This window comes from Candidatus Viridilinea mediisalina (assembly GCF_002532535.1).
Lineage (GTDB): Bacteria > Chloroflexota > Chloroflexia > Chloroflexales > Chloroflexaceae > Viridilinea > Viridilinea mediisalina.
Genome location: NZ_NQWI01000004.1, coordinates 1 through 57,671, shown reverse-complemented (window position 1 = coordinate 57,671; position 57,671 = coordinate 1). Strand labels below are relative to the sequence as shown.

At 57.6% G+C, this 57,671-nt stretch carries 51 protein-coding genes (1 of these 51 running past the window's edge); 24 read left to right on the top strand and 27 right to left on the bottom strand.

Annotated features, from left to right (window positions below; genetic code table 11):
* The 4 genes from CJ255_RS01745 to CJ255_RS01730 form a co-directional block, all read left to right on the top strand.
* Positions 1-324, top strand: the final stretch of a protein-coding gene (locus CJ255_RS01745) for a L,D-transpeptidase (RefSeq protein WP_245863116.1). Its footprint begins 900 nt before the window's first position; the window shows 324 of its 1,224 coding nt (coding positions 901-1,224); its start codon lies off the left edge, out of view; the stop codon is at positions 322-324.
* Between the two features lie 17 nt (positions 325-341).
* Complete coding sequence (locus CJ255_RS01740) at positions 342-1,337, top strand: hypothetical protein (protein ID WP_097642373.1); 996 nt, start codon at positions 342-344, stop codon at positions 1,335-1,337.
* Between the two features lie 23 nt (positions 1,338-1,360).
* The gene (locus CJ255_RS01735) at positions 1,361-2,287 is read left to right on the top strand and encodes a ferrochelatase (protein ID WP_097642372.1); all 927 of its coding nucleotides are present in this window, start codon (positions 1,361-1,363) and stop codon (positions 2,285-2,287) included.
* A 196-nt stretch (positions 2,288-2,483) separates the two neighbouring features.
* On the top strand, positions 2,484-3,350 hold the full coding sequence (locus tag CJ255_RS01730; protein WP_097642371.1) for an SDR family NAD(P)-dependent oxidoreductase: 867 nt from the start codon (positions 2,484-2,486) through the stop codon (positions 3,348-3,350).
* 66 nt (positions 3,351-3,416) lie between these two features.
* Here the strand turns inward: CJ255_RS01730 and lpdA are convergent, their stop codons facing one another.
* The 7 genes from lpdA to CJ255_RS01695 all read right to left on the bottom strand — a co-directional run bounded on the left by lpdA (position 3,417) and on the right by CJ255_RS01695 (position 10,121).
* On the bottom strand, positions 3,417-4,823 hold the full coding sequence (gene lpdA / locus CJ255_RS01725) for a dihydrolipoyl dehydrogenase (protein ID WP_097642370.1): 1,407 nt from the start codon (positions 4,821-4,823) through the stop codon (positions 3,417-3,419).
* Between the two features lie 162 nt (positions 4,824-4,985).
* Complete coding sequence (locus tag CJ255_RS01720; RefSeq protein ID WP_097642369.1) at positions 4,986-5,705, bottom strand: SDR family oxidoreductase; 720 nt, start codon at positions 5,703-5,705, stop codon at positions 4,986-4,988.
* 196 nt (positions 5,706-5,901) lie between these two features.
* Entirely contained in the window at positions 5,902-6,804 is a 903-nt protein-coding gene (locus CJ255_RS01715) for a NotI family restriction endonuclease (RefSeq protein WP_097642368.1), read from the bottom strand.
* Positions 6,801-7,859 carry a DNA-methyltransferase gene (locus CJ255_RS01710; RefSeq protein ID WP_097642367.1) on the bottom strand — a complete coding sequence of 353 codons (1,059 nt, stop codon included), beginning with the start codon at positions 7,857-7,859 and terminating at the stop codon, positions 6,801-6,803. Before CJ255_RS01710 ends, CJ255_RS01715 begins: the two co-directional genes overlap by 4 nt.
* Positions 7,860-7,911: 52 nt before the next feature.
* Positions 7,912-8,895 carry an ABC transporter ATP-binding protein gene (locus CJ255_RS01705; RefSeq protein WP_097642366.1) on the bottom strand — a complete coding sequence of 328 codons (984 nt, stop codon included), beginning with the start codon at positions 8,893-8,895 and terminating at the stop codon, positions 7,912-7,914.
* 22 nt (positions 8,896-8,917) lie between these two features.
* Positions 8,918-9,538 carry an ABC transporter ATP-binding protein gene (locus CJ255_RS01700; protein WP_097642365.1) on the bottom strand — a complete coding sequence of 207 codons (621 nt, stop codon included), beginning with the start codon at positions 9,536-9,538 and terminating at the stop codon, positions 8,918-8,920.
* A 151-nt stretch (positions 9,539-9,689) separates the two neighbouring features.
* A complete protein-coding gene (locus CJ255_RS01695; protein ID WP_097642364.1) occupies positions 9,690-10,121 on the bottom strand; it encodes a hypothetical protein in 432 nt (143 codons plus the stop codon).
* 338 nt (positions 10,122-10,459) lie between these two features.
* On the opposite strand from CJ255_RS01695, the gene CJ255_RS01690 reads away from it, so the two are divergent.
* Positions 10,460-11,209 (top strand): GIDE domain-containing protein, encoded by a 750-nt coding sequence (locus tag CJ255_RS01690; protein WP_097642363.1) that lies wholly within the window; start codon positions 10,460-10,462, stop codon positions 11,207-11,209.
* Positions 11,210-11,222: 13 nt separating this feature from the next.
* Here the strand turns inward: CJ255_RS01690 and menB are convergent, their stop codons facing one another.
* From menB to CJ255_RS01645, 9 genes are all read right to left on the bottom strand, one after another.
* On the bottom strand, positions 11,223-12,050 hold the full coding sequence (gene menB / locus CJ255_RS01685) for a 1,4-dihydroxy-2-naphthoyl-CoA synthase (RefSeq protein WP_097642362.1): 828 nt from the start codon (positions 12,048-12,050) through the stop codon (positions 11,223-11,225).
* A gap of 169 nt (positions 12,051-12,219) precedes the next feature.
* Positions 12,220-12,996, bottom strand: a complete 777-nt coding sequence (gene menH / locus CJ255_RS01680; protein WP_097642361.1) for a 2-succinyl-6-hydroxy-2,4-cyclohexadiene-1-carboxylate synthase — start codon at positions 12,994-12,996, stop codon at positions 12,220-12,222.
* A gap of 118 nt (positions 12,997-13,114) precedes the next feature.
* Positions 13,115-15,097 carry a BACON domain-containing protein gene (locus CJ255_RS01675; RefSeq protein WP_097642360.1) on the bottom strand — a complete coding sequence of 661 codons (1,983 nt, stop codon included), beginning with the start codon at positions 15,095-15,097 and terminating at the stop codon, positions 13,115-13,117.
* A 161-nt stretch (positions 15,098-15,258) separates the two neighbouring features.
* Entirely contained in the window at positions 15,259-15,795 is a 537-nt protein-coding gene (locus CJ255_RS01670; protein ID WP_097642414.1) for a GNAT family N-acetyltransferase, read from the bottom strand.
* A 6-nt stretch (positions 15,796-15,801) separates the two neighbouring features.
* On the bottom strand, positions 15,802-18,189 hold the full coding sequence (locus CJ255_RS01665) for an ABC transporter permease (RefSeq protein ID WP_097642359.1): 2,388 nt from the start codon (positions 18,187-18,189) through the stop codon (positions 15,802-15,804).
* Positions 18,190-18,198: 9 nt separating this feature from the next.
* Positions 18,199-20,070, bottom strand: coding sequence for a DNA mismatch repair endonuclease MutL (mutL, locus tag CJ255_RS01660; RefSeq protein ID WP_097642358.1), 1,872 nt, complete (start codon positions 20,068-20,070; stop codon positions 18,199-18,201).
* A 93-nt stretch (positions 20,071-20,163) separates the two neighbouring features.
* Positions 20,164-20,580 (bottom strand): helix-turn-helix domain-containing protein, encoded by a 417-nt coding sequence (locus CJ255_RS01655; RefSeq protein WP_097642357.1) that lies wholly within the window; start codon positions 20,578-20,580, stop codon positions 20,164-20,166.
* On the bottom strand, positions 20,577-20,864 hold the full coding sequence (locus CJ255_RS01650; RefSeq protein WP_097642356.1) for a type II toxin-antitoxin system HigB family toxin: 288 nt from the start codon (positions 20,862-20,864) through the stop codon (positions 20,577-20,579). The genes CJ255_RS01655 and CJ255_RS01650 overlap by 4 nt, the downstream gene beginning before the upstream one ends.
* Positions 20,865-20,987: 123 nt before the next feature.
* Positions 20,988-21,932 (bottom strand): Stp1/IreP family PP2C-type Ser/Thr phosphatase, encoded by a 945-nt coding sequence (locus CJ255_RS01645; protein ID WP_097642355.1) that lies wholly within the window; start codon positions 21,930-21,932, stop codon positions 20,988-20,990.
* 176 nt (positions 21,933-22,108) lie between these two features.
* Here CJ255_RS01645 and CJ255_RS01640 point away from each other — a divergent pair, with 176 nt between their 5' ends.
* From CJ255_RS01640 to CJ255_RS01630, 3 genes are all read left to right on the top strand, one after another.
* Complete coding sequence (locus CJ255_RS01640) at positions 22,109-22,393, top strand: hypothetical protein (RefSeq protein ID WP_097642354.1); 285 nt, start codon at positions 22,109-22,111, stop codon at positions 22,391-22,393.
* Positions 22,394-22,507: 114 nt separating this feature from the next.
* A complete protein-coding gene (locus CJ255_RS01635) occupies positions 22,508-23,425 on the top strand; it encodes a cytochrome c biogenesis CcdA family protein (protein ID WP_097642353.1) in 918 nt (305 codons plus the stop codon).
* The gene (locus tag CJ255_RS01630; protein ID WP_097642352.1) at positions 23,422-23,847 is read left to right on the top strand and encodes an NUDIX hydrolase; all 426 of its coding nucleotides are present in this window, start codon (positions 23,422-23,424) and stop codon (positions 23,845-23,847) included. The genes CJ255_RS01635 and CJ255_RS01630 overlap by 4 nt, the downstream gene beginning before the upstream one ends.
* Positions 23,848-24,101: 254 nt before the next feature.
* Here the strand turns inward: CJ255_RS01630 and CJ255_RS24600 are convergent, their stop codons facing one another.
* From CJ255_RS24600 to CJ255_RS01620, 3 genes are read right to left on the bottom strand one after another with little or no spacing between them, the layout of a single operon-like run.
* Complete coding sequence (locus tag CJ255_RS24600; protein WP_281257159.1) at positions 24,102-24,227, bottom strand: hypothetical protein; 126 nt, start codon at positions 24,225-24,227, stop codon at positions 24,102-24,104.
* A 1-nt stretch (position 24,228) separates the two neighbouring features.
* Complete coding sequence (locus CJ255_RS01625) at positions 24,229-25,371, bottom strand: AAA family ATPase (RefSeq protein WP_097642351.1); 1,143 nt, start codon at positions 25,369-25,371, stop codon at positions 24,229-24,231.
* Positions 25,368-26,516 carry a DUF262 domain-containing protein gene (locus CJ255_RS01620; RefSeq protein WP_097642350.1) on the bottom strand — a complete coding sequence of 383 codons (1,149 nt, stop codon included), beginning with the start codon at positions 26,514-26,516 and terminating at the stop codon, positions 25,368-25,370. The genes CJ255_RS01625 and CJ255_RS01620 overlap by 4 nt, the downstream gene beginning before the upstream one ends.
* A 253-nt stretch (positions 26,517-26,769) precedes the next feature.
* Here CJ255_RS01620 and leuB point away from each other — a divergent pair, with 253 nt between their 5' ends.
* Positions 26,770-27,837, top strand: coding sequence for a 3-isopropylmalate dehydrogenase (gene leuB / locus CJ255_RS01615; RefSeq protein ID WP_217352376.1), 1,068 nt, complete (start codon positions 26,770-26,772; stop codon positions 27,835-27,837).
* Positions 27,838-28,018: 181 nt separating this feature from the next.
* Here the strand turns inward: leuB and CJ255_RS01610 are convergent, their stop codons facing one another.
* Positions 28,019-28,933 (bottom strand): DMT family transporter, encoded by a 915-nt coding sequence (locus tag CJ255_RS01610; protein ID WP_245863115.1) that lies wholly within the window; start codon positions 28,931-28,933, stop codon positions 28,019-28,021.
* 312 nt (positions 28,934-29,245) lie between these two features.
* On the opposite strand from CJ255_RS01610, the gene CJ255_RS01605 reads away from it, so the two are divergent.
* From CJ255_RS01605 to CJ255_RS01575, 7 genes are all read left to right on the top strand, one after another.
* Complete coding sequence (locus tag CJ255_RS01605; RefSeq protein ID WP_097642348.1) at positions 29,246-30,022, top strand: glycosyltransferase family 2 protein; 777 nt, start codon at positions 29,246-29,248, stop codon at positions 30,020-30,022.
* Complete coding sequence (locus CJ255_RS01600) at positions 30,006-30,455, top strand: DMT family transporter (RefSeq protein WP_097642347.1); 450 nt, start codon at positions 30,006-30,008, stop codon at positions 30,453-30,455. The genes CJ255_RS01605 and CJ255_RS01600 overlap by 17 nt, the downstream gene beginning before the upstream one ends.
* A gap of 26 nt (positions 30,456-30,481) precedes the next feature.
* Positions 30,482-31,111, top strand: a complete 630-nt coding sequence (locus tag CJ255_RS01595) for an SIS domain-containing protein (RefSeq protein ID WP_097642346.1) — start codon at positions 30,482-30,484, stop codon at positions 31,109-31,111.
* Positions 31,108-32,190, top strand: coding sequence for a DegT/DnrJ/EryC1/StrS family aminotransferase (locus tag CJ255_RS01590; RefSeq protein ID WP_097642345.1), 1,083 nt, complete (start codon positions 31,108-31,110; stop codon positions 32,188-32,190). Before CJ255_RS01595 ends, CJ255_RS01590 begins: the two co-directional genes overlap by 4 nt.
* A gap of 257 nt (positions 32,191-32,447) precedes the next feature.
* Complete coding sequence (locus CJ255_RS01585; protein WP_097642344.1) at positions 32,448-33,800, top strand: NAD(P)/FAD-dependent oxidoreductase; 1,353 nt, start codon at positions 32,448-32,450, stop codon at positions 33,798-33,800.
* 14 nt (positions 33,801-33,814) lie between these two features.
* Positions 33,815-35,290, top strand: a complete 1,476-nt coding sequence (locus CJ255_RS01580) for a sugar transferase (RefSeq protein ID WP_245863113.1) — start codon at positions 33,815-33,817, stop codon at positions 35,288-35,290.
* Between the two features lies 1 nt (position 35,291).
* Positions 35,292-36,320 (top strand): Gfo/Idh/MocA family protein, encoded by a 1,029-nt coding sequence (locus tag CJ255_RS01575; protein ID WP_097642343.1) that lies wholly within the window; start codon positions 35,292-35,294, stop codon positions 36,318-36,320.
* Positions 36,321-36,664: 344 nt separating this feature from the next.
* Here the strand turns inward: CJ255_RS01575 and CJ255_RS01570 are convergent, their stop codons facing one another.
* The 4 genes from CJ255_RS01570 to CJ255_RS01555 form a co-directional block, all read right to left on the bottom strand.
* Positions 36,665-37,984, bottom strand: a complete 1,320-nt coding sequence (locus CJ255_RS01570; RefSeq protein WP_097642342.1) for a nuclease-related domain-containing protein — start codon at positions 37,982-37,984, stop codon at positions 36,665-36,667.
* 3 nt (positions 37,985-37,987) lie between these two features.
* Positions 37,988-39,982: an excinuclease ABC subunit UvrB gene (uvrB, locus tag CJ255_RS01565; RefSeq protein WP_097642341.1), complete on the bottom strand. Its 1,995-nt coding sequence runs from the start codon at positions 39,980-39,982 to the stop codon at positions 37,988-37,990.
* A gap of 249 nt (positions 39,983-40,231) precedes the next feature.
* A complete protein-coding gene (locus CJ255_RS01560; RefSeq protein WP_097642340.1) occupies positions 40,232-41,623 on the bottom strand; it encodes a cobyrinic acid a,c-diamide synthase CobB in 1,392 nt (463 codons plus the stop codon).
* Between the two features lie 144 nt (positions 41,624-41,767).
* Positions 41,768-43,606, bottom strand: coding sequence for a PD40 domain-containing protein (locus CJ255_RS01555; protein ID WP_097642339.1), 1,839 nt, complete (start codon positions 43,604-43,606; stop codon positions 41,768-41,770).
* Between the two features lie 25 nt (positions 43,607-43,631).
* On the opposite strand from CJ255_RS01555, the gene CJ255_RS23260 reads away from it, so the two are divergent.
* Positions 43,632-43,808 carry a hypothetical protein gene (locus CJ255_RS23260; protein WP_165774522.1) on the top strand — a complete coding sequence of 59 codons (177 nt, stop codon included), beginning with the start codon at positions 43,632-43,634 and terminating at the stop codon, positions 43,806-43,808.
* Positions 43,809-43,967: 159 nt separating this feature from the next.
* Here CJ255_RS23260 and CJ255_RS01550 read toward each other — a convergent pair whose 3' ends face one another.
* Together CJ255_RS01550 and CJ255_RS01545 are read right to left on the bottom strand one after the other, a co-directional pair.
* Positions 43,968-44,330 carry a hypothetical protein gene (locus CJ255_RS01550; RefSeq protein ID WP_097642338.1) on the bottom strand — a complete coding sequence of 121 codons (363 nt, stop codon included), beginning with the start codon at positions 44,328-44,330 and terminating at the stop codon, positions 43,968-43,970.
* Positions 44,331-44,425: 95 nt separating this feature from the next.
* Complete coding sequence (locus tag CJ255_RS01545; RefSeq protein ID WP_097642337.1) at positions 44,426-45,205, bottom strand: enoyl-ACP reductase FabI; 780 nt, start codon at positions 45,203-45,205, stop codon at positions 44,426-44,428.
* Positions 45,206-45,475: 270 nt separating this feature from the next.
* On the opposite strand from CJ255_RS01545, the gene CJ255_RS01540 reads away from it, so the two are divergent.
* The 5 genes from CJ255_RS01540 to CJ255_RS01520 all read left to right on the top strand — a co-directional run bounded on the left by CJ255_RS01540 (position 45,476) and on the right by CJ255_RS01520 (position 53,723).
* Complete coding sequence (locus CJ255_RS01540) at positions 45,476-46,105, top strand: histidine phosphatase family protein (RefSeq protein WP_097642336.1); 630 nt, start codon at positions 45,476-45,478, stop codon at positions 46,103-46,105.
* Between the two features lie 144 nt (positions 46,106-46,249).
* Positions 46,250-49,039: a phosphoenolpyruvate carboxylase gene (gene ppc / locus CJ255_RS01535; RefSeq protein ID WP_097642335.1), complete on the top strand. Its 2,790-nt coding sequence runs from the start codon at positions 46,250-46,252 to the stop codon at positions 49,037-49,039.
* A gap of 378 nt (positions 49,040-49,417) precedes the next feature.
* Positions 49,418-50,941 carry a sensor domain-containing diguanylate cyclase gene (locus CJ255_RS01530; RefSeq protein WP_097642334.1) on the top strand — a complete coding sequence of 508 codons (1,524 nt, stop codon included), beginning with the start codon at positions 49,418-49,420 and terminating at the stop codon, positions 50,939-50,941.
* 130 nt (positions 50,942-51,071) lie between these two features.
* On the top strand, positions 51,072-51,839 hold the full coding sequence (locus tag CJ255_RS01525; protein WP_165774521.1) for a sulfite exporter TauE/SafE family protein: 768 nt from the start codon (positions 51,072-51,074) through the stop codon (positions 51,837-51,839).
* A gap of 3 nt (positions 51,840-51,842) precedes the next feature.
* A complete protein-coding gene (locus CJ255_RS01520) occupies positions 51,843-53,723 on the top strand; it encodes an ABC-F family ATP-binding cassette domain-containing protein (RefSeq protein ID WP_097642332.1) in 1,881 nt (626 codons plus the stop codon).
* Between the two features lie 149 nt (positions 53,724-53,872).
* Here the strand turns inward: CJ255_RS01520 and CJ255_RS01515 are convergent, their stop codons facing one another.
* Positions 53,873-55,237 (bottom strand): phosphomannomutase/phosphoglucomutase, encoded by a 1,365-nt coding sequence (locus CJ255_RS01515; protein WP_097642331.1) that lies wholly within the window; start codon positions 55,235-55,237, stop codon positions 53,873-53,875.
* A gap of 488 nt (positions 55,238-55,725) precedes the next feature.
* Here CJ255_RS01515 and gatA point away from each other — a divergent pair, with 488 nt between their 5' ends.
* On the top strand, positions 55,726-57,180 hold the full coding sequence (gene gatA / locus CJ255_RS01510) for an Asp-tRNA(Asn)/Glu-tRNA(Gln) amidotransferase subunit GatA (RefSeq protein WP_097642330.1): 1,455 nt from the start codon (positions 55,726-55,728) through the stop codon (positions 57,178-57,180).
* A gap of 225 nt (positions 57,181-57,405) precedes the next feature.
* Positions 57,406-57,671, top strand: a 266-nt coding sequence (locus tag CJ255_RS24290; protein WP_245863112.1) for a nucleotidyltransferase domain-containing protein, incomplete at its 3' end; no start/stop codon positions are given.

The window sequence follows — 57,671 nt, the reverse complement described above, 5'->3', positions numbered from 1 at the left end:
TACGAAGGCGATCTGCTGGTCTTCCGCGCCCCGGTGGCAACCGGACGCGATGGCTTCAATACGCCCGTAGGTGATTATGCGGTCTACTATAAGACGCCTATGCAGACGATGAGCGGCTGTATGGCGGGCGAGTGTTGGAATGTGCCCCATGTGCCGTGGGCGCAATATATTGTCGGCGGGGTGGCCCTGCACGGCACCTATTGGCACAACAATCATGGTACCGGCATTCGTCCCTCCCACGGCTGCATCAATCTGCGGCTTGAGGATGCCCAATGGCTCTATGAGTGGACGAGCCTGGGTACTCCGGTGAAGGTGCGTTATTGAGTTGAGTAGACGAACCTATGCCACAACGTCCCCGTAGTACTCCGTTCCGCCGCCCCACCAGTGGCTTGAGTGTCAGCCTTGTGGTGGTGGGCTTGGTGTTGCTTGCGCTGGCCCTGGTGGTTGCGCGTTCAACCAGGCCCGCAACGCCAACAGGGGCCGACGGCGAGCGATCTGGCCTCCCCATCCCAACCGATGATTGCCGCAGCTTGCCTGGCTTTATGGCCAATCCTGAAATTGGCCTGAGTGGAGGGGGCTTGGCTTTAGCTACCAACCGCTCCGAGATGGGCTTGGTGCTGCTGAGTACGCGCCAACCAGATCAGACCTACCAGCATCCCACATGGCGTCGGGCGGGCTATTTGGGGCCGATTGCCTACGACCGTGAGGGGAATATCTATGTGGCACCGACGCCGCGCCTCTCGCTGGCCGATAATCCTTTGGCGGGGGCGACAACCATTTGGCGCGTGGCAGCCCAGAGTGGCGAGATGGCACCCTTTGTGCGTCTGCCGGGCGCAGCGCACGAACGCAATCCCTATGGTATCATCGGGTTGAGCTATGTCTGCGACCTGCATTGGCTCTATGCGGGCCATGTTATTGGTGGTACGCCCACAAGCGAACACGGTGGCGTGGTTGCGATTGATCTGAACGATGGCACCATGCGTCCGATTGTGGACAACACCGACGTTATGGGCATCCTCGTGGTAGAACGCGGAGAGGGCTACGAACTCTATCTGGCCCTTGCCCGCAGCCCCGAGGTGATGGCGTTGCCGTTAGATGCCAATGGTATGCCCGCAGGCGATATGCGCCCACTGCTCGACTTGGAGCAGGCGGGGGCAAGCGCGAGCGAGCGGGTACGCAAGCTCCGCTTGGTAGACGATGAACTGATTGCCGACCTTGTCCCCTTTAACTATAGCCTCCAGACCAGTGCAGCCAATGAGCCTAACCGTGTTGCCGCGTGGCGTTACAATGCGACAACGGGCCAATGGGAGGTAAGCCGTCGGGCGGCTTTGCCATAGGGGGATGGTCCAAAGGAGACCCCATGACCAACCCGATCGGTCTACTCGTGATGGAATATGGCGAGCCGCAGGAATTGGGTGAGGTGGCCGATTATTTGACGGCTCACTATGGGGGCTATACGCCGCCCCCAGAGGATATTGCGGCTCTGCAGGCGCGTTGCCAGCAGGTGTGGGGCACGGAGCGCGGCGGTTCGGCGGCGGGTCTGTTGGCGAATGCCTTGAGCCAAGTCTTGGCCGAGCGCTCTGGCGACCGTTTTCGTGTGGCGCTGGGGGCACGCCATTGGACGCCGACGGTTACGAGCGCATTGCAGGAGTTGTGTGCCAGTGGTGCCCAGACGGTCGTGGTGCTACCACTAAGTCCCCATGCGTCGCTGATGGGCCTGCGCGACTACGAGCGCACCTTGGAACGCGCACAAGCTGAGTTGCAACAGCCCTGCACCATCCATCTGATCAAAGATTGGCCCGATCTGCCGGGCTATTGGAGCGCGATCACGCGCCATACGCGCGCCGCTCTCGCCCAACTCGAGGCTCCGGCTGAGGCGGTGGCGCTGCTCTGCATGGCCCATAGTGTCGCCGAGAGTAGCCGTAAGCCCGAAACAAACTACCAGCAGCAACTCACCCAGCGCACCGCGCAACTCACCAGTGAGCTTGGTTGTGGAGCGGGGCGCTTGGCCTACTACGGGGCTGAAGGGCCGGGTCAATGGCTTGGGCCGGAGGTGGGCAGCGCGTTGGAGGAGTTGGCCCAAGCGGGTTATCGCCATGTGTTGGCGGTGGGCATCTCTTCAACCTACGATAACGTCGAGATCTGCTATGAACTCGATGGTCGCCTCGCGCAACTGGCCGCCACGCTGGGGGTAGGCTATGCACGGGCCGCCTTGCCCAACGCCGATCCCGAACTGGTGGCTGGCTTGGCTGATTTGGTGGATGGGACTGTGGTGGAGAGGAAATAGCAGCGAGGATGCGAGAGGCGAAGAGGCGAAGAGGCGAAGAGGCGAAGAGGCGAAGAGGCGAAGAGGCGAAGAGGCGAAGAGGCGAAGGGCTTCGCGTCCTTGCGTCCTTGCGTCCTTGCGTCCTCGCGTCCTCGCGTCCTCGCGTCCTCGCAAGCAGTAACGTGGCTACAAATATCCCTATTCCCAAGGCACCATCATGACTCTTCCCATGACCAAGCGGGTTGTGTTGCTCACGGGCGCGACGAGTGGCATTGGGCGTGAGGTGGCGCGGGGTTTGGCACTGCAGGGGGCAACGTTGGTTGTGGCTTGCCGCAATCAGGTGCGGGCGGCGGGCCTTGCGGCTGAACTACGGGCAGCGTGTGGCGCTGCCCAGATCGCCACAATGCCCCTGGAGTTGGCTGAACTGCGCTCGGTTCGCGCCTTCGCGGCGGACTTTTTGGCCCGCTATCAGCAACTGCATGTGCTGATCAACAATGCGGGCACCTTCTGCTTGCAGCGCCAAACGACAGAGGATGGCCTCGAACGCACACTGGGGGTCAACTATGTTGCGCCCTTTCTATTGACGCATACGCTCCTGCCGTTGCTCAGCGCCACCCCTGGGGCGCGGATTGTCAATATTGGCTCGGAAGCCTATCGCTACGGACGCCTCGATCTTGAGGATTTGCAGCTCACGCGGCGTTACGCAGGCTTTATGGCCTACGCAAGCTCCAAGCAGGCCCAACTGCTCTGGAGCCTAGAACTGGCCGACCGCTTGCGCTCCACTGGTGTAACGGTCAATGTAGTACACCCAGGCCATGTAGCCACCGGCATCTGGCAACTTTGGACTGCACCGACGTGGTATCAACGGCTCTTCGTCCGCATCATTACCAGCGTGATGCGTAGTCCAGCGGAAGCGGCGCGTGGTGCAATCTACCTCGCCAGTTCGCCCAATGTGGCCCATGTCACTGGCGGCTACTTCCTCAACGAACACCCGCAGCCGCAGTCAATCATGGCCCCGGCTAATGATCTAAAGCTGCGCCATGCGCTTTGGGCAGCGACGGAGCGGATGGTGGGAGGGAGTTAACTGCCTTAGTTTGCCTGCGCTTGGGCCGACATCGGCGTAGCGCAGGCGTTTCTCTTTGGGGCATGCTTAGACATGAATTGCGGCACCATGCACCAAGGCGTGAGCCGCCTCACCAATGGCCTCATAGAGCGTTGGATGGGCGTGGATGGTGTTCAGGAGGCTCTCACCCGTGGCCTCATGGGTGAGGGCAAGACCACCTTCACTGATCATCTCGGTGACGTGAGGGCCAATCATGTGGACACCGAGCAACTCATCGTACTGTTGGTCGGCCACGAGCTTGATGAAGCCGAAGCGGCTCTGACCAAGCACCCGTGCTTTGCCATTGGCGGCAAAGGGGAACTTGCCAACCTTTACGCTATAGCCCTGCTCTTTTGCGCGTGCTTCGGTCAAACCAACACTGGCAATCTCCGGGTTACAGTAGGTACAGGCCGCAATCTTGCCATACTCAATGGGCCTAACCTGGTGGCCTGCCATATGCTCCACAGCGAGCATGCCTTCAGCACTGGCCTTATGGGCCAACCAGGGCGTGGTAGCGGCACAATCGCCCACCGCATAGATTCCATCCGCCGCTTGCATAACGCCATCGGTTAGGATGAAGCCTTTATCAAGCTTCACCCCAGCAGCCTCAAGACCAAGCTCCTTGGTGTTGGGCATAATGCCAATAGCCACCAGCAGCTTGGCAACCTTGAGTTGTTGCGGCTTGCCATCAGCCCCAACAACCTGCACAACGAGGGCGTCGGCCTCCTGTTCAATCCCTTCCACCTTCGCCCCGGCCAGCGTCTTGATGCCTCGGCGCTGGAACGCCTTGTGCAGCTCCGCAGCGACCTCTTCGTCCTCATTGGGCACCAGGCGCGGCAGCGCCTCAACGACACTCACCTCAGCGCCAAAGGCGCGGTACATTGAGGCAAACTCGATCCCAATCGCCCCCGCCCCAATACAGAGCAGACTCTGCGGCACGCTGTCTAGCTTGAGCGCATCGGTGGAGGAGAGGATGCGTTGGTGATCAAAGGGGATACCGGGGAAGGGACGCGGTTGTGCGCCGGTAGCGATCATGATCTGCTTGGCACTCAACGTGCGCTCACCGCCTGCCGTGAGTTGCACATGCACCTGACCGCGCCCAGCCAAACGGCCCCAACCAGCGATCACGTCCACCTTGTTCTTCTTCATCAAAAAACTGACGCCATCGCTACTCGCCTTGACCACCGCATCCTTATGCTTCATTGCCCCGGCGAGATCAAAGCTCACGCCCTCAACCTTCACCCCGAAGCGTTTCGCCTCTTTCAGTTCATCGAGCAGATCGGCGCTATGCAGCAGCGCCTTGGTGGGAATACAGCCCACATTGAGGCAGACGCCCCCCAGCGGCCCGGCCTCCACGATGGCAGTACGCATGCCCAACTGACCCGCGCGCACAGCCGCCACATAGCCACCCGGCCCCGAACCAACGATCACCAGATCGTAGACCTGATCACTCACGAAAGCTTACCTCTCTAAGGGAAGGAGATGGAAGATAGGAAGTAGGCGCTAGGCCAGAAAGTAGGCACTCTCCTCCACATAAAAACCTCTGTGCCCTCTGTGCCTCTGTGGTGCAAAACCTCTGTGCCCTCTGTACCTCTTCTCTACCTCACTCCCTCCAAGCTACAAATCGACCTGACGCGGCATAATCGGCAACTCATCTACGCGCAAACTCGGCGGTAGGGTACAGACCCAAAGCATCGCCTGGGCCACATCGTCGGTAGTGAGCAGACGGCGGCGCGTCATCTCATCGGGGTTGAGCGGTGCCAAATCGGCATTGATCATCCCCGAAACAATATTGGTCACATAGATATTATGCGGACGCAATTCTTGTGCCAGGGCCTGGGTAAGGCCCGCCACGCCAAACTTGGCGGCACTGAAGGGCGAAATATTGGCCACCCCAACCCGCCCAACCCGCGAACCCAGGTTGACAATAATGCCGCTGCGCTGACGCTTCATATAAGGCACCACAGCACGAATCGTGTAGAAGACACCACCGAGATTGGTATCAATGATCGAACGCCAATCAGCATCATTGAACTGCTCAATCGGCGAAATCTTCATCATACCGCCGGCACAGTTGATCAGCATATCAATCCGACCAAGCAACGACATCGTACTCTCAACCAGACGCTGCACTTGGGCCGGATCAGTCACATCAGTAGGAATACTAAAGCCCTGGTGACCCTCGCCTGCGATCTCCGCGATCAGGTGTTCGAGGCGGTCGCGACGGCGGGCGGCAACGATCACAGTTGCCCCCTCACGCGCAAAGATGCGAGCGGTGGCATAACCTACCCCACTGGAGGCACCGGTGATAATAGCAACTCGTCCTTTGAGTTTCATGACGCCCTCGTAGCTCTCTGTGCGTATGGGGAGAGCCTGACCCTGTCTGGCTAGTCCTGTTTGAATTATAGCGCAGCTTTGGGCATGTTGTGTGATGGAGGCATGGTTTCAGAACACTTTACCGTTTGCGAGGACGCGAAGCCCTCGCCTTTTCGCTTCGTGCATCCTTGCAAGATAGTGATCAAGGTAATTGGTTTTAGCGCAGTAGGAACACTGTTTCTGCGGATAGCTTCGATTCTAGAACGCGCACAATTGTATCTAATTCAAGCCGAGCATCCGCCTGAAGACCTAAGCTTTCAGCGATTCCCTGAGCATCTGTACTATAGCGTGCTCCAAGGTCTAATCGCAATGAATGTCCCTGATTCATAGCAAGACTGTAAACATGAATCTGCATTGAGTCCCCGATTTTCGCGGTTTTTACATGGCTAAAACGAAATTCCCGAGACATATAATCATAAAAGTGATCTTGTATAACCATTACCAGATGTTTATTGATGTGTTCAAATGTTTGAACTTTATGGTGTAATTGCATTAAAATCGTTTTAGCCGTCATTTTCCAGTTCATACCAAACCCCTTTTTACTACTCTTGGGGCGTTCGTACAATTGTTTATGTTCAGTCTCAATCTCAGAGTATTCATTATCTGCCATGTCTGTAATAGGTAATCCCTGCTCCTGTAACAACTTTTGGCGGTGAGGCCATACTGTTCCGGTAGAATCCAATGTTTGCAATTCAACACCTACAAAATCACGAATTTTACCATAACGTGTTGCAACGAGAAAATAGTCTACATTTCCACCGGGAATGCCTACTTCATGTACAATGTGTAATTCATTGCCTGGTTCATTGTGTGTGAGTAGATGTAGGCAATCAATAAAAATCTGATTCCTTTCAAGTAATCTATGTGGACAGATGATAATCTTCTTCTTCTCTTTACCATATAGTACAGTGCAAGTACCTATAGTAATATCTGGGTTGCTCTTTCTCACCTTGATACATTTACGCTGAAGGTAAGGGCAATGTTCATTATTTACAATATTTACCCAATCCTTCTCTATTATTGCTGTAGAAACACCATACAACTCAACAATAGATGTCATAATAATCTCCTGCAACGTTGTTCAGCGTAAGCAATATAACGAGAACAAATATCTATCCCTATCGATTTACGATCAAAATTACGCGCAACAAGCATCGTTGTACCTGTGCCGCAGAATGGATCCAATACGATTCCTTCAGGAGGACAAGTGGCAAGAATAGGGATTTTACACAAATCTTCAGGATATGCAGCAAAATGCTCTTGTCTTTTTTGTGTGTCTTCAGGTAATATATCCCACACATCGCTTGGTTTACTACCATGCGGATGGTAAGTTAAGAAGTAGAATCCTTTGTCAAGTAATTCCTTTGCTCTTCCCGAAACTTTTTCGGAGTTGGAGTGCGTTGTGCGTTGCTGACCACGAATAATCATACGAAAGTCTGCGATTTTTCCTTCAGCTACACGTCCAAGCATCAGATCAAGTGCGTGAAATGCTGCAACCTTCTCTTGTTCAGTAAGGCTTGTTGAGAGTTCAATTTGTCGTTTATAGCGTACCCCTTTTACTCCAGTAGCCGAAACTATAGTACCATTCACTACTTTTGCTTGACGAGGCTTAGAACGAATCGCGTCTGCATCATAGTAGTAGCCATGTGATTGCTTTACAAAATGAAATAGATGCTCATGAACATTTCTAAGTCGATCCTTAGTGTTATCTGGCCCGCCTTTGATTTTATTCCATATTACATTATTTCGTAACACCCATCTTTTTTGATCGATTAATATGAGAGCTATCCTCCATGGTATGCCTAACAACACTTTGTTGTAATATGTGTCACCGATATTCAACCAAAATGATCCTGAAGGTTTTAGAACACGCTGAATTTGATCTGTTACCGCGATAAGTTTGTCAATATATTCTGAATAGCTTGCTTCTAATCCTATTCCTGCTTGATCATATTGACGTTGTCCCCAATAGGGTGGGCTAGTCATACAACAGTCTATTGTTTCGCTTGGGATTTCTCGTAAAGCATGAAGTGTATCTCCCAATATAAATAAAGGAGATAGTTCATTGCTTGTTATATATTGACGTATCGTTTGTTTCAATACTTGTGTTTCCATTATTCAAATGCTTTCCTTTATGATTGTACCAACCACTCCATCCCACTCCAGCCTACGCGGTGCCGCCGTAGTCCAGGTTTTCGGTGACGCGCAAGAAGACATCTTCGAGATCGTTGACCTGGCCGGCAAAGTGGGTGACGGCGATGCCGTTGCTGATCAGCCGCGCTAAAAGGGCGCTGATGGCGTGATCGTCGCCGTCGAAGTCAATCTGTAGGTGTGGGGGCTGGGCCTCGGGTAGTGAGCGTACCCCTAAGACATGGGGTTGGTCGCTGACTAAGGCGGTTGCCGCACTCAAGGCATCGTCGTAGCTTTGGTCTGCGGTGGGAATGAGCTGCAACTCGTAGCAGCGATGCGGTTGCAGCGAGCGCAGAATCGTCGCGACATCGTTTGAGGCGATCAGGTTGCCCCGTTCGATGATACCGATGTGGGTGGACATCTCGGCTAGTTCGGTCAAGATGTGGGAGCTGATCATGATTGTTTTGCCCATGCTGCGTAGCTCTTTGAGTAGTTCGCGGAGCTCGACGCGGGCGCGTGGATCGAGGCCGCTTGCTGGTTCGTCAAGGATTAAGAGGGCTGGATCATGTAGCATGGTACGCGCTAGGCTCAGGCGCTGCTTCATACCGCGTGAAAGGCCCATTACGTCGGCCTGTTTTTTGTGGCTGAGATCAACGAGTGCCAAGAGGTCGTCAATTAAGCGCTCCCGGCGCTCGACCGGCACCTCGTAGGCGGCGGCAAAGAACTCAAGGTATTCGAGTGCGGTCATGTTGTCGTACACACCAAAAAAATCGGGCATAAAACCGACTGCACGCCGCACCGCTTTGCGCTCTTTTAGTACCGAATAGCCCGCCACAAACGCCTCGCCCGCAATCGGCTTGAGCAGCGTGGTCAGAATCCGCATTGTGGTGGTCTTGCCCGCCCCATTCGGCCCAATGAAGCCGTAGACCGCGCCTTGTGGAATGGTGAGATCGAGTTGGTTCAAGGCGACCATGCCGCCATAGCTGTGGGTCAGACCTTTGGTTTCAACGAGTATGGTCATGGTATGTTTAGGGATGGTAGTATTACCCACCTAATTGTAAAAGCAAATCAGCATAGCGCAGTTCACGCGGATCGTTGGTGGCAATGACGCTGATGCCGTGTTCGCGTTGGGCTGCGATGATGCTGGCGACAACGGCACTGCCACGTTCGTCAAGGGTGACGGTGGGTTCGTCGAGGAGCAGCACGGGGGGCTGGTGGAGCAGTGCGTAGGCGTAGCGTAGCCGTTGGGTCATGCCGGAGGAGTAGGCCGCGAGCCGATCATGGCCGCGGCCTGGTAGTCCGACCCGTTCCAGTAGTGCCAACAACTCCGCATCACTGCGCGTGATGCCCCGTACGGCGGCAAAGAAGCGCAGATTCTCTAGGGCACTCAACTCGCGGTAGAGCATCAGGTCGGGTGCGACCCAGCCAATGAGGCTGAGCGCCTCACGGGGGCCGTAGGTCTGTCCCCCATAGCCATAGGCGATGCCGCCCCGTTCGGGGCGCTGCAAGCCAGCCAAGAGGCGCAGGAAGGTACTCTTGCCGCTGCCATTGGCTCCACTGACAACCAAAGTTTCGCCGTGCTTCAGTTCGACGGAAACATCAGTAAAGACCACCCGCGCTCCATAGGAGGCGGCGACCGCTTCAACGTGCAGTTGGAGTGCCATAGGGCATCATAACCAGTTGTGAGTGACGAGTGACAAGCAGGAGCTTCCTTAGAAGCTGTCTGAAAAGTCCATGGGCTGGCGTTGGAGTGCCGGCTTTAGCCGGCTAACGCCAGCACTCCAACACGTACCCACTAGCTTTTCAGATAGCTTCTTACACCAGATGGCTATAATCGGCGTGATCGGCGGGCTCAGGGCCCATTTGGCTGGTGAGGGCGTCCTCGACGACGACGGCGGCGATGGGGAGGAGTGGCACCATGGTGAGGTTGTAGATTTCGGCGCGCTGGCCTTCGAGCCGCAGCACCTTCTGCCCGAAGAAGATGATCAGGGGCAGCAGTGAAGGCACAACCCCCATCGTGAGGGCGCGGGGTAGCCAGCGTTCGCGCGGCAACTTGCCAATGGCAGCCTGGGCAACGGTGGTTACCCCAATCGTATTAAAGAGCAAGCGCACATGCTCGCCCGTACTCTCATCACGGAGGCTCAACACGGGAATCTTGGGCCAGAACTGTTTGCTGTTGCCATGGAGAATCACCATGACCACCACGTTGGTCAGCACGTAGCCAACCTTGCCGAGAAGCTTACGCATCCTTGGGACTCCTAAAGTAACTATGCCGTGTCATATGAGTGATGAGTGATGAGTGATAAGTGATAAGCAGGTTATACCAATTACCGTTGAATATACCGCATAGCAGATTACGTCAGACCGCATTGCAATGAGGTATACTCTGCTTGTCACTCGCCACTCATCACTCGTAACTGGTATTACAGCACCCATCAACACTCATTGACATGAGACGGCGGGCGAACTAGTGTTGTTGCGGTCTGGTTACAGTACCGCGTTACACTATGAGGAGACTATACGCGCTGGGGCGCGTGTATCCGGTAAAGACCTACCCAAACTACATTAAGGTCTAATAACCGCCTATGAATCCTCTAACCATTGGGCTGATTATCTTCGGGCTAGTATTGTTCGTGATAGCTGGCGTTGCGGTGGCGGTCGCTTGGCGGCGTGAGGGCAAGGTGCTGGCGATGCGCGATGCGCCTACCCTGAGTACCGCTGAGTTGCTGGATCGCCACCGGACAGGGATGACTGGTTTTAGCCAGTTGGGCGAAGCGGTTGAGGTGGTGGGCACGATCGAGTGTGAGCATCCGCTTGCCGCGCCCTTCAGCGAAACCATCTGTGTTGCTTATCGTTACCGGGTCAACGAGTCAACCGATCAGCGGCTCCCGACACCGGATGGTGGCTCTCAGCGTGATTTCGCCTTTAGTGGCCTCGACGATTATGAGCGCCATGTGCCGCGCTTCTATGTGCGTGATGCCAGTGGGCGGATTGCGATTGATCCCAAGGGTGCCACGTTTGACCTGATCGAGAAGGTTGCTCGCTACGAAGCCTACACTGGTTTGGCTGGGAGTGAACGGCAAATCTGGCGCGAAGAGTATGTGTTGCCCCTTGGCAACCGGGTTTATGTTTTAGGTTACCTCCTCAGCGACCAAGATGAGGCGATCATTGGGCGGCATCCTCTCGAAAAGGATCGCCACTTTTTGATCAGCCACCGCGACGAAGATAGCTTGAGCAGCAAGGTGCGAACCCAAGCCTACATGCTCTATGGCGGAGCGCTGCTGGCCCTTGGGGGGGCCATAGCAGCCTGGATTGCAGCCGCGCTGCTGTGGTGATGTTTTTTGGTACCTACGGAAAACGCCGGAAACGGCGAAAATTGGGTTTGCGCTTCTCCAAGTAGGCTTGTTTGCCCTCTTTCGCCTCTTCGCTCAGGTAGTAGAGCAGGGTGGCATCGCCGGCCAGTTGCTGGAGCCCAGCGTGGCCATCGGCGGCAGCGTTGATCGCTGCTTTGAGGAAGCGAATGGCCATAGGGCTATGGGTCAGAATCTCGCGTGCCCACTGGACTCCTTCATCCTCAAGGCGTTCAAGCGGTACCACCGTATTGACCAGGCCCATTGCCAGGGCCTGCTGGGCATCATACTGGCGGCAGAGGTACCAGATTTCGCGTGCCTTCTTGTCGCCAACCATGCGCGCCAACAGATTTGAACCATAGCCACCATCAAAACTGCCGACCCGTGGCCCCGTCTGGCCAAAGCGCGCATTCTCGGCAGCAATGGTCAAATCGCACACAATATGCAGGACGTGGCCGCCGCCAATCGCATAGCCAGCCACGAGCGCAATGACCGGCTTGGGAATGATGCGAATCAGGCGTTGCAGATCGAGGACATTGAGGCGCGGTACGGTATCCTTGCCCACATAGCCCCCATCGCCCCGCACCGTCTGGTCGCCCCCAGAGCAGAAGGCCAACTCGCCCGCGCCGGTAAAGAGAATCACACCAACCCGCTCATCATCGCGGGCACGCTCAAAGGCATCGAGCAACTCATGCACCGTTTCGGGGCGAAAGGCATTGCGCCGCTCCGGGCGATTGATCGTAATCTTGGCCATCCCCTCGCCCGCTGCGTCATGTTCATAGAGAATGTCGCTATACTCACCGGCCTGTGTCCATTCAATTGGCATCTTTTTGTCTCCTTGAGTGTGTGGTGGCGGCTTCGCCTCCCCCGAAGAACCTTTTTTCGTTCGTGGTGGCGGCGAAGCCGCCACCACGAACGAAAAAAAAGCAGTAGCACACATGGCCCTCACCCCTATTTCCTACTTCCTAACTTCCTATTTTCTCGCTTCTCTATCCTCACAAAAACCTTCGCACCGCTTGTGCAAAAGCTTCCGGTTGCTCTAGGTGAACCGTATGGCCTGCGTGGGCTATGATACCATGGCTGGCGTTGGGTAATTGGCGGGCCATGGCTTGGTTGAGGGCGACAAATTTGTGATCAAGGGCGCCGCTGATCAGTAGGGTGGGGTGGAGCATGGTGGATAACTGTTCCCAGAGGCTGGACTGCTGCCCCGTGCCCATGCCACGGAGGCTATTGGCGTAGCCGTGGGGACTGCCGCGTAGCCGTCGGGCGCTGAGTTGGGCCCGCTGCGTGGTGGGCAGGCTGGCTTGGCTGGCAAAGAGTGGCAGGGCCGCCCAGTAGTCTACAAACCAAGCCAACCCGTTGCGCTCAATCGCTTCAGCCAGGGCGTGATCGCTGGCGCTACGGGCTGCCCGCTCTTCCGTTGTCGCTAAACCTGGCGAGGCGCTCTCGAGGATCATGCGCTGCACCCGCTTGGGCGCGGCAGCAGCCAATTGGAGCGCCACCCGCCCGCCCATCGAGTAGCCCAACACATCCACTTGGGCCAAACCCAAGTGATCGAGTAGCGCCAAGAGATCACTGACACAGCGTTCCATCGTGTAGCAGCTTGCATCTGTGGGGGCAGGCGAACGGCCATGGCCGATCAGATCGGGCGCAATGAGCGTGCGTACATCAGCCCAATAGGGCCGCAGGGGCAACCATTCCTCGGCACTCCCCGTGAAGCCGTGGAGCAGCAGTAGCGGCGGGCCATTGCCATAGATGTCGTACACAAGCATGATGAATGATTGAAATCCTTGGTGGGGGTTTGGGGGCGGCGAAGCCTACCTCAAAAAAACTCTTTTTGTTCGGGTTTGGCGGCTTCGCCGCCAAACCCGAACAAAAATCAGGCAGCTTCTAACGACTCACCAACGGTAAATAGATACGACTAACCTTGGGTATAACCCGCAGGTTAACCTGAAGATCATAATTGCCGCCGTTGCTGCTGATGTGCAGTGTTGCGCTATATACGCCCACCGGCAGCCGCCGGGGGTCAACGAGAACGGTTAGGTTGCTCTGGTGGGCGTGGCCAGTGATAGGAATGGGATGCAGCCATGGGGCACTGCTCTGGGCTTGCCATACGAGGTTGCCTGAACCCTCATTGGCTAGGACGAGCCTGGCACGGCGTGGCACATCGTTGGGATCAGCCAAGAAGTCGAGTGGCGGCGCGGTGACCTGTAGCACAGGGATGAGGTTCTGGCGCAGGTAGATCGGGCTTTCGCTGACCGTCAGGCGCACCGATCCAGATTCAACTGGTACAGCAACAATCGCTCCGTCGCGCAAGACCAGATCGGGTGTTGTGCTCGGTTTCAATGGCAAACGCACGCTCTCTTCGCCAACATTGTTCCAGAGGAGTTCGATAATCCGGTTTTCGTTCGTGTGAAAGCGCAGATGAAAGCGGGCGGCAGTATTGAGATCGTCGGGACGGTGTTGGAAGGTGTGCAGTTCGCCAAAACCCAAGAAGCGTGCCCCGGCAAGCTCTCGGGTCAAGGTTTTGTAGGCAAACGCGGCCCGTTTCGGCGCGTACCCCTCAGCAGCGTTGTGGAAGATGGCGGCCTCTTCCCAGAAATTCTGGGCCGCACCATCAAATTTGTCTTCCAACTGGAACCAATTGATATGCTCAATGCCAAAGGCTAACGCAAGGGCATAGGTACGCACAAGGTAATTGGCCTGCTGATCTTCCGTCTTGCCAATAAAGCCCGCGAGGCGGGCTGCCGCCAGGGTCGGGTGGCTCGTGTAGTTCAGTGCGGCATGTGGCCCTAGGTGCAGCCGCCAGTCATGGCGGGTGGCACGCTGGTTGAGCAGTGCCGGCCCAACATAGCAATCGGGCTGATCGGCGGTACAGGTAGACCAACCGACCTCACTGATCCAGATGGGGCGCGGCGCACCGCCGCGCATCGCAGTCTGGGCATCGAGCCACGCCCGCGCCAAGCTTAAGCGCCCCCAGAGGCTGATTGCACCATAGATACCGGGGGCATCAGGGGCGACGGTTGGCATATAGGGGTGAATAGCCAAGACATCGAAACTATTCCAAGCCGTTGGGCGCGCATTGAGGGCGTCGGCCAGAAAGCTCAAGCCATCGCGGTGCCCGATGCCATCGTTCCAACTGCCATCGAAGACATAGAGCCCTCCCGTCGCCACAATGGCGCTCGGATCGGCACGTTTGATCGCCGCATAGCCCACCTCAAGCAACTCGGCATACTCAGCCGGTGTGCCGGGCCATGTCTCCCAGGCATTGGGTTCATTGCCGATCTGCCAGGCTGCCACCCGAGGCGAACCAGGCGCATCATCTTCGCCGTCGCCATTGTAGCGCTTGACGACTTTATAGACATAATCGGCAAAATCTTGCGGATCGGCAGGTGGGCACCAGTAGTCATGGACATGCACCCCGGCGCTGGCATAGCGGGCCATGCGTTCGGGACAATCCTCGACCCGGGCCCACGCGGGTGTGGTGAGCAGCATACCAATAATCTGGTACCCAGCTTCGTGGGCTTCGCGCAGCCGCCGATCGAAGGGATTCCAGTCCCAACGCCCTTTGCCGCTACGTTCAATATTGCCCCAACTCAACTCCTCCCGCGCCCACTCCACCCCGATGTTACGTCCGTGGGCGATGAGCCTGGCTACTCCTTCGTCTCCATCGTTCCTCATGCGCTCAAGGCCGGTGAAGTAGGTGTTCATGCCAAAGGGCGTCATCTGAGACGTAGTTAGTGTTGTGGGTTGCGGCGACGGCTCTAGCTCTTGGCTCTGCACGGGGGTAAGCAGGGTGAAGAGCAGGACGCCGATCAGCAGCAGGAGGCGCAAGGGTTGTTTGATGTTACGTGCTGATGGATGGTTACGCATGAACGTATCGTAGCATAGATGGGGCAACTCGCGGGTGAAGGTCTAGCAATCATGCCATTTACGATTGTAGATTGCAGATTGCAGATTACTGAAAAGCTTCTTTTTTGTTGCGGTTTGGCGGCTTCGTCGCCAAACCGCAACAAAAAAGAAGCTGTCAACCTCTAAGCCCCAGGCCACGGGCCTGGGGGTTGATCGGGTAGCTCGATGCTGGCTGCTTCAGTCTTGAAGATGCGCATCCCCCGCGCTTGGTAGTTGGCGAGCGCAGCGGGCCCGTCGAGGCTGCATGTATGCACCCAGATGCGTTCAGCGCCCATGGCCCAAGCGCGCTCAAGGGCTGCGGTGAGCAACGCGCCGCCAAGCCGCCGCCCGATGAAGGCGGGCAACAACCCAAAGTAGGCAATCTCTACCATTGCCCTGGCTTGCCACTCCAATTCAACATAGCCTGCCGGGGTGCCCGCCACATAACCCACCCAGGTCTCCAATTCGGGGCGTTCGAGGTAGGCTTGCCAACGGGCATAGTTCCAACCTAAGCGATCCAGCCAATACCAGTTGCCTCCCACCGCTGTGTAGAGGAAGCGGTTCAATTCGGGGCAGGGCAACTCGGCGCGAACGACGCGAAAACCCGCTGGTGCAGCTACTGGACGCAGTGCCGTCGGGTCGCACATTTCGAGGTAGTAGGTGGTATTTTGGGTAAGCATTTTCATTCACTCATAGGCCAAGACTTCGCGTACCGTTAGGCTTACAGCGGTACGTGCAGATAGGAGACTGGCAATGATGGCAATCACCAGGACAGCAATGAGCCAGACGAGTACCGCAGGGATGGTGTAGCTCCAGATCAGGGGTGAGTTGAGCAGATTGAGGCCGAAGACATGGCCCATAGCGTAGCTCAAAGGGATGGAGATGAGTGTGCCAATCAGCCACGCCAGCAAGGCAATGGTCAGGCTTTCACTCACGATGATCTGAGCCAGCGCATGATCACTCGCGCCAATGGCACGCATAATGCCAATTTCGCGGGTGCGTTCGATCACGTTGATGCTCATGGTTCCGGCCAAGCCTAGCCCTCCCACAACACTGATGATCGTGGCCATAATCGAGAGGATGACACCGATCAGGTCGAAGCGTTCAGCAAGGAGCATGCGGTCATCGGAGCGGCTATGGATGCTGTGCAGTTGGTAGCCTGCTTGGCTCAGGTGTTGCTCTAGCTTGATAACCGCTGCGGCATGGCTCGCCGCATCGCTTTGGGTTGTAGCAACCCGTAGGGTATCGCTGCGCCCAAAGCCGCCATAGGTGCGCGTATAGGCATCCAATGGCATATAGACCAGCACTGGGTTGATGGGCGGCATCAATTCTTCAATCAGGCCAATCACGCGCCACTGCTCTTCACGGCTCCCTAGTTTGAGCGTGATCATGGTGCCAACATTGATAGCGGGTTCTTTCTGCAGAATGTTGGTACTGAGTACAACAGCGCGTTCGTCGCCTGGCACAAACCAACGGCCTGCCACCATGCGTGGGGCCAGCATGGCGCTGGTGACTGGCAGAGCCCGAACGCTCATCACTTCGCCAGTTGTGCCATCGCTACGCACAGGGAAGGCGTGGTTCCGTAGCAGTGGTTCGACACTACTGACCCCCGGAGTGCCCAAAACCACCGGCATCACTTGGTCACTACGGTAGCTACGGTTGAGCTGAATCTCCACATCGTAGCGTTGCGATGCCACACTTGCATCAAGGGTGGTATAGAGCGACTCGCGCAGGCTCATGGCGGCGAGGAAGACGGCACCACCGAGCGAGAGCGCCACCAAGGTTCGCACGAGCCGTCCTTTGCGCCGGAAGGTGTTGCGGAGCGCCAAGCGTGCCGGGCGGCTCAAGAGGCTACTGCGGCTGAGTAGCCGATCCAGCCAACCCTGCACCACTGGTGTTGCTGTTGCACCCGCAAGCGCCTGGTGGGTCGGGCGGCGTAGCACACTCAGGATGGGGAAGAGCGCTGCGAGCATAGGCACAAGCATAGCGACCAGCGCTTCAATCAGGATAACTTCGGGCACAATGAGAAAGGGGGGCAGATCAAGGTTCATCTGATCCGCTATGAACCAGGCGAACAGATTGGCCCCGAGCATGCTCAGAGGTGCGGCCAGCAGTAGGGCCAATAGACCAAAGGCGGCTGCGAGGGCCAGGTAGAGCAGCGCGAGTTGATCATTTCGCGCCCCAATGGCCTTCATCACCCCAATCTGGCGTGTCTGCTGGATCAGGATCGCGCTCATCGTGTTGATGATCAGGAAGGTACTGATCAGCAGCGCCAGGGTACCAATAGTCGTCATAATCGCAAACATGGTAGGCAGGATGATTTCAGCAGGATGCTGGAGTGGCGGGGGCACTTCGCTACTGAGGATCGGACGCCCTCCACGTTGAACCAGCCGTTCGACCCGATCACTCACCATGCGAATCTGGGCTTCATCGTAGCGCAGTGGTTCATCCACCACAATGGCCAACTGATTGTAACCCTGCGGCCCGCCGAGCCAGGTGAGCGTATCGAAGGTGATATAGCCAAAGACCTGTCCAGCAATCGGTGCGGGCGGCAGGCTCAAATCGTGGCTGAGGCCCACAACCGGCAATGGGCGCACCGTCTCGCCCGCCAAGGTGACCATTGCCGTAGCGCCAAGGGGCGCATCAAGCCGTGCGAAAGAGGAGCGTTCGATCAACATACTGCGCTTGGGTGGCGGCCAGGTACCCTGCCATGGACGCACAATGTTGATGCTGGTTATGCCATCATCAGGCAAGACATGGAGCAGAGCATCTTGCCAATCATCAGAGCCGAGCTTGATGCGCGCCGCAACCACCCGCTTACCCTCGGCGGCACTCACCCCCGGCAGTTGGCGCACGGCTGCCACCAGTTCATCATCAAAAGGCAGCGTGGTGATCGATGCACTCGCCGGATTGGTAGCACGAAAGCTTTGCTGCAATTCCGCTTCAATCTTCACGCGCCCCGCCATGATCGTGCCAAAGGCAAAGACCCCAATTGCAATCGAAAGCACCACCAGCAACGTGCGGCTGCGGTGATGGAACAAATCGCGGCGGATTTTGTTCCAGCGAGGGGACATACAATGACCCTATACGCTCCGTCCAAACTGGCGTTCAAGTTGGGCAGGCGTGAGCAGGATCATGGTTGGGCGCCCGTGGGGACATGTGCGTGGGCTCCTACAGGCTTCGAGTTGCTGCAGCAGGTGGCGCATCTCGGTGTGGGTGAGACTCTGGCCGGCGCGCACCGAGGTGTGGCACGAGAGGGTGATCAGCATCGTTTCGCGCCAATCGAGCGGATGTGAACCACCGCGCCCAGCGAGATGATCGGCCAGTTCGTGCAAGGCTTGGTTGAGTTGCTCGGCGGGCAGCGTGGCGGGAATGGCACGCACAAGCACCCCTTCGCCCCACTCGTCCAGCGTAAAGCCCCAGGCCGCAAGTTGGCTCTGGTTGCCCAGCAGCAGCGCACTCGCCGCCGGGGCTAAGGCGACCTTCTGTGGCAGCAGGAGTCCTTGGGCCTCTACTGCGCCTGCGGCGTGTTGGTTCATCAGCCGCTCGTAGGTAATCCGCTCATGCGCGGCGTGCTGATCAATCAGATACATGCCCTCAGGCGCCTCAGCCACAATGTAGGTCAGGCCAACCTGGCCAATGATGCGTAGCGGAGGTAGGGCTTGGGCGTCGGCGTGTGTCGCTTGGGCTGCAACCGGCGTAGCTTGCGCTGCGGGCAAAGGCGCAGCGGCTTCCGCGTGGTGCGGTTCTGCCTCAGCGTACCGCTCTGCCTCCGCAGTGCCACCGACATCCCAGCGGCTATGTTCACGATCCCAAGCGGTTGCACCAACCCCCCAGGCCGAGGCGGGGGCTGTGGGCGCGGGCGCAGGGCTACTCGCCGCAGTTTGGCCAAGTTGACGTAACTCGAAGCGACGTTGCAGACTACCATCGTCCTCCTGCCACGTCGGCACCCCTGCTCCGGCCACCAGCGCATCACGCACACTCCGCCCAATCAGGCTATGCACCTTGGAAGCAAAGCGGAACTTGACTTCACTCTTGGTAGGGTGAACATTCACATCAACCGCAAGGGGATGCACATGAATATTGAGCACAACAATGGGATGGCGGCCCTTCATGAGCAGCGTATGGTAGGCATCTTCGATCACACTGACCAGCGCCCCCCGTGGCTGCAAAGCGCGGCGGTTGACAAAGAGATGGATGTAGCTCCGCGAGCCACGGGTCAAGCCGGGGGGCGAGAGCAGGCCATGCAGCCGCACATGCGCTTCCCCTTCGCCCGCCTCAGCCTCAAGCGGCAGCAACTCACGGGCCACATCGGGGCCATAGAGTTCAATCAGTACCGAGCGCACATGACCATCGCCACTGGTCTGGAGGGCACGGCGATCCTCAAGCATCAGACTAAAGCGCACCTCCGGGTAGGCGATAGCATACTGTTGAATAACGCTACTAATCGCCCCCTGCTCGGTCGCCTCAGAGCGCAGATACTCACGGCGCACAGGCGTATTGTAGAAGAGGTTCCGCACACTAATGCTCGTGCCCACCGAGCAACCCCGAGGCATACGCGCCTGCACCTCACCACCAGCAATCCGCAACTCGGTACCCGTCTCACTCTCAGCAGTACGGGTAACACAGATCACCTGCGCGACCGAAGCAATCGAAGGGAGCGCCTCGCCGCGAAAGCCCAGCGTATGGATATTAAAGAGATCATCGGCCACCGTAAGCTTACTGGTCGCGTGGCGTTCAAAGGCCAACTCAAGCTCATGGGCCGCAATCCCACAGCCATCATCCTGCACCGTCAGTTCACGCAAGCCACCGCCACGCACCCCGACACGAATGCGCCGAGCGCCAGCATCAAGCGCATTCTCAACCAACTCCTTGATCACCGAGGCGGGGCGTTCAACCACTTCACCCGCAGCGATCTGGGCGGCAACCGTTGCATCAAGTAAGCGAATAGGCATGGAGGATAGCCGAAAGTCGAAAGTCTGATAGTCGAAAGGTGTGGGAGTGTCGGGCTCAAGGTTACAAAGCGATATGCTTAACAGAAAATGGAATCAAGAGGATAGAAAGGTCTCCGGTATGACACCAAAGCGACGTGCCAACGCATGCCGTTGTGGTGGTGTCAGCGTCCGCCTACCAGCAAGAACTTCATGAACGAGCACAGGTTCGCCAAGCTCAGTTAAGTCGGCTGGTGTCAGATCGTGTTCAGTCATCAGAAACGCAAGAAGTGCCGCATTTGTGGGTAATGCTGGTGTCTCGCGCTGCTGCTCATACGCTTCAACAAGGATACCAAGCGTATCAAGTAACTCACTAAGCGGATGTTCCTCATCCATTCCGACTGTATCAAGCAGACCATTGAGCGCTGCTATGGCACGGTCGTATTGCTGATCGGTATGGATGGCCGTAAGTGGGAGCAGAGTTTGGAGCTTACACCACGCTTGCGTAAGTTCTTCATGAGTTGCAACGGTCATGTCTTCCACCCTCCCCGACTGTACTCGTCATGCGTGAGTACATGACGAATGTACAGTTTTTGACGATTGAAGTGAATGACTGCAATCAACCGATACTTGTTGCCGCCAATGTTGAAAACGACCAAGTCGCCCACAAGGTCTGCGTGAGGGAAGACACGGCGTAGATCAACAAGATTAGCAAATTGGTTGGTTCGTATAATACGAAACCAAGCATCAAGAGCATTGCTACTATCAGGATAGCGTTGCGCGAATTGTCGCAAGGCTTTACGGGAAATAACGTGCATACTAGTATGTTTGCCTACGTACAGAGCAGCACGGCGAGCCAAGTGGCTCTTGTGGATGAACTCAAAGTGCAACTAAAGCACGACCTGCCCCTCATGATCGCGGTCACAGCTCTGCCCCGACCCTCATGGTGTAGCTTCGACCGTGGCGAGGGGTGTAATGGTGGGGGCAGAGTTGACGGTGGGACTGGCCGTCAAGAGTACGAAGGCGCCAATGCTGATGAGGAGGAGTAGGACAAGTGAGGCGAGTAGCAATCCCAGGCGGTTGAGCGGTGGTTCGGTTTTGGGCTGAGGGCTGGGGGGGGCGGGCGGTTTGGGGGGCGACGCGGAGGGCGGGATGGTGGCGCTTGGTTCAGCGCTTGCATCGAGTTCGTCCACCTGCGCGATGACCACCGTGATATTGTCAATGCCGCCGCGCTCATTGGCGAGATCAACGAGCCGCTGGGTCGCCTCATCGGGCGTTGCGATACTCGCAATCTCCGCAATCTCAGCATCTTCAATCAGGCCGTGCATGCCGTCGGACGAGAGCAGCACCGTATCACCGGCCTGCAATTCGCGCTCGAAGATGTCCACATTCACATCGGCGCTATGGCCCAAGGCACGGGTAATAATGTTACGAATGTTGGAATGGCGCGCCTGCTCGGCAGTCATGAGGCCCGCAGCCACCTGATCGGAGACAAAGGAGTGGTCGTTTGAAATCTGGCTAATCTGGCCCTCACGCACAATATAGGCGCGGCTATCGCCCACATTGGCCACATAGAGGTGATTATGCTGAAAGAGCGCCGCAACCCCGGTCGTGCCCATGGTGCCACGACCCTGGGTATAGACACGCTGATTGGCTGTGGTGAAGGCATCGCGTAGCGATGAGCCTGGTTCAGCGGCGGCGGGATCGTAGACCTCCATGATGGTCGTTACGGCCAATTGGCTGGCAACCTCGCCAGCAGCATGACCACCCATGCCATCACAAACAACCAGCAGCGTTGCTGGGCCACGCGGACCACCATCGAAGGCGTCTTGATTCACTTCGCGCCGCTGACCTACGTGGGTGCGGGCGCTAAAACGTACTCTCATGGGCTGCTCCTGGGGCGAGCCGTGCTACTCAGCAAAGTAAAGTATACCACTCTTTTTTTGTTGTGGTTTGGTGGCTACGCCCCAACCCACCGCCGCGAGGCGTAACTTGCTGCTATAATAATCTATGTGTTTGCGCGTGCTCTGGATGCCACGCGCACGAAGGCAATCCAAAAACTATGACTACTCCAACAAGCACCGAAGAGCAGCAGTGGCAAGCCGCTACCGCAGCACTCCTCCGGATCATCTTTCCGCACGATGCCCTCGTCTGGATTATTGCCGAGGAGTATGGGAGCGATGGCCCGGTCTGGCGTACTACCCTGGTCTGTCAGGGTGAGTGGCGGCAATGGATGCGCCGACGCTACCGCTACGATATTCCGAGTGGCACGCTGCACTTTGCGGGCGAAGAGCCGATTAGTGGGGCTGAATTGCGGAGTGTGCGCCAGCAAGGACGACGGCTTTAGACCAGTTAGAAGCTGTCTGAAAAGCTCGTAGGCACGCGTTGGAGTGCCGGCTTTAGTCGGCTAAAGCCGGCACTCCAACACCAGAGACAGCATCTTAGGGAAGGAGTACATGCTATGTCCACCCAACCCGTCGAGACCTCCGCCTCAAGCGGGTTCTCACGGCGTCATCTGATTACTTTGGGTGTGTTGAGCCTCTTGGCCTTTGTCATCATCATCCTGAGCCTCAACAGCAGTGCCCAGACTGGCTACCTCACTGGTGGTGGGCCGGTGCTGATCTTGGCGCTACCAGTCTTTCTCACTGGCCTTTTGAGCTTTCTTTCACCCTGTACCCTGCCGATTTTACCCGCCTATTTCGCGGTCACGTTTCAGGCAAAACGCAGTAGTATCTTTTTGATGAGCCTCGCCTTCTTCTTTGGGTTAGCAACGACTCTGACCCTCTTAGGGGGGGCGATTAGCGCGCTGAGTGGGCTGCTCTTTGGGCTACGTCATACCCTGATGCTGGTGGGTGGGATTGTGATCATCATCTTTGGCATCATGGGCATCTTTGGCCTCGGTTTTGCCGGCATGCAGATCAACGACCGCCCGGCCACCACGCTGTTTGGTTCGTACCTCTACGGGGCCACGTTTGCCCTGGGTTGGACGGCCTGCGCCGGGCCGCTCTTTGGGAGCTTTATGACCATGCTGGCCGCTTCGGGTAATGTAGCGGTACTGCAGGGTGCAGTGCTGGCCTTTATCTACGCTTCGGGCCTGGGGCTACCACTGATCTTCATTGCTACCTTCTTCAACCGCTTGGGGCGCGGCTCGCGCTTCTGGCGCATGATCAGCGGCAAAGGCTACCCGGTCACCATCTTTGGACGCGAATTCTACTTCCATAGCGTCAGCGTGATTGGCGGCCTACTCATGATCGGCATTGGCCTACTCTTGGCAACCGGCCAATTGGAACTGATGACGCGCATGGCCAGTAGCAGCAGCTTTGGTGCCTGGTTTGCCGAACTGGAAATGGGCATTAGTCGTCTCTTTGGGCTGCAATGAGCCGCAAACTGATCCGCGCAGCCGGGGCGGTGGTCTACAGCTACGCGCCCAATGGCGACCTAACGCTGCTCGTGATCCGCGACCGCCACTATGCATGGACGCTGCCCAAAGGCCACCTCGAGCCTGATGAGGACGAGGCCACGGCGGCGCTACGAGAGATCGCAGAGGAGACGGGCGTCATCTGTGAAATCGAACGGCTCCTTACCCGCGTGCGCTACCCGGTCTACCGCCGCGACACCTGGCGCGACAAAGAGGTCGCCTACTTCCTCGCCTACGCGGAACACACCCGTCCCATCCCTGCGATTGACGAAGGCATCAGCAAAGCCATTTGGGTAGCCGACAGCCATGTTGTGCGTATGCTCACCTACAACCAGGTACGCGACGTGATGCGTTTAGCCTTAGAGGTATTGTATGAGCTGTGAGGGGCTGCCTAAAAAGTCTCTGGGTTGGCGTTGGAGTGCCGGCTTTAGCCGGCTAAAGCCGGCACTCCAGTGTGCGCCCCCCAGCCTTTCAGACAGCTTTTGAGGTTGGTTGGGTCTACAAGTCTTATGAGTAAAGAACAGTCCGTAGATGAGGGCCAATATAACCAATGGTAATAGTGTGTGCCGCAGGATCAGGGTAAAAATAGAGGCGGCCTGCACCAGGCGTAAAGCGCATATGCCAACTGAAGACCCGTTCAACTTACCTGCATGAGTGTTGCCTGGCGCAACAGATCAATGAATTGAGCCATCCGTTGACGAGCGTGATTGATTGAAGGCGCAGGTTGTAGGGAGAGTTCATTGAGTACCATCTCGAGTGGCATATCATTCACTCCTTGGCTCTAACAGCGCCTCCAGGCTCTTGTCCCACTCATCAAAGAAGCCCTCAGGCCAGCGATTGATGCGTCCGTTGTGGTCAATGGCAGGCGAGATGACAAGATGTTGTGTGCCGTCGTCACACTCCTGACGCTCGAAGAAGTGCATCCGTACCTTTTCGGCATCAAGGCGCGATGCGCGACCGCCGCCATGAACCGCGAGGCGAATGCCGTTAAGGACGTGATCACTATGGGTCTCGATAATCACCTGCACGCCACTCTGAGCCACACGCGACAGCAGTTCGCCCATCATGCCTTGCCCTTTGGGATGCAGATGCGCTTCGGGATTCTCGATCAAGATCAGCGAACCAGGCGCGGCTGAGAGCGCCACAACCAAAATAGGCAGTGTGTAGGTGAGGCCAAAACCCACGTTGGTACTGCGATAGGCGTTACTTTCATATTGGCCAGTGATGAAAGAGTAGCGCAAGCCGATCTGATCTAAGTCGGGATTCGCATTAAGCTGAATTCTCGTACCCGGCGAAATTTCACCGAGCCATGCTTCAGTCTGATCACGGAGACTCAGTGTGCGCGCTCTATCGTGTTGAATGGCGGTGTTGCGAATGTCCTGGCTGCCGAACACCGATAGATAGTGCGCCGCGTATTTGCCCTGCGTTCCAATCTGCCGATGTTGACGCACCTCGAAATCGGAGGTAGTAAAGGCGGGACGCGGCCCAATTCGTTCGGCATGAAGGTAGTGAAATTCGTCGGTAAATAGGCTCGTTTCATAGACGGCGGTGTGCGCTTTCTGATTGATTTGTAGTACATCAGCCTCCTGGTTGTAGGCAAATGTCCACTTGGCTTTTACGATCGCATCGTCATTCTCCACCACCAAGCCAAAGCCAATCTCATCGTCAGAAGTTGCGCCCTCATACAAGACATCACGGGCCAGGCCGAGGCGCAGTAGATCGCCATTGAGCGCAAGGCCGATGTCGGGTAGCAGAGCCTGCTGCCGCGATTGACGCAGCAGTACCAGTGCTTGAATGAGCGATGATTTACCCATGCCGTTCAACCCGGCCAGGAGCGTGAGGTTGCCCAGTTCGATCTCTTGATCACGAAAACACTTGAAATTCTGGAGGCGGAGTGTGCGAATCATGCCAGCACCTCCTCAATGAGTTCACCGAGACGTGTAAAACGATACTTGACCTTTTTTACATCACCGGTGCCTTGCGAGATGGCATTGTCAAAGGTGCGGTCCTCATTCATCAGATCGATAAATTTGGCGATCAGCAGATCGCGGCGCTCGACGAGTTGTGCGAGTTGTTCATCGCTGCGGGTATGGAGGTTGATCGCCCAAGCCTCGAAGAGGGGTTTATTGATCGGCTGACGTTTTGCTTCCGCCTTGTAACGTTTGCGGAAGGCATCACGGCCAAAGATCTTATAGGCCCACACCATGGCACGCTTGAATTCAGCCGTGAGCCGATCCAGTTCAGCTTGGGGAAGCTTGTTGATCTGCTTCATGGCCCCGTTGAGGAAGGTGTCAAAATCTTGGCGCACATAGTTGGTGTAGGAGTTGATGTTAAAAGCGAAGAAACGTAACACCAACTCACGGTCATCCATCCGATCACTCGCTACCCCGCGATCAATGGCCCGCTGGAATTCATCCGCTTGGGCAAGTTCAGCAAGCAGCGCCGTAACCGGCCCTTGATTCAGGGCGTGGCGGATCTCTTGGGGCGAGAGGGGTTTGCCCCCTGTGTTGATGCGTCGAAAGATGGTGAACTTCACCTCGTCGGGGGTACCGCGAGCAATGAGAAAGGCGGTCACTTGGGTCTCGCGAATGCGTCGTTGAAAATTGCGCGGTAGTTCATCGAAGCTCTTGCCATTGAGTTGCGTAAGAAACTCCAGACCGCATAGGCGCAATTCTTGGCTTATTGCAAAGCGACGAAGCGTTGTTAAGCGTTGCAGTCCGTCAACTACGATCCATTGATCATCATCGGTTGTGTCTAGGTAGAATGCTGGTAGGGGGATGCGAGTCAAGATCGATTCGATGAGGCGACTCTGGGCCTCATTGCTCCAAATACCGGCTTTACGCTGAAAATCAGGGGTGAGGTTGATCTCTTCCTCCTGCATGCGTGCGAGCAGAAGATCAATCGTCAAGGCGCGCGTCTCAACCCGAATCAGCGTCGGATCGAAGGGCGCAGCGCTACGATCCTCGCCAACAACATCTTCGCGCTCTACTCCGGTGTTCTCTTCATTGAGTTCTGGTGTCTCATCATCTAAGCGATCATCATTCGCTGTCACACTGCCTCCTTAAAACATCGGCTATTGGCTATCGTAAAAGGGAGGGGTTCGGGGAGGGCTTCGCCCTCCCCGAAAACCCCTCCCACGATCCTGGAGGTTCCAGAAACATTATCTGAAAGACTATACAAAGAGCGACTCACCTTGATCTATTGTAACATGCTGACCTACAGTATGGTATCGTATGTCATGATCAGACAAATCTATAGGCTGGCATTGGAGTGTCGGCTTTAGTTTGACCTAGAAAGCAATAACTATGCACATTGCACTATTACCTGGCGACGGCATTGGGCCGGAGGTGGTGGCGGAGGGCGTTAAGGTGCTGCGGGCTGTGGCGCAGCGCTTTGCGCTCGATCTGCAGCTTGATGAGGGTTTGATCGGTGGGGCTGCGATTGATCAGACGGGCCAGCCCCTGCCCCCTGAGACGGCGGCGCTCTGTGAGGCGGCTGATGCGGTGCTCTTGGGGGCGGTGGGTGGCCCGAAGTGGGACGATCCCTTGGCCCCTGTGCGCCCGGAACAGGGGCTGTTGGCGATCCGTAAGCATTTGGGCCTCTTCGCAAATCTCCGTCCGGTCACGATTCACCCTATGCTGGTTGATGCCTCGCCGCTCCGCCCTGAACGGCTCGAAGGCGTGGATCTGCTGGTGGTGCGCGAGTTGACCGGCGGGATCTATTTTGGCGCGAAGCAGCTTGAGCGGGACGCTGCGGGCGAGTGGGCCAGCGATCTCTGTCACTACCACGAGACTGAGATTGTGCGTGTGGTGCGCGTTGCGGCCAATTTGGCGCGCACACGCCACGGTAAGCTCACCCTTGTGGATAAGGCGAATGTGCTGGAGACGAGCCGCCTCTGGCGGCGGGTCACTACGCGGGTGATGCAGGAGGAGTTTAGCGATCTGAGCTACGATTGGATGTTGGTGGATGCGTGTGCTATGCATCTCCTGCGTAAGCCCAGTGATTTTGATGTGATTGTGACCGAAAATATGTTTGGCGATATTCTTACCGATGAGGCGAGTATGCTGGCTGGCTCAATGGGGATGCTGCCTTCGGCCAGTTTGGGTGCTGGCAACAAGGGGCTCTACGAGCCGATCCACGGTTCGGCCCCCGACATTGCGGGGCAGGGCCGCGCCAATCCACTGGCCACCATTCTGAGCTGTGCGCTCCTGTTGCGCCACTCGCTCAACCAAGAGGCGGCGGCACGCGCAGTTGAAGCGGCGGTCAGTGCGGTGATCGAAGCGGGCTGTGTCACCGGCGATCTTGCCCGACCCGACCAGCGTGCCCAGAGTACGAGTGCCGTCGGTGATGCTGTGGTTGCACAGCTTGTATAGGGCTTGAATCTTTGGGGGCTGGGCCTCAAGCCAGTTTTTTACATCCATATTGGCGGCAAAGCCGCCAATATGGATGTAATACCAATTACCATTGAACATGCCGCATGCCCAATGACAATCTAGCGCATTGAGACGCCATGTCCGGCTTTCAGCTATCGGCTATCGGCTATCGGATTTGGTATCACTGCACCACCACCAACGCAACTCCCAATGATGCCACCAGCATGCCTAGTAGCGCCAAGGGGCCAAGGGCTTCGCCGAAGATGAAGTAGGCTTGTAGGGCCGTGGAGGGGGGCACAAGGTAGAAGAGGCTGGCGACCCGCGCGGTTGAGTTGAGGCGTAGGAGCAGCATGAGGAGGAGAATGGCGCCAATTGAGAGGACAAAGACGAGCCAGAAGAGCGAAAAGAGTAGTTCGCCTGTCCACATGATCGTCCCGCTCTCGGTGAGCAGCGCCAAGGGAATGATGAGCATGCCTGCGGCCACATATTGTAGGGCTGTCCCGCTGATCAACGGCATGCGCCCTCCGAAGCGCTTCTGGTAGATGGTGCCAAAGGTGGTGCTGAATAGGGCCGTCGTAATGCCGATCAGGCTGATAGTGGTGATGCTGGGCATGCCTTCAACTAGCAGCAATTTCTCGCTTACCACGAGGCTAACCCCGAGCAAGCCGAGCCCCAACCCAAGCCACTGCCGTCCCCCCACGCGCTCGCCGAGTAGCGTTTGGGCAATGACTGCTGTGAGAATGGGTTGCAGACTGACAATCAGGGCGCTGATGCCTGCGGGCATGCCGTTATCAATGGCCACAAAGACGCCCCCCAGGTAGCCGCCGTGCAGCAGCAGCCCGGCGATGGCAATGTGGCCCAAAGCAACCCAACTGCGCGGCCAAGGGCTTCGCAGTACTAACGCCAACCCAGCCAAAAGGGTCGAGACAATGGCAAAGCGGATGCCCAAGAAGGTAAAGGGTTCAATATAGGGCAAGCCCAAACGTGCCCCAATAAAGCCAGTACTCCAGAGCAGCACAAAGGCCCAAGGTGTTAACATAACTAACTTGGGGTGGGTGGTGGCAAGCGACGACGAAGCGGGCTGATCCGGCGACATAGGGGCGACTCCTCTGGTGGGGGTGGGGGAGGCCAAGCCTTCCAACCAACTGGCGGGGGTTCGGGGGAGGCTTCGCCTCACCCGAAGAACTGTTTTTCTCCCAATGTGGCGGCTTCGCCGCCACATTGGGAGAAAAACGTTAGTTGGGGCGTAGCCCCAACAACGTTGACGCAGCCCGCATACTAAACGGATTGTTACCTAGCAGCCTAACGCGATTTACCTAAACGTTACACACAATGACCATACTAACCTACACGCAAATGGTACAATGATCCCACAATCCCGCTATTATAAACAGAAAGTTAGTCCGCTATGACGCCCTGTGACCTCTCGGTGATCATTCCCTGTTACAACGAGGCCGAAGGTGTGGCTACGATGCACGAGCGCCTGGCTGAGGTGCTGCCGAGCTTGCGGCAACGCGGCCAGGTTGAGCTTATCCTCGTGGACGATGGGAGTGTTGATGGCACAGGTGATCTGCTGCGCCAGGCCTTTGGGACGTGGCCTGAGGTGGTGGTGGTGCCGCACGAGCGCAACCTTGGCTTGGGGGCTGCACTGCGTACCGGGCTGGCCCATGCCCATGGTGACATTATTGTCACTACCGATAGCGATGGTACCTACCCCTTTTCCCACATTCCTACTCTGCTCGACTATCTTAACCCAGAGGTGGATGTGGTTACCGCTTCGCCCTACCATCCTGGCGGCGGGATTGCCAATGTGCCCGCCTATCGCATCTTTATTAGCAAAGGTGCCTCGCTGCTCTATCGTATGCTGCTCGATTGGCGCGTACATACCTACACTGCGCTCTTTCGCGCCTACCGGCGCGACGTGATCGAAACAATCAAGCCACGGATTAATCACGACGGCTTCTTGATGGTAACCCAGATGCTGGTTGAGGCGCTAATGGCGGGCTATCGTGTGGCCGAATACCCGACTGTCCTCCAAGTGCGGCAGACCGGCACCTCGAAAGCGCGGCTGGTTCGCATTACCAAGACGCACCTGCGCTACATGGCCAGCCTGATTGGGCGCAAACTGCGTGGTGAGCAGCGTTCTGCGAAAGCCAAAAGGAACCATCATGCAACAAGCCAATAGTTCAGAAGTTAACCCTCTGGTGGTCGAAGAATTGAAGACAAGTGGAGACATGCCCCGTGGCCTGACGCTGGCTACGATGATGATCATTGGCTGCTCGCTCGTGTTGAGCGTGATTGGCCAGGCGCTGCTCAAGTATGGCATGGGCCAGATGGGGGCGCTGATCATTAGCCTCGAAACGCTCCCGCAGATCATCTTGCAGATCGCTACGTCGCCCTTCGTGCTTGGTGGCCTCTTTGTCTACGCGGTCGCAACCTTCTTCTGGTTGGTGACGCTCTCGCGGGTTGATCTGAGTGTGGCCTATCCTTCCCTCAGCTTGACCCAAGTCCTTGTGCTTGGTGTGGCTTGGCTCATCCTGCGCGAGGAGATTTCGCCCCTACGGGTTGCGGGCGTCCTTGTGATCTGTCTTGGGATGCTCTTAGTGGCCCGTTCGTAACCCTAACAACCCATAGCGGAGATGATATGAATCAGCTTAATACTTACCTCCAACAGGTCGCGCTCGTGCTGCAACAGGTACCGCAGCAACCGCTCAAGGCAATTGCGGATGCGCTTTGGGCTACCTATGAACGTGATGGCAGCATTATCGTTTGTGGCAACGGCGGGAGCGCGGCGACCGCTTCGCACTTTGCAGGTGATTTGGCCAAATGGACGATCTACCCTGGGGCGCGGCGGCTGCGTGCGTTTGCGCTGACCGACAATATCCCGGTGATGACCGCCGTTGCCAATGATCAGAGCTATAGCGAAATCTTTGTCGAGCAGCTTATGACCCACTATCGCCCCGGTGATCTGCTCTTTGCGATCTCGGGTAGCGGCAATTCGCCCAATGTACTCAGTGCGGTGACGTGGGCCAATAGTCGTGGGGCCACAACTGTGGGCATTACCGGCTTCGATGGTGGTCAGTTGGCCCACAGTGCCAAGCTTGCGCTCCATGTTGTTCACCACCACATGCCCCAAGTAGAAGATGTGCATAGCACCATCTGCCACGCGCTTGCGGTAGAGTTGGGCCTACGGATTAAGCAGGAGATGGCGCAGTTGGAGACGCTACCTGCGGGTGCGATGGCTCCTGAGGTGCTGCCTGGAGTGGCGCAATGAACATTCCGCTTTCACGCCCACTGATTGGCCGCGAAGAGGAAGATGCGGTGCTGGAGGTACTGCGCTCGGGCATGCTGGCCCAGGGGCCACGGGTGGCCGCGTTGGAGGCAGCCTTCGCTGAGGTGTGCGCGGTGCCCCATGCCGTTGCGGTGAGCAACGGTACTGCTGCGCTCTTTTTGGCCCTGCTGGCCCATGGCATCGGCCCGGGCGATGAGGTCATTACGACGCCCTTTAGCTTCATTGCGACTGGCAACAGTGTGCTGATGACCGGCGCTCGTCCGGTCTTTGTGGACATTGAGCCTGTAACCTTTAACCTTGCGGTTGAGCAGATTGAGGCGGCGATCAATGAGCGCACGCGGGCGATTATGCCCGTACACCTCTACGGCCATCCGGCAGAAATGGATGCCATGCTGGCCCTGGCCGAGCGTCATGGGCTGGCGGTGATCGAAGATGCCGCCCAAGCGGTCGGTGCGATCTACCACGGACGGCCTACGGGTAGCTTTGGGACAGCCTGTTTTTCGCTCTATGCCACCAAGAACATTATGGCGGGCGAAGGGGGCATCATCACCACCAATGATCCGGCGATTGCCGAACGCTTGCGGCTCTTACGCAACCACGGCAGCCGGGTGCGCTACTACCACGATCTGCTCGGCTACAACCTGCGCATGACCGACCTGCAGGCCGCGATTGGGCTGACCCAATTGGCAAAGCTGGAAGATTTTACGACGCGGCGCATGGCCAATGCCGCCTTCCTCAACGCGCAGATCAAGCACCCCCTGCTCACTACGCCTACCAGTAGTACTGCTGTGCGCCATGTATTTCACCAATACACCCTGCGGATCAGTGGCAACCGCGATGCCGCCGCCCACCAACTCAGCGACGCAGGCATTGGGAATGCCATCTTCTACCCGGTACTCATTCCAAACCAACCATTCTACCGCGACATGGGGTACAATGTCCGGTTACCTGTAGCAGAACAGATCACGCAAGAGGTACTCTCGCTACCGGTGCATCCCGGCTTGCACGAAGCCGATCTGGAGCGCATTGCTGCTGCGGTCAACCGCCTAGAACTCGGTTAGGAGGGCGTAGCCCATACGCATGACCTTAAGCCCCCGGCGGGGGTTTGGGGGCGGCTTCGCCTCCCCCCAAAAAACGGGGTTTGGGGCGTAGCCCCAACACAACTACGGGAGGGGTTCGGGGGCGGCGAAGCCCTCCCCGAAAACCCATCCCCCCAAAAAACGGGGTTTGGGGCGTAGCCCCAACACAACTACGGGAGGGGTTCGGGGCGGGCGAAGCCCGCCCCGAAAAACCCGCCCACGATCCTAAGAGAAAAACTATGATTGACATTATTGGTGGCGGTATTTTGGGCCTTACGATGGCCTACGAGTTGCTCAAGAGCGGCCAACAGGTACGTGTCTGGGAGCGCAGCAAGACGCTTGGGGGCCTTATGGGCCGCATCACCCTTGATGAGCTTGGCGGCGTGAGTTGTGACCGCTACTACCACGCGATCCTGAATAGTGATCGCACCTTGATGGGCTTGATGGAGGAATTGGGGCTACGCAAGCGGGTGCAGATGGTGTCCACCAAGATGGGCTTCTACCATGATGGACAGAGCTATCCGATGAGTACGCCCCTTGAGTTTTTGCGCTTTCCGCCACTGAGTATGCTCGACCGCATGCGTTTGGCTTATACCATTTTGGCTTGTCGCCAGATCAAGGATTGGCGCAAGCTTGAGCAGTTGCCGGTGGCAGAGTGGCTCAATGGCTTGAGTGGTGAACAGGCGACCCGCCATATCTGGACGCCACTGCTGCGGGCGAAGTTTGATGGCGATTTTAGCCAAGTGCCTGCAACCTACATCTGGTCGCGCTTGGTGCGTACCACCGATACGCGCAGCAAAGATGGCAGCCAAGAGTTGATGTGCTACCTGCCCAATGGCTACCAGGAGTTGATTGATGCTCTGGCGGCGGCGGTGCGTGCCCGTGGGGGCACCATTACCACGGGTGCTACGGTTGAGCAGATCCGCATCGCTGGTGAGCAGGTAGTTGGCCTTCAGGTTGATGGCCAAGAAGTGGCGAGTAACCATGTGGTTCTTACCACCCAGACGCCGATTGCGCGCCGCCTGTTGCCCCCTGAAGCCGCACAGGTCAATGCACAGTGGGGCCAACTCGACGGCTACCTGGGGATCGTGTGCATGCTGTTGGTGCTACGCCATAGCCTCACACCCTACTACACGCTCAACATTACCGACGAGCGTATTCCCTTCACCGGAGTGATCGAAACCACCAACCTGATCGATCCGTGCCATGTTGGGGGCTTCCATCTGGTCTACTTGCCCAAATATGTTGCGCCCAGCAGCCCCTATGCCAGCATGGATGATGAGGAGTTGCAGCGAACCTTTTTGAACTACCTACGCCAGATGTTCCCCAACCTACACGATGGTGCGATTGCGGCTATGCGGATTGGGCGGGAACGCTATGTTGAACCGCTCCATCCGGTTGGTGCGACCGACCTGATTCCCACTATGCGGAGCGCCATCTATGGCTTGTACCTTGCCAATACGAGCCAGATCTACCCCCAACTGACCAATGGCGAATCGGTCTGTAGCTTTGCACGCCAAGTAGCCGTTGAGTTACGCTATGCCACAAGTGCCAAAACGATGCTGCACTCCAACCTCTTAATGAATTTGTGATGTGGAGCAAAATCATGAGCAGCCAAGTTATGAACGCAACAACAACTATACAGCTTGATACGAGGGATCAGGATCGTCGGCGTGAAATGCGCGCAACCCTGTTGATTATTGCCCTGGGTGATGCGCTCGTGCTGACCATTGGCTTTGCGATTGCCTATTTTATGCGCTTCCAGTTTGAGTGGCAGTTCTTCAATGAGGGCAGTGCGCGCACTGCTTTTTATGCGGTCTTGATCGCCATTCTTGTGCCGGCTTGGCTGCTGCTCTTTTGGGTTTATGGTCTTTATGATCAGCGTAACCTCTTTGGGGGCACGCAGGAGTATGAACGTATCTTTAATGCCTGCTCGCTTGGCATGCTCATGGTCATCATGATCACCTTTGTGCAGCCCGATTTCATCATTGCCCGTGGTTGGCTGATCATCGGGTGGCTTGCGACGCTCTGCTTGGCGATTCTCTGGCGCTTCGGGGCGCGCCGGGTTGTCTACCGTCTGCGCTGTCAGGGTAAATTGCAGCAGCGCGTGCTAATTATTGGGGCTAATGCCGAGAGCCGGATCATCTCTGAGCAGTTGAGTAACTCACCGATTAGTGGCATCCAGATTGTCGGTTTTGTTGATGATCATTTGCCTCCCGACACCCAACTCATTCCCGGTACCAAGGTGCTTGGCCCGATCAGTGATTTTGAGCGGATTGTGGCTGAAACGGGCGTGGATACGGTGATTATTACCGATACCGCCCTCGTGCGTGAGCGCATGGCTACCATTTATGGCGCGATGGAGACGCTCCAGCGCCTCAATGTCTCACTGGCCCCCGGTCTCTTCGAGATTCTCACGATTGGTGTGCATGTCCACGAGCTTGGTGCGGTGCCGCTGCTCAGCCTGAGCAAGACGCGCATCAATGGTGTGCGTGCCTTCATCAAGGCGATGATTGACCGCGTTGGGGCCTTCTTTGGCCTGTTGCTGCTTAGTCCGCTCCTGATCATCGTCGCAATCATGATTCGCTTGGATAGTCCAGGGCCAATCATTCACCGCCGTCGTGTCATGGGGGTGGGCAACAAGACCTTTGATGCCTACAAGTTTCGTTCGATGCGAATTGAGGGCAATAGCCTGCTGACCCCAGAGCAGCATCAGGAATTGAAGCAGCACGGCAAGCTCAAAGACGACCCGCGCATTACCAAGCTTGGGCGCTTCATCCGGCGCACGAGTATTGACGAGTTGCCTCAGTTGGTCAATATCCTGCTTGGTCAGATGAGTATTGTCGGCCCACGCATGATTACGGTTGAAGAGTTGGAGGTCTTTGGGCGCTGGCGCCACAATCTCTTCACCGTGCGCCCCGGTCTGACGGGCCTTTGGCAGATTAGTGGGCGTAGCGACTTGGGCTACGAAGATCGTGTACGGCTCGATATGCACTACATCCGCAACTATTCACTTTGGCTCGATATGCACATTATTTCACGCACGATACAAGTGGTTATTTCTGGACGAGGGGCATATTAAGATGACAAAGCAACTACGTGCCGCAGTGATCGGTGTGGGCAGCATGGGCTCTAACCATGCACGGGTCTACGCTGGAATGGATGATATTGAACTGGCCGCAGTGTGTGATCGTAACCTTGACGTAGCCGAGCGCATTGGTGGGATCTATCGCTGCAAGGCTTACAGCAGCTATGAAGCAATGTTCGCTCAAGAGCAACTTGATCTGGTTTCGATTGTGGTTCCCACCGCTGAACATTTCACCGTAGCCAATGCGGTGATTGAACATAAGGTGGCGCTGCTGATTGAAAAGCCGATTGCCGCCACCCTAGAGCAGGGTCAAGCGATTATTGATGCGGCGCACCAAGCGGGTGTTGTCCTGACCGTGGGCCACATTGAGCGCTTCAATCCGGCGATCATTGCCTTGAAGCAGCAACTGCTTGCTCAAGAATTGGGGCAGATTTTCCAAGTGACGACGCGGCGTGTGGGCCCCTTCCCGCCACGGATCATGGACGTTGGCGTGGTGATTGATCTCGCTACCCATGAAATGGACATCCTGAGCTACCTGTTGGACGCATCTATTAGCCGTATGCATGTCGAGTTGCACCGCCATATCCATACCACCCATGAGGATATGTTCACGGCCATTCTGCGCTTTGAGAATGGCATCCTGGGTAATGTAGACATCAATTGGCTCACCCCGACCAAGATTCGTGAGTTGAGCGTGATTGGCGAACGGGGCATGTTTGTGGCCAACTACCTCACCCAAGACCTCACCTTCTACGAGAATGATGAGTGTCAGAGTAAGCAGTGGCAAGACCTCGCACGCATCGGGGTGACGGAAGGCCGGGTGATTCGCCTGAAGGTGCCACGGCGTGAGCCGCTGCTTGAGCAGTTGCGCGCCTTCGGCAATGCGGTACGCGGCCTGCACCCGCCCAAGGTGAGCGGTGAAGATGGGCTACGGGCTCTGCGCCTCGCCAAGGAACTACTGCGCCACGGGCGTGCCAACAGTGAGCAGTTTGCGCCGCAGGTAGTGCCGACTTTAGTCGGCTGAGGTCGCCGACAGCCCTCGGATGCCGACTAAAGTCGGCACTACGACAGTAAGGGGATGTTTCAGGACACTTTACAGTTTGGCTTCCGACGGAGTGCCGACTTTAGTCGGCTGAGGTCGCCGACAGCCCTCGGATGCCGACTAATGGTCTTCCAGAAATTAATCCGGTGTCGCGGCACGGACTAGACCTGATAGATATGCCAGATCTGCGAGGTCTGGAAGACCATAAGTCGGCACTACGACTACGACAGTAAAGCTAAAAGCACGATTCTGAAAATTCCCCTATAAACCCTCTGTGTCCTCTGTGCCTCTGTGGTGAAACCCTCTGCGTCCTCTGCGTCCTCTTCCTACGGCTGCAAGGCGACCACAAAGCTCGCTTCACCGAAGGGTTGATCGCGCAGGCGCACAAGCAATGAGGTGGCACTGCTGCTCAGGGGGCGGTTGACGTTGACGCTGCCTCGTGCTTGGTTGCCCGCTGCGATAACGAGGGTGGCTGGGCTTGAGGCGTTGTCATCAATGGGATATTGGTTGCCTAAGCCATCGCTGATCTTGATATTGGCTGCTTGGAGCGGAAATTCAATTGGGCGATCCCAGTTGTTCTGGACACTCCAGGTGAGTTCGATGGTGCCACTACATGCGGCGACCTGTTCTAGCGCGATGATCACTTCGGGCGTTGCTGCACCCTCCGCGACACTGAGCCAACTGCGTGTGGCGGGATCGTAGCGTTTGGCTACGAGTTGGTAGCCTGTCCACTGGCAGCGTGCTGCGTCGCCAGCAATAATGATGGGGAACGCATCGCCTGTTGGCATGCCATTGATCTCCGGTAAGCGGGCGGGAGCGTCGGCGACAGGCAGGCTTTGCACCGGGCGCAAAAGCAGCGCCAGCACGAGAATGGCAGCAAAGACGAGCGCAACGGCGGTAATGGCGCGCCACGCGGCCATTGGTGGTACCGCAGGGCTCGGTGGCTCTTCCAGTGCAGGTGGTTGCCCTATGGTTTGCGTTGCTTCACTGGTAGTGATCGTATCTAAGGGATCGGCGATGCTGTTTGGATCGGGTACCACCCCGCGCAGCACCGTGTTGATCTCGTGCCAAGGGGTGCAGTGCAGCAACGCCGGGATGGCGAGCATCTCTTCTTCGTTGAGCTGAATTTCGGAGGAGCGCTCGGTGATCAGGTAGGCTGGTAGTTCATCAAGCCCCTTCAGTTCCACCTTCCAATCCAGTTCAATCTCGCTCCCATCCTGGATGCTTGGCGCCAGCACAACGGCGCGCTTACAGGTACGAAAATCAACATCATTGGTTTTTTGGGCCGAGAGGAACTCGCGCCGATGCTCATTGAGGAAGTTGGTCAGCGCGTGGAAGTAGGAGATGACCTGGTTATAGGGATTTTTGCGCCCCGGATTGAGCCGTTTGCGTTCGCCGTTGCGCCCTTCAACAAACCAAGGCCCATTGACGCTACCTAAGACTCGTCCGTCGCAATGTTTCAATTCAAGAATAAAGATTGCATCATGCTTGATGATCACGAGGTCAACCGTGCGCCCCCCCACACTAAAATTGGCCAGAATCAGATAGAGGCCCTCCAACTCGTGGAGGCCATTGGCCAGGGCCATAATTGCCCGGCGCTCGTTGGGGTGTTCTGGCGTTTCGCCAATCCAGACTTGGACAGCCATAGGTTACGCTAGTGCAAGGGTCTTTCGTAGTTCCACAATCTGATCACGCAAGGTGGCGGCCTGCTCAAACTGGAGATCGCGGGCAGCCTGCTTCATCTGCTTTTCGAGATCGTTGATCAGCTTTTGGAGTTCATCGCGGGGCATGGCTGGGCTGGCTGGCGTCGGGCTGGCGTTGACCTGGTATTCGCTCCGTTCTTCCGCCATGCGGCGCATGCGGTCGGTGAGGTCACGCACGCCTTTACTGATGCCCACTGGCGTGATGTTGTTCCGCAGGTTGTGGGCATGCTGGATGTCGCGGCGACGCTGGGTTTCGCGCAGTGCCGCCTGCATCGAAGGTGTCTGCGTATCAGCATACATGATCACCGTACCCTCAATGTGACGTGCCGCACGGCCAATCGTCTGGATCAACGAGGTCTCGGAGCGCAGGAAGCCCTCTTTATCAGCATCGAGGATGCAGACGAGGCTCACTTCGGGCAGATCCAAACCTTCACGCAGCAAATTGATGCCTACCACCACATCATAGACACCTAAACGCAGATCGCGCAGAATCTCGACTCGCTCGATGGTATCAATATCAGCATGGAGATACATCGTGCGAATCCCAATCTCCTTGAGGTAGTCGGCCAAATCCTCAGCCATCCGCTTGGTCAAGGTGGTCACCAGGGCGCGTTGGCCTTTGGCGGTACGCGCACGTACCTCGGCGATCAGATCATCCACTTGGCCTTGGGTGGGGCGCACTAGCACCACCGGATCGATCAGTCCAGTGGGCCGAATGATCTGCTCAACCGTCTGTTCGCTCTGTTCGCGTTCAAACGGGCCGGGCGTCGCCGAGACATAGATTACCTGGTAGAGCTGCTGGCTAAACTCTTCAAACTTGAGCGGGCGATTATCGAGGGCCGAGGGCAGCCGAAAGCCGTAGTCTACCAAGGTCTGCTTGCGCTGACGATCGCCTAGGAACATGCCGCGTACCTGAGGGAGCGTAATGTGGCTCTCGTCTACAAAGAGCAAGAAGTCATCGGGAAAATAGTCAAGCAGCGTCCATGGCGTCTGGCCCGCCTCACGGCCATCCATATGGCGCGAGTAGTTCTCGATGCCTGAGCAGTACCCCACTTCTGAGAGCATCTCAAGGTCGTACATGGTGCGCTGTTTGAGGCGGGCAGCCTCCAGTTGCTTCCCCTCGGCCTCAAGTTGTTGCAGGCGGGTGGTGACCTCCTCCTGAATCTGCTGCACGGCTCTCCCAAGCTGCTCCTTGGTGGTCACAAAGTGCTTCGCCGGATAGATCTCGGCCATGGTGCGTACCACGAGTACCTCGCCGGTAAGTGGATCAAACTCGCTCACCTTCTCCAGTTCATCGCCCCAGAACTCCAAGCGCAACGCGATCTCGCTATTGGCGGGCATAATATCAAGGGTATCACCGCGCACGCGGAAGGTACCCCGGTGGAAATCAATATCGTTGCGTTCAAACTGGAGATCAAGCAACTGACGCATCAGTTTGTCGCGGTTGCGAACCTCGCCTTGACGCAATTTCAGCATCACTTGCCCATAGTCGTGGGGCGAACCGAGGCCATAGATCGCGGAAACCGAAGCAACAATCAGCACATCCTGGCGCGTAAAGAGCGCCTGGGTTGCAGCGTGGCGCAAGCGGTCAATCTCCTCATTGATGGATGCCTCTTTTTCGATATAGAGATCCTTCGAGGGCACATAGGCTTCAGGCGTATACTCATCGTAGTAGGAAATAAACATCTCAACCGCAGCATCGGGCAAAAAATCGCGGAACTCGGCCCACAACTGCGAGACCAAGGTCTTATTGTGGGCCAATACTAGCGTCGGGCGTTGCACCTGCTCAAAGATCCACGACATGACCGCCGTCTTGCCGGTGCCCGTCGCACCAAGCAGGGTCTGATGACGCAAGCCTTGTTGCAGGCCGGCGACAAGTTTTGTAATTGCTTCAGGCTGATCGCCACTCGGCTGGTAAGGTGCCGCAACACGAAAGGACATACCATTGCTCCATGACTGAAAGGGGCAAGATATGTGTATTATACCATTGTGGGATGGTTCGTAGCCACTTTACTTGCGCGGAGGCGCGGAGGCGAAGCCTTTGTTAGCACGAAAAAGTTCTGGGCCGCGACGTTGGCTGAGCCTGTCGAAGCCAACGTCGCGGTGGCTTCGACAAGCTCAGCCAACGCGACGCATCCCTACGAGCCCAGGGCTTCTTCGCGCTAACAAGCCTTCGCCGTTGACACAACCTTAGTCAAGCGCAGCAGCCACGAAGCGCTCGGCCAACTGCGGGTAGGCCAGCCAGTGGATGTGGACGTAGGATGCTAGGATGTTATCCTGGCAGACACCTTCGGGGCTGGCCTGCGGGCGCATACGATCAGGGTGGCAGGTGTAGAGTGGCGCTAGTTCGGGGGGACGCGCTTCCCATGTGGAGTAGTGGAACTCGTGGCCACGCACGCTCTCGCCCGCCCGCCAGAGCCAGTTGTCGCTTACGGCGCTCACCGTGCGGTAGCCCAACGTGAGCCGGGGGGTCATGATTGAGCGTCCGGCCAACAGGCCGAGCATGGGGTAGCTTTGGCCCTGCTGATCAACCACCGCTTCGGTGAGGTACATAAGGCCGCCACATTCGGCATAGATGGGCATGCCTTGGGCTGCCGCAGTGCGGATGGCGTCAAGCAGCGGTGTATTGGCGCTTAGTTGGGCTGCGTAGAGTTCGGGGAAGCCGCCGCCCAGGTAGAGCGCCCCGCTGCCTGCGGGCAGCGCCGTGTCGTGCAGGGGGCTGAAGAAGCGCAGTTGGGCCCCTGCTGCCCGCAGCAGATCGAGGTTCTCTTCGTAGAGGAAGCTAAAGGCGGCATCGCGGGCAATGGCAATGCTGGGCGCGGCGGTCGCTTTGGGGTGTTCTAGGGTCGCAGCGGGGCGCGTGGGGCTCGGCATTGGCGCGAGGGGCGGCGCTTGGGCGGCCAATTGGAGGAGCCGGTCGAGATCGAGGTTGGCCTCAATACGCGCCCGCATGTCGTGCATCCAAGCCTGCCAATGGCCCGCTTCGGCAGTGGGCACGAGGCCCAAATGGCGTTCGGGCAGCGTAATCGCTTCATCACGTAGAAAACTGCCCAAGACCGGCACGCCCGCACTGGTCTCAATCGCCTCTTGCACCATTCGGGCGTGGCGTGGGCTACCGGCGCGATTGATAATCACGCCAACCAGATTGAGGCGCGGATCAAAATCGCGCAGGCCCGCCACCAGTGCGGCGGCGGTACGCGCCATCGAGCGGATGTCGAGCACAACGACCACTGGGGTTGCAGTGAGGCGGGCGATATGGGCGCTACTCGCGAGATCATCATAGCCTGCGACGCCATCGAAGAGGCCCATTACGCCCTCGATGAGCGCCAGATCAGCGTCGGCAGCGCGGCGCGCCATAATGCCTGCAAGCTCGCTCGGCGGCACCAACCAAGCATCAAGGTTGTGGCAGGGGCGCTCGGCGGCCAGCGCATGGTAGCTTGGATCAATGTAATCCGGCCCACACTTAAAGGGGGCCACCTGAAGCCCGCGCGCCCGCAGAGCCGCAAGCAGCCCGGCAGTGATCGTTGTTTTGCCGCTGCCGCTCATTGGTGCAGCGAGTAACAAGCGTGGCAGTGTGATCATGAATGTGTACCAGTGACAAGTGAGAAGTGACAAGTGACGAGCATGCCATGCCGCTCTCTGTTCTCTGTTCTCTGTTCTCTGTTCCCTCTGCCCTCTGTTCTCTGTTCCCTCTGTTCTCTGTTCCCTCTGTTCTCTGTTCTGCCCTTACCACCCCGCCAAGGGCCAACGGCTTTCGCCACGCATCATCATCGCATAGACCTCCAGGGTGACTGGGTCGAGCATATGGATCTGGTAGCTACCTTCGCGGTTACTGGCAAAGACGATACGCTCACCATCAACCATCCAACTGGGCGCTTCGTCTTCAGCCGGATGGTTGGTGAGGCGGCGCACATTCTGGCCATTGCGATCCATGAGGTAAATTTCGCCATTGCCATCGCGGTAGGAGGTAAAGGCAATCTCCATGCCATTGGGACTCATGCGCGGGTAGCGGTTATCGGCATCAAGGCCAGTCAGCGGGCTGACATTGACCAACGTAGCCCCAATCAGATTGCCATCACCAGTATAGGCCAGATCGCCACGCATAATGCGGAAGGGTTCACCGGGGCATTGGCGCTCCCAGACGAGGCTGCGCCCATCGGGGCTCCAACTGGGGTACTGTTGCAGACAGCCATCGCCAAAGAGCAGGGTTGGGGTTCCACCGCCATCGGCGCGCACAATGTAGAGTTGGGGCGGCCCGGCGCGATCCGAGACAAAGACAATCCGCGTGCCATCGGGCGACATACTTGGATTGTAGTCGTTGGCGCTGCCACGCGGCAGGTAGCCACTCTGCTCGCCTTCAGGGGGCGGGGTTCCATCGCTGAAGGTGATGCGGCGGGGCGGACAGCCCTCGCTGCCAGCCAGCGGCTGCTGGTAAATCTGGCGATGCACCCCATCGCCCCGGCGCGAATCGAGCAGCACACAGCGCCGCCCGTAATCGTAGCTATGGCGATAGGAGAAGGGCACACTCTCAACCGAGCCGCTTGTCAAGGCAGCGGGGCGGCGCGCATCAAGGCGCACCACCTCAAAATGGGGCGTATCGAAAGCGGTGCTCGCCGCCACAATCGGCATCACTGGCGGCCCATCGTGTTCCCAAGGGCGACCCAGATGGGGGTAGCGCCACTGGAAATAGTGCTGCCCAACATTGCCCATCTCCACCTGATAGCCGAGCGGATTGGTGGGCACATAGGTCAAAACGCGGCGCTGGAAGAGTTGCACCAACACATCGTGATCCACGCCCCCAATTTTGGCACGCATCCAATAGGGATCGCTGATCGGATGGCCCATCGTAAAAACGGGATCAATGATTGTCCCGTGGCGCACGCGCCCCCCCTCCATATAGGCACCGTGTTGCGCCATAAAATCAACGAAGACCCCCGCAACATTATGGCCAGTCGTCTCATCATAGGCCCGAATCGCCGTCTGGGGATAGGCAGCGCCCAGATCATCACGCAGCGTCAAGCGACCCTGGCGGTCAATGGCGGTAATCACCGGCTGGTCTAAGCGGGGCGCATCACGATAGTCATTCTCGCGGATGGTACTGACTGCTGCAAAGGATGCGTAGGTTGGTGCTTCGGGATTGAGGTAACCCGGATCACCCGCGACCGGCACTGTGGCGGGCTGGCGCCGTTCGGTATCGAACCACTCCATGCCGAGACGTAGATCGCCAGAGACCATCTCAACTACCAGGAGGCCATTGGTGACCCCGCCGTGATAATCACGCGAAGCGGTATCATTGATCTCCATACGGGCCTTATCGAAATACTGGACAGTACGCAACCCATGCTGGCCTTGGAACATCACCTCAGCATTAGCGAGCCATGGCTGAGGCCCCCAGAAGAAACTGCGCCCGGACTGCACCTGGGGATGATCGGTGCGCTCCCAGACAGCATAGAACGCGGGGTCGGCAAACATACGCCCGCGCCCATCGAAGGGTGCCGCCTGAGCCGGGAGGCTAAACAGCAGCAAAGCAACGAGCAAGAGCAGAGGGAATAAGCGGCGCATCATAACAGAACCTTTTCACGTACTCTCGATGTTTGCGCGTACTGGCCTCTTTGATCTGGTAGGCGCACGTCGGATCTTCTGGAGTTCAGCCCATGCCATCATTGAATTGCACGAGCAGCGCATGGTTGGTGGTTGCCCACGCTGTGCTACCTCTGAGCAGCGTTGTGCTGTGCTGAAGATGGCTCAAAAGCGGATGGAGGGGTGAGCGTGCTTCTAAGAGGTTATAGAGATATTTACCACAGAGGCACCGAGAACACAGAGAAGGTTTGGGTGAGGTGGGCGCAACCTCGTTGGCTTGCACTCCCCACCACACCTTAACCAAAACATCTCGCTGCCACTGTGTCACCCACACGCCCGTGCGCTCTCACCCCTCAGGGTTGAGCAGAAACGCTATGGTATCTTGCAAAATCTGCCCCTGCACTGGTTCTTCAACAATCGCAATCGTCCAATCGGAGGCATAGGGCACCGATTGGAGTTCGATCATAGGCAGGGCGCTGGCAATCACAATCGGGGTTGCGGCGGTCGTATCATCGGCCCGTAGGCGCTCAATCAGTTGCTCTTCGGGGGTGGCGAGGCCGGGTAGGGCAATGACGAAGAGGGCTGGCAGTTCGGCGGGTGGCTGATCGGGGACGCCCTGGCTGACGGCGAAGCCGTCTGCCGGAATGAGTGCGGCCAACCGCGTCCGCGTATCGGGGTCGCTCGCCACGACTACTACAGAGATTGGCATGGAATGACCTCGTTAGGCAAGGTGTCGCCTTGCGGCGATCGTTACGGTACAGGTGTGTGGGTGGGCGCATCATCCTGCCCACACTGCTGGTACCATCACTCAGGCAAGCTCATGCCCATAATGTTGAAACCAGCATCCACATAGATAATTTCGCCAGTTACGGCACTACTGAGATCGCTACAGAGCCAGAGGGCGGTGTTGCCTACATCGGCACTTGTGACATTGCGGCGCAGCGGTGCATGGTCTGCGAAGCCACGGTGCATCGCCCGGAAGCCACTGATGCCACTAGCGGCCAGGGTCCGGATGGGGCCAGCACTAATGGCGTTCACGCGGATATTGCGCGGCCCCAAGTCGGCAGCCAAGTAGCGTACACTCGCTTCAAGTGCCGCTTTGGCTACTCCCATTGCATTATAATTGGGAATCACCTGTTGTGCCCCGATGTAGCTCAGAGTCACAACTGAAGCCCCAGGTGCCAAGATCGGCTCGGCAGCCTTGAGCAGAGCGGTGAGCGAATAGACACTCACATCCATGGCCAGCAGGAAGCCCTCGCGGGAGGTACGCAGATAGGCATCTTGCAACTCCTCTTTATTGGCAAACGCAATCGCGTGTACCAAGAAGTCGAGTTGCCCAAAGGCCGCCTGCGCTCGCTCCATCAGCGCCGCAATCTCAGCATCGCTCGTCACATCACACGGCTCAATCAGATCCGCATCGAGACTCTGCGCCAACGGACGCACCCTGCGCTCTAGGGCTTCACCCACATAGGTAAAGCCCATGCGTGCCCCTTCACGATGTAACGCCTGAGCAATGCCCCACGCAATGGAGTGGTCGTTTGCCACTCCTAAGATCAACCCCTGCTTGCCCGCCATGAGCCCCATACGTCGCCTCCATCACACCTACGCTCTTTGGGGCTTATCTTACCACAGAGGAGAACAGAAGAACAGAGGAACAGAAGAACAGAGGAACAGCAGAACAGCAGAAGAGGAGAACAGAAGAACAGAAGAACAGAAGAACAGATGGTAAGCCCTGTTCCTTTGTTCCTTTGTTCTTCTGTTCCTTTGTTCCTTTGTTCCTCTGTTCCTTTGTTCCTCTGTTCTTCAGTGGTATACTAACCCACGGAGATTCCGCCAACACCGGAGAGCTTGCTCATGCGCTTGATTCTTGTGCGCCACGGTGAGACGCCGTGGAATGTGACCTTACAATACCAGGGGCAAGCGAATGTCCCGTTGAATGAGCGTGGCCGTGAACAGGCCCGCCGTGCCGCCCGCCGTCTGGAAGCCTATGCGGTAGATGCCCTCTATAGCAGTGATGTCACCCGTGCCTGGGAGACGGCTGAGGTGATTGGGCAGACGCTGAAGTTGACGCCGCAAGCGTTGGTGCAATTGCGTGAGATTGATGTGGGTCAGTGGGAGGGCTTGACGCCCGAAGAGCTCTATCGCCGTTTTCCTGATCATATGGCTGAGTATCGCCGTGATCCGGCCCGCACGGTGCGGATTGGCGGCGAGAGCTATGCCCAACTCCAGGAGCGCGCCCTTGTGGCCCTCAATCTGATCCATGAGCGCCACCGTGCCGATGAGGTGATTGCCGCTGTGTCGCATGGCGGTACGATCCGTGCCCTGCTCTGCCACATCATTGGCCTTGATCTCGGCAACTTTGGGCGCATGTGGCTCGACAATGGCTCCATCACCGAACTGCGCCACGGGCGCAACGGCTGGCGGCTTATGCGTCTCAATGATAACGCCCACGTCGAAGAGATGGTCGCCGAAGGCGGTGAGTAGGACTTCTGGGACACCCATGTTTCATGCGGGTGGGGTTGTACCCCATACCCTCTTTTTTTCTTTCGTGTTGGCGGCGAAGCCGCCAACACGAAAGAAAAAACCTCGAGGGAGGCTTTGCCACCCCCAAACCCTACGGAGTAGCACATGACCGGCGAAAGCGACATTATCTCTGCCAATATTCGTGCCTTGGGCGAAGCTCTGGGCCGGGTTATGTCCGACCAGAGCGGCGCATCGGCTTTTGCGCTGGAAGAGCGCGTGCGTTTGATGGCCCGTGAGTTGCGGAGTAGCGGTGATCCGCAGCATGCTGAAGCGTTGCAAGCCCTGATTGCCAGCCTCAAGGTCAAGGAGTTGCACAATCTCACCAAGGCTTTTACGCTCTATTTTGGCTTGGTGAATCTTGCCGAGGCGGTCGAGCGGCTACGTGTGCTACGTGAGCGCGACCTGCGCGCCGCCCCGGCCCCTCGGGCCGAGAGTATCGCGGCGGCCTTGGCAGAGTTGCGCGCCGCTCAGGTGCCTGCTGAGGTGCTGCAACGTTGGCTTGATGGCGCTCTGATTATGCCGGTCTTTACCGCCCACCCCACCGAGTCGCGCCGTCGCACGACGCTGCTCAAGCTGCGGCGCATCTTTGATGATCTGCTCGTGCTGAACTTGGGTGAACGGCTGCTACTGCCCGAAGATCGCGGGGCTGCGCTGACGCGGATCGAACGCGAAATTGTGGGCCTCTGGCAGACCGATGATGTGCGTCTGCATAAGCCTTCGGTGGTTGATGAGGTTGAAAATGGCCTCTTCTATTTCCAGACGACGCTCTATGAGTTGATTCCGCAGATCCATCGGGCGATGGGCCAGGCGCTTCAGACCTACTACCCCGAACATCCTTGGGCGCTGCCGCCGCTGCTGCGCTTCGGCAGTTGGATGGCAGGCGACCGTGACGGGAATCCCTATGTGACCGCTGAGGTGACGGTGGATGCGGCGCGGCGCATGCGTGCTTCGATGCTGCGCCATCTGATTGGTGAAATGGATCGCCTCTTTAGCGATCTGAGCCAGTCGCGCTACCAGGTCTCGATTGCGCCAGCGGTGTATGAGCGGATTGCCTACTACCAAACGCTCTTCCCTGATGCCGTGGCGGAAATTAGCCCGCACCACGCCCGTGAACCCTACCGCCAGTTGCTGCAACTGATGCAGGCGCGCCTCAAGGCCAGTTTGGCCTATACGCTCACGCTGGTGCCCCGTTGGGGCGTTGATCCGCCGCCCACTCCGCCGTCGACAGTCTACTTCCGTAGCGCCGAGCTGTTGGCCGATCTGCGTCTGATCTACACGAGCCTTTGGGCTCACGGTGGGCATCTGGTGGCCGATGGAATCTTGCGCGACGTGATGGCGGCTGTGGGCATCTTCCGTTTACATACGGCGACGCTCGATATTCGTCAGCATAGCAACCGCCATATGGCTGCCCTCGACGAGATCTTCCGCATGGCAGGAATCGAGCAGGCGTATGCCGATCTGCCCGAAGCGGCGAAACGGCAACTCTTGACTGCTGAGATCACGAGTCCCCGTCCACTCACTCCGGCGCGCCTTGCTGCCTATAGCAGCGAGACGGCTGAGGTGCTTCAGACCTTACGCATGATTGCGGCATTGTTGGAACAGCTTGATCCTGAAATGATTGACACCTATGTGATCAGTGCGACGGCTCAGGTGAGCGATATTCTCGCGCTGCTGCTGCTCTGCCGCGAAGTCGGCCTCTACCAGCCGGGGGAGTTTAGCCGCCTCAATGTGGTGCCGCTCTTTGAAACCGGGGCTGATCTGGCCAATGCGCCGCAACTCTTTGCTGCCCTTTTGGAACTGCCAGTTTACCAAGAGCATCTGCGCCTGCGCGGGCACAACCAGGAGATCATGCTGGGCTATTCGGACAGCAACAAAGAGGGCGGCTTCGTCGCGGCCAATTGGGCGCTCTACCGCGCCCAGTTTGAACTGACCAATATCGCTGATCGCCACGGTGTCCGTTTGCGCCTCTTCCACGGGCGCGGCGGTGCGGTCGGGCGCGGCGGCGGGCCCGCAGGCCAAGCCATCCTCGCCCAGCCACCCGGCACACTACGCGGCCAGATCAAAATGACCGACCAGGGCGAAATGATCTCCGACCGCTACCTCGAACCGCGTACCGCCGCGCGCCACCTCGAACAGGTGATCAACGCCGTACTGCGGGCTGGCTTCAACGAACTGCTCCACTCGCCCGAACCGGCGTGGCTCGCTGCCATGGAGAGCATGGCCCAGATCGGTTGGGAAGCCTACCGGGGTTTGATCTACGACGCCCCAAGCTTCCTCGCCTACTTCCGCGCGGCCACCCCTGTCGCTGAGTTTGGGCGGCTACGCATCGGCTCGCGCCCAGCAGCCCGGCGCCAGAGCGACCGCATCGAAGATCTACGGGCCATCCCTTGGGTCTTTAGCTGGATGCAGAGCCGCCACACGCTGCCGGGCTGGTATGGGCTTGGTACCGCACTAGAACGCTTTGCTGCCGCTGATCCGCAACACATGGCGCTGCTGCAAGCGATGTACCAAGGCTGGCCCTTCTTCACCACCCTGCTCGACAACGCCCAACTGATCATTGCCAAAGCCGACCTCGTGATTGCCCGCCGCTACGCCGATCTTGTCCCCGACCAAGCGCTAGCCGAGCGTATCTTCGCCACTATTCGGGCCGAATATGAGCGCACCGTCCACATGATCCTGCAAGTTGCCCAGATCAACGAGATTCTCGATCCGCAACCGGCATTGCAACGGGCGATCAAGTGGCGCAATCCCTACGTAGACCCACTAAGCTACATCCAGATCGAAGCGTTGCAGCGCCTGCGCGCCGCCCTCCCCGAAGCCGACCAAGAAGAACTAGAGACCGCAGTGCTCATGTCGGTCAATGGGATTGCTGTGGGTTTGAAGAATACCGGCTGAGGGGCAAACCTGAGAATCTGTCTGAAAAGGGGTTCAGTGTCATTCCACACGATGTGGCACACGCTGGAGTGCCGGCTTTAGCCGGCTAAAGCCGGCACTCCAACACCAGCCCATAGACTTTTCAGACACCCTCTGACAATCCGTCTTGGGGCTACGCCCCAGACCCTCTTGATGCTTTCGTGTTGGCGGCATCGCCGCCAACACGAAAGCATCAAGAATTTTTGGGAGCCATAGGAATTATTCCAAATAGATATACATAAAACCATCATACCCTCTCGCATGTTGCCACCAATAATAGTAGACTGTAGCGTACCTAGTACAATTTGTACTACGAATGTACAGTTTTTGCACAGGTAAATCTGTGCAAATTTCTACCTTATGGATACCAACATTCACCCGCACAGACGCGGGCAGACAGCAGCGCTTGCCTTTGGGAACACCATGGTGCCACCGCCACTCGCGGTGCGTGGCTTGGTGCTCGTGGTGTTGCTGCTGGGCGGGGTTGGGCTGGTTGACGTGGTAACCGCAACTATGCCCTCCCTGAGTGCCCAACTCTACCTGCATCTGCATACATTTATTGCGCTGAGTGCGGTGGTTTTGAATCTGCTGATCTTTGGGATTGGTTGGATCAGCACTGGCCCACCGCAGACCCATTTGCACCTGTTGCTGGCTGGAGCTTTTCTGGCGGTTGGGCTCTTTGAGTTGCTGCACGTTATGCCCTTGGGTGGTGCTGCTCTTGGTGCTGCGGAGCAACGGGCGCTCGCGAACCTCTTTGTCCTCGCGGCGCGGCTCATCAGTAGCATCGCGCTCTTGTTGATGCTCTTTTACCCACTCAATGGTTCTGCCGAACCAAGCCTGCGGCGTGCGGTTTTGGGCTTCAGCATTACCTTGGTTGTCGCTACGGTCTGGTTGGGCTTCACCTACACCGAGCAACTAGTGCCCTTGCTCAACCGTTGTCATGGCACAAGTTTACTGAGAATTGCACTTGAAATTGCCATCAGTGGCATGTTGCTCGTTGGTGCAGTTGCGCTCATCAGCGGGCGCAGTTTGTCAATTGCGCTCTCACCGAGTCATAGCCTCGCCGCACTGATGCTCTTGGCCATTGGTAGCTTCAGTTGCCTCCTGGCTTATCAGCAACACGAGGCGCTTGTGCTGCTTGGCAATAGCTACCGAGCATTGGCCTACGGCTTTATCTGTAGCGCCCTCTTCCACAGCGTCTTCACCAGCCCCTACGCGCAGTTGCTGCAGACCCGTGATCGGTTGCAGCGTGAACAGGCGCTACAACAAGCCACCGAGCGCCATCTGCGTGACCGCGAGGCTCAATTGGAGGCTATGGTTGCGACGCTGCACCAGCAGCAACTTGAGTTGCGCCTTGCCAATGAACAACTGCAAGCCCTCGCTACCACCGACGGGCTGACCGGCTTGGCCAACCATCGGGCGCTGCAACAAGAGCTTGAGGCCGCCACCCACCGTGCCGCCCGTGCGCTGGAGCCCCTTGCGCTGATTATGCTTGATATTGATAACTTCAAGGGCTTCAACGACACCTTTGGTCACCCTGCGGGCGACCATGTGCTGCGCGTTGTGGCTGGGGTGCTGCGCGCCAGTACACGCGCCTCCGACATTGTGGCCCGCTACGGTGGCGAGGAGTTTGCCATTCTGCTGCCCAATACCGACAGCCATGGTGCCGCCGAAACCGCCGAGCGTTGCCGCAAGACGATCAATGAACTCTGCTGGCAAGATTGGCGCATGAGCGCCAGCTTTGGTGTAGCCTGCTGGCAACCCAAACCAGGCTACAAGCAAGAGGTCATTGCCCAAGCCGACGCGGCCCTCTACCAAGCAAAACGCAATGGGCGAAATCGGGTAGAATTGGCCGGGAAGCAGGAAGTAGGAAGCAGTAAATAGGAAGTAGGAAATAGGAAGCAGGGATGCCGCAAACCTGTTTTCTATTTGCTCGTTTCTGTATCCTTGCATCCCGATGCCGCAAACCTATTTTCTATTTGCTCGTTTCTATATCCTTAACTTGAGTACATCCATGCTTGATGCGAGTTTTCTTGCCGATCAGGGCTATCTGAGCCTGACGTTGGCCCTGGTGGTGATTAGTGGTGCGGCGCTGTTGGGTGGGATTAGTGGTTTTGGTTTTGCCCTGATCAGTACGCCCTTTATGCTGCTCTTGGGCTTTCCGCTGGCCTTCATTGTGCCGATTAACCTGACCCTGGCGCTCCTGATGCGTCTCAATGTGGCCTATCGCCTGCGGGAGCATATTCGCTACCAGCGGGTTGTGGTCATGGCGGGCGCGAGTATCCCCGGCATCCTGTTGGGCCTTTTCATCCTCAATCTGGTTTCCACCGCAACCATTAAGTTGGTGGCGGGCTTGGTGGTGATTGGAGCCACGCTGCTGATCTGGTACAATTCCCGCAGACGCCCAATCAAGGCGTGGCCCGGCGCAGTGGCGCTGGCCGGTTGCTTAGGCGGATTGCTTGGTTCAACCACCTCGCTCAACGGAGTGCCCCCGGTGCTGCTGCTCGCCAGTGAACAGACCGCACCGCGCCGTTTTCAGGCCGAATTGGCGCTCTTCTTCATCCTCACCAACATTGCGACGCTCGCACTCCTCACCTGGCGCGGCCTCATCCCCAGTGCCAGCGCCCTCCCCCTCGTCAGCCTCTGGTTGATCGTCGCGCTCATTGCCAACTACATCGGCACCAACCTCGGCGGGCGACTACCCACCAGCACATTTCGTAACCTTGCGCTGGTACTTGCGCTGATGGCGGGAGTCATGTCGGTTCTAACCTTCCAGAATTAACTCATGACCATCCTCTCCCTCGAAGCCATCAGTAAACAGTACGGCCCGCGTAGTCTCTTCCAGGATGTGAGCTTTGGGATGCTCAAGGGTGAACGCCTGGGCATTATTGGTGTGAATGGCTGCGGTAAAACGACGCTGCTCCGCATTGTTGCCGGGCTGGAGTCGCCCGACACGGGGCGTGTTACCTGGGCGCAGGGCTTGCGGGTGGCCTATCTGCCCCAGACGCCCGAGTTGCCCGCTGCCGACAGTGTGCTTGCTGCGGTCTTTGCGGGTGATGCGCCCACAACGCGCCTGCTGCGTCACTATGAAGAACTTAGTGGGGCCTTGGCGCGTCAACCCGATAACCAGACGCTGCTCGCGCAACTCAATGCGCTTACGCCCCAGATGGATGCGTTGGGCGCCTGGGAGGCTGAGACGGCGGCGCAGAGCATTATTAGTGAGTTGGGCCTTGCCGCGCAGATGCACGCTCCGGTGGCGACGCTCTCTGGGGGCCAGCGTAAGCGCGTGGCGATGGCGCGTCTGCTGATTGAGCGCCCCGATCTGCTGATTCTTGATGAGCCAACCAATCATATTGATACTACGACGATTGCTTGGCTCGAAGAGTACCTTGCCCGCAGCAGCACGGCCTTGATCTTGGTGACTCACGACCGTTACTTCCTCGAACGGCTGGTGGGGCGTATGCTGGAACTGGATCGCGGCCAGGTGACGAGCTATCAGGGTAACTATGAGCGCTTCTTGGAGCAAAAGGCGGAACGGCTTATGCACGAGGCCGCCGCTGAAGAGGCTCGTCAGAACCTGTTGCGCCGCGAGTTGGCCTGGTTGCGCCGAGGGGCGCGGGCGCGTACCACCAAGCAAAAAGCCCACGTCGAGCGCGTGCATGCCTTGATCGAGCAACGCCCCACGGCGGCCCAAGGTACAGTGAGCATTGACCTCGCCCAGGGGCGGCGTTTGGGTAAACGGGTGCTGCAACTCAAGGGGCTCTGCAAGAGCTATGCTGACCAACCGCTGATCAACCAGTTTGATCTCGAAGTCCATCCGGGTGATCGGGTTGGCATCATTGGGCCGAATGGTAGCGGCAAGACCACCTTGCTGAACATGATCACTGGGCGTATTACACCTGATGCGGGCGAGGTGATGGTGGGCGCAACCGTTGCTATGGCCTACTACGACCAAGAGGCGATGGGCTTGGACGACGAGCAGCGTGTGGTGGATTATATCCGTGAGCCTGCCGAGCAGATTCGCGGGCGCGAGGGGGCGCTCGTAGCGGCCACGAGTATGTTGGAGCGTTTCCTCTTCACGCGTGAGCAGCAGTGGGCGCTGATCCGCACCCTTTCGGGCGGCGAGCGGCGACGGCTCTACCTGTTGCGCCAATTGATTGAAGCGCCCAATCTGCTGATTCTTGATGAGCCGACCAACGATCTCGATTTGCAAACCTTGGGCGTGCTAGAGGACTATCTGGATGAGTTTAGCGGCACGGTGATCACCGTCAGCCACGACCGCTACTTCTTAGATCGCGTGGTACAGCGCACCTTGGCCTTTGAGCACCACGGGCGCATTGTGGAGTATCCAGGGGGCTATAGTCGCTACGCCGAGCGCCAGGCGGAGCGGGCCAAAACGGCTGCGCCGAGCAACGAGCGCAAAGTGGCACCCCCGCGCCCCAACAACCCACCAAGCAAAGGACTCAGCTACAAAGAGCGGCGCGAACTGCGCGAACTTGAAGCCCACATCCCCCAACTCGAAGCCCAACGCGACGAGGTCGCCACCGCATTGAGCGCCAGTGGCAACGACTACCAACAGGCTACCATGCTCAGCGAGCAACTGGCCGAACTAGAGGAGCAGATTGAAGCCGCGTTTCTGCGCTGGGCCGAGTTGGCTGAGAGGTAGAGAGAGAGAACGAGGAACAGAGGATTTCACCACAGAGGCACAGAGGACACAGAGGTTTTTATTATGACTGTTCTCTGTGTTTTCTGTTCTTTGTTCTCTGTTCTCTGTTCTCTGTTCTTTGTTCTCTGTTCTCCGCTCTCTGCTCTCCTCTACCCTCGGATGATCGCCAGCACCTCCTCACGCTTCTCCTCCATCTCGGCAGGCGAAGCGATAGACTCAAGGTTCAGGCGGATCAGGGGCTCGGTGTTGGAGCCACGCACATTGAAGTGCCACGTATCATAGGTGACCGACACGCCATCAAGGCGTTCCACCTTAGCATCGGCGTAGTGTGCAGCCAAGGCATCTAGGCGTCCCTGCACATCAGCAACCTTGGAGTTGATCTCGCCCGAAATGTAGTACTTCGCCTCCAACTCCTTGAGCAGATCGCTCATCCTCACATCACGCTTCGCCAGCAACTCCATGAGCAGCAGCGAAGGCAAAATGCCCGAATCGGCATAGAAGAAATCCTTAAAGTAGTAGTGGCCGGTCACCTCCCCGGCGAAGACGGCATCCTCACTGGCCATGCGGCGCTTAATAAAGGCGTGGCCAACGCGCTCCATCAGAGGCGTGCCGCCCTTGGCGCGAATCAGATCGGGGACAGCCCACGAGGCGCGGACATCGTAGAGAATCTTGGCGGCGGGGTAGCGTTCGAGCAGATACTGCCCCATAATCGCAGTCAGAAAATCGCCAGAAATAAAGACCGCACGGTCATCCACAGCAAAGAAGCGGTCGCCATCGCCATCAAAGAGGAAGCCAATATCAAAACCCTCAGCCAGCACCCGGGCCTGCAACTCGGCGCGATTCTCCGGCTGAAGCGGATCGAGGCCGTGGTTGGGCAGGGTGCCATCGGGTTCGAGGAACATACCCTCAAAGACAATCGGCAAGCGGCTATAGATCGCCTGGAGCGCGGGGCCAACCATACCATTGCCGGTATCCGCAATCACCCGCAGCGGATTCCCCGCAGCGGCCCGCGCCTGTAACGGAGCAACATCCACCAACGAAAGCACATAATCTACAAACTGCTCATTCAGATCCAGCGGCTTCATGGTACCCTTGCGCGTCGGCGTCGGAAACACTTCTTGCTCCACGAGACGCCGCAAATCCTGAATACCCTGATCGCCACTGAGCAGATAGGGCATCTGACGCACCATCTTAAAGCCACTATACTGAGCCGGATTGTGCGAGGCGGTCACCATCATCCCAGCCAAGCCCAGTTTCGCACAGGCATAGTAGTACTGATCGGTACTGACCATACCAATATCAGTCACATCAGCCCCTTGGTCGGTCAAACCCCGCGTTACCGCCTCAAAGATCGCCGGGCTCGAGATCCGCATATCGCGCCCAACGATCACCTGATCCACCTGCAAAAAGCTCACAAAGGCCCGCCCAATCAGATAGGCAACATCCTCGTTCAGCTCGGTCGGATAGATCCCACGAATGTCATACGCCTTAAAAATGCCCGGATTGACCTGCATATGAACCTCCTTGTCCGCTCCGGCAACTCCAATTGTGCCGCAGTTCTAGGCACTATGCTACCACATAACGGTCCAGGCTGATGAGTGCTGGGAGTGGGAGTTCATGGGCATAACATTAAGCCTCCAAAGAACTTTGTTAGCGCGAATAGGTAGTGCCGACTTTAGTCGGCTGAGGTCGCCGACACCCCCCGGATGCCGACTAAAGTCGGCACTACGACGGTAAAGCTGAAAGGCCGTTTCTAAGAAGCTGTCTGAAAAGCCGGGGGGCACACGCTGGAGTGCCGGCTTTAGCCGGCTAAAGCCGGCACTCCAACGCCAAACCATAGACTTTTCAGACAGCCTCTAAAACCATCCCTAACAAAGTTTTTTAGCGTTCCTTTGCGTTCTGTTGCGGCTCTGTTCGGCAATCTACAATCTACAATCTACAATCTACAATCGTAAATGGTATAATACCCAAGCATAACCGCCCCTTTTTTGCGGAGACCTCCATGAGCGAGTTGCACCAACTGACCCTTCAGGACGCCAGTGCCGCCCTTGCGGCGGGCGAGCTTACTTCATTTGCCCTAACTGAGGCGCTCCTTGAGCGCATCCAGCGCCTCGAACCTATGGTACGCGCCTTCCTTACGGTGAGCGGCGAGCAGGCCCTTGAGGCGGCCCGCGCTGCCGATGCCAGCCGCAGCAGCAGCAGTGGCCCGCTGCATGGCATCCCCATCGGCATTAAGGATGTCATCTGCACCCGTGGCGTTACGACCACATGTGGTTCGGCGATCCTCGAAGGCTTTGTACCGCCCTACAACGCCACCGTCGTCGAGCGGCTCAATGCCGCTGGAGCGATCAGCGTAGGCAAACTCAACTGCGACGAGTTCGCCATGGGTTCAAGTACCGAAAATAGCGCCTACCAGGTGACGCGCAACCCGTGGGACTACGAGCGCGTTCCGGGGGGCAGCAGCGGGGGCAGTGCTGCCGCCGTAGCGGCGGGCATGGTGCCTGCCAGCCTCGGCACCGACACTGGTGGATCCATCCGCCAACCGGCAGCCCTCTGTGGCGTAAGTGGGCTCAAACCGACCTACGGGCGCGTCAGCCGCTACGGCCTCATCGCCTACGGCTCCTCGCTCGACCAGATCGGCCCACTGGCCTGGAGTGTCGCCGATCTCGCGTTGATGCTCGAGGCCATTGCGGGCCATGATCCACGCGACGGCACCAGTGCCAACCTGCCGGTACCCAACTATCGCGCAGCCCTCACCGGCGAGCTACGTGGTCTACGGGTGGGCGTACCGCGAGAATACTTCGTTGCAGGGATTGATCCAGCGGTCGAGGCGGTCACCCGTACTGCGCTTGAAGTCCTGCGCGAACAGGGGGCCGAACTGGTCGAAGTCTCGCTGCCACACACCAAATACGCCCTACCGACCTACTACATCATCGCGCCAGCCGAAGCCAGCGCCAACCTCGCCCGCTACGACGGGGTGCGTTACGGGCCACGCGAACCAGGCGCAGGCATGTGGGAGAGCATCGAAACGACGCGCGGGCGGCGCTTCGGGGCCGAAGTGCGGCGACGCATCATGCTCGGCACCTACGCCCTCTCGGCGGGCTACTACGACGCCTACTACCGACGGGCGCAACAGGTACGCACCCTGATCAAAGCAGATTTTAGCCAAGCCTTCGCCCATGTAGACCTCCTGGCCACCCCAACCTCACCCACTGTCGCCTTCAAAATCGGCCAAAAGCTCGACGACCCCTTAGCCATGTACCTAAGCGACATCTGCACGCTCCCAATCAACCTCGCAGGCGTTCCCGGCCTCGTCGTACCCTGCGGCTTCAGCGCAGGCTTGCCCGTTGGGCTCCAACTCATCGGCCCGGCCTTCGCCGAGGAACACCTGTTGCGCGTAGGCGACGCCTACCAGCGCGTGACCGATTGGCACAAACAGCGGCCAGTGGTGGCGTAGCAACATTGAGGTGCTCATGATGGTGAAACCACATGGCTCAGATAGCTCATTGGCAACGAGCAAACTGCTGCTTGAATATTGGCGCACAGCCCCATCATGGCAGATGTCGCACTACTCCAGTTGCTCGCCGACGTCATTGAGCATGCCGAGAGCGTTGCGGAGTTGCGGGCGTGGCTGGTAGATGAGGCGGGGTAGTGTTGGAGAGCGGGGAGCGGGTATCAAGCGATGAATAACGCAAAGCGACCTTCGCCAAGCAACGTAAACCAGACGGTGCAAGAGCGTCGCCTACAGTTGGAGCGTGAGTTGCAGCGCTATGTTGATCTGATCACGACCCATATGCAACCTGAGCGCATCCTGCTCTTTGGCTCACTAGCGCAGAACAGCGTGCATGCTTGGTCGGATATCGATCTCGTGGTGATCCAGGAGACACAAGAACGCTTTCTCGATCGTAGCAAGAGGCTCATCCGCCTCTTGCGGCCCCAAGTAGGGTT

Bases quoted from the DNA above. Each gene is read 5' to 3' on its own strand.
- ppc (WP_097642335.1), top strand. From the start codon at position 46,250: ATGACCGGCGAAAGCGACATTATCTCTGCCAATATTCGTGCCTTGGGC.
- CJ255_RS01595 (WP_097642346.1), top strand. From the start codon at position 30,482: ATGAATCAGCTTAATACTTACCTCCAACAGGTCGCGCTCGTGCTGCAA.
- leuB (WP_217352376.1), top strand. From the start codon at position 26,770: ATGCACATTGCACTATTACCTGGCGACGGCATTGGGCCGGAGGTGGTG.
- CJ255_RS01625 (WP_097642351.1), bottom strand. From the start codon at position 25,371: ATGATTCGCACACTCCGCCTCCAGAATTTCAAGTGTTTTCGTGATCAA.
- gatA (WP_097642330.1), top strand. From the start codon at position 55,726: ATGAGCGAGTTGCACCAACTGACCCTTCAGGACGCCAGTGCCGCCCTT.
- CJ255_RS01645 (WP_097642355.1), bottom strand. From the start codon at position 21,932: ATGAGAGTACGTTTTAGCGCCCGCACCCACGTAGGTCAGCGGCGCGAA.
- CJ255_RS01570 (WP_097642342.1), bottom strand. From the start codon at position 37,984: ATGGCTGTCCAAGTCTGGATTGGCGAAACGCCAGAACACCCCAACGAG.
- CJ255_RS01550 (WP_097642338.1), bottom strand. From the start codon at position 44,330: ATGCCAATCTCTGTAGTAGTCGTGGCGAGCGACCCCGATACGCGGACG.
- CJ255_RS01735 (WP_097642372.1), top strand. From the start codon at position 1,361: ATGACCAACCCGATCGGTCTACTCGTGATGGAATATGGCGAGCCGCAG.
- CJ255_RS01610 (WP_245863115.1), bottom strand. From the start codon at position 28,933: ATGTCGCCGGATCAGCCCGCTTCGTCGTCGCTTGCCACCACCCACCCC.
- CJ255_RS01705 (WP_097642366.1), bottom strand. From the start codon at position 8,895: ATGACCATACTCGTTGAAACCAAAGGTCTGACCCACAGCTATGGCGGC.
- CJ255_RS01600 (WP_097642347.1), top strand. From the start codon at position 30,006: ATGCAACAAGCCAATAGTTCAGAAGTTAACCCTCTGGTGGTCGAAGAA.
- CJ255_RS01630 (WP_097642352.1), top strand. From the start codon at position 23,422: ATGAGCCGCAAACTGATCCGCGCAGCCGGGGCGGTGGTCTACAGCTAC.
- CJ255_RS01640 (WP_097642354.1), top strand. From the start codon at position 22,109: ATGACTACTCCAACAAGCACCGAAGAGCAGCAGTGGCAAGCCGCTACC.
- CJ255_RS01675 (WP_097642360.1), bottom strand. From the start codon at position 15,097: ATGCGTAACCATCCATCAGCACGTAACATCAAACAACCCTTGCGCCTC.
- CJ255_RS01555 (WP_097642339.1), bottom strand. From the start codon at position 43,606: ATGATGCGCCGCTTATTCCCTCTGCTCTTGCTCGTTGCTTTGCTGCTG.
- CJ255_RS01525 (WP_165774521.1), top strand. From the start codon at position 51,072: ATGCTTGATGCGAGTTTTCTTGCCGATCAGGGCTATCTGAGCCTGACG.
- menB (WP_097642362.1), bottom strand. From the start codon at position 12,050: ATGCCAATTGAATGGACACAGGCCGGTGAGTATAGCGACATTCTCTAT.
- CJ255_RS01700 (WP_097642365.1), bottom strand. From the start codon at position 9,538: ATGGCACTCCAACTGCACGTTGAAGCGGTCGCCGCCTCCTATGGAGCG.
- CJ255_RS01740 (WP_097642373.1), top strand. From the start codon at position 342: ATGCCACAACGTCCCCGTAGTACTCCGTTCCGCCGCCCCACCAGTGGC.
- uvrB (WP_097642341.1), bottom strand. From the start codon at position 39,982: ATGTCCTTTCGTGTTGCGGCACCTTACCAGCCGAGTGGCGATCAGCCT.
- CJ255_RS01650 (WP_097642356.1), bottom strand. From the start codon at position 20,864: ATGCACGTTATTTCCCGTAAAGCCTTGCGACAATTCGCGCAACGCTAT.
- CJ255_RS01605 (WP_097642348.1), top strand. From the start codon at position 29,246: ATGACGCCCTGTGACCTCTCGGTGATCATTCCCTGTTACAACGAGGCC.
- CJ255_RS01560 (WP_097642340.1), bottom strand. From the start codon at position 41,623: ATGATCACACTGCCACGCTTGTTACTCGCTGCACCAATGAGCGGCAGC.
- CJ255_RS01515 (WP_097642331.1), bottom strand. From the start codon at position 55,237: ATGCAGGTCAATCCGGGCATTTTTAAGGCGTATGACATTCGTGGGATC.
- CJ255_RS01695 (WP_097642364.1), bottom strand. From the start codon at position 10,121: ATGCGTAAGCTTCTCGGCAAGGTTGGCTACGTGCTGACCAACGTGGTG.
- CJ255_RS01720 (WP_097642369.1), bottom strand. From the start codon at position 5,705: ATGAAACTCAAAGGACGAGTTGCTATTATCACCGGTGCCTCCAGTGGG.
- CJ255_RS01710 (WP_097642367.1), bottom strand. From the start codon at position 7,859: ATGGAAACACAAGTATTGAAACAAACGATACGTCAATATATAACAAGC.
- CJ255_RS01590 (WP_097642345.1), top strand. From the start codon at position 31,108: ATGAACATTCCGCTTTCACGCCCACTGATTGGCCGCGAAGAGGAAGAT.
- CJ255_RS01670 (WP_097642414.1), bottom strand. From the start codon at position 15,795: ATGCTTACCCAAAATACCACCTACTACCTCGAAATGTGCGACCCGACG.
- CJ255_RS01635 (WP_097642353.1), top strand. From the start codon at position 22,508: ATGTCCACCCAACCCGTCGAGACCTCCGCCTCAAGCGGGTTCTCACGG.
- CJ255_RS01520 (WP_097642332.1), top strand. From the start codon at position 51,843: ATGACCATCCTCTCCCTCGAAGCCATCAGTAAACAGTACGGCCCGCGT.
- CJ255_RS01665 (WP_097642359.1), bottom strand. From the start codon at position 18,189: ATGTCCCCTCGCTGGAACAAAATCCGCCGCGATTTGTTCCATCACCGC.
- CJ255_RS01580 (WP_245863113.1), top strand. From the start codon at position 33,815: ATGAGCAGCCAAGTTATGAACGCAACAACAACTATACAGCTTGATACG.
- CJ255_RS01715 (WP_097642368.1), bottom strand. From the start codon at position 6,804: ATGACATCTATTGTTGAGTTGTATGGTGTTTCTACAGCAATAATAGAG.
- CJ255_RS23260 (WP_165774522.1), top strand. From the start codon at position 43,632: ATGTTTGCGCGTACTGGCCTCTTTGATCTGGTAGGCGCACGTCGGATC.
- CJ255_RS01585 (WP_097642344.1), top strand. From the start codon at position 32,448: ATGATTGACATTATTGGTGGCGGTATTTTGGGCCTTACGATGGCCTAC.
- CJ255_RS01530 (WP_097642334.1), top strand. From the start codon at position 49,418: ATGGATACCAACATTCACCCGCACAGACGCGGGCAGACAGCAGCGCTT.
- CJ255_RS01545 (WP_097642337.1), bottom strand. From the start codon at position 45,205: ATGGGGCTCATGGCGGGCAAGCAGGGGTTGATCTTAGGAGTGGCAAAC.
- mutL (WP_097642358.1), bottom strand. From the start codon at position 20,070: ATGCCTATTCGCTTACTTGATGCAACGGTTGCCGCCCAGATCGCTGCG.
- CJ255_RS01575 (WP_097642343.1), top strand. From the start codon at position 35,292: ATGACAAAGCAACTACGTGCCGCAGTGATCGGTGTGGGCAGCATGGGC.
- CJ255_RS24600 (WP_281257159.1), bottom strand. From the start codon at position 24,227: ATGCCACTCGAGATGGTACTCAATGAACTCTCCCTACAACCTGCGCCT.
- menH (WP_097642361.1), bottom strand. From the start codon at position 12,996: ATGCTTGTGTACGACATCTATGGCAATGGCCCGCCGCTACTGCTGCTC.
- CJ255_RS01690 (WP_097642363.1), top strand. From the start codon at position 10,460: ATGAATCCTCTAACCATTGGGCTGATTATCTTCGGGCTAGTATTGTTC.
- CJ255_RS01540 (WP_097642336.1), top strand. From the start codon at position 45,476: ATGCGCTTGATTCTTGTGCGCCACGGTGAGACGCCGTGGAATGTGACC.
- CJ255_RS01655 (WP_097642357.1), bottom strand. From the start codon at position 20,580: ATGACCGTTGCAACTCATGAAGAACTTACGCAAGCGTGGTGTAAGCTC.
- CJ255_RS01730 (WP_097642371.1), top strand. From the start codon at position 2,484: ATGACTCTTCCCATGACCAAGCGGGTTGTGTTGCTCACGGGCGCGACG.